Below are 57,671 nucleotides of genomic sequence, written 5' to 3'. Positions count from 1 at the left end.
TGTTTTTCCGAGTGCATCTCGACTATAAATTACATGCCAGCACCTCGTAATTTCATTTCAGAAGCATGGAATGGCAGCAAGATTTTTTATTTACCGGAAAGTAAATCAAAAATCAGCTTACGCCGTCACGTTCCCGACCATTTCCAGCTTGGTCTTAACAAGTTCCGTGATTTTGCACGTTGCCTTCGGAAACACTTTTCGAAGGTCAATATCCTCATTATACGTCAGTTCGGCTTTCAGCGAAGCCATAAAGATATTTTTGATTTCTGTCGCCAGGTTCACCTTGCAGATTCCGTTGGAAATCGCCTGCTGTACCTGATTGTGCGGCACGCCCGAGCTTCCGTGCAGGACAAGGGTTGCCGGGGTTTTCTCGGCAATGCTTCGCAGAAGACTGATATCCAGCTTTGGTTCCTGTTTATAGAATCCGTGTGCCGTACCGATTGCCACAGCGAGCGCGTCCACGCCCGTTTCTTCTACGAACGTGGCAGCTTCGTCCGGCTGCGTAAAGCCTGTGGTGTGATGCGATTGTCCCAGTTTGGCAACGTACCCCAATTCCGCTTCCACATGTGCATCATACCGTTTGGCACGCTCCACAACTTCTCTGGTCAGGAGGACGTTCTGTTCAAAAGGAAGCTCGCTGCCATCGATCATCACCGAATCAAAACCGGCGTCCAGGCAGCGCTGCACAAGGTCCACAGACCCGCCATGATCCAGATGTATCCAGCCTTCCACACCAAATTCTTCCAGTCCGTTGCGTCCGAGGTTCACTGCCGTTTTAAGGCCCATGTACTCAATCGAACTTTGGGTAAGTTGCAGGATGACAGGTTGTTTCAGGTCGGCTGCCGCCTGCAGTACGCCATGAAGGGTTTCCAGATCGTAATAATTTGTAGCCAGCAGGCCTTTTTTCAGCAGTGTTAACTCCCGTAGTTTTTCTTTCAGTTTCATGACAGGCTTGATTCTGTTCCCCAGTATTCCTTTATGTTCTTGTTGATTTTTTCAAGGTTATCAAATGCGCCGGTGCCTCCTGCAGCCGTCGTATTCAGGGCGCCCATCCGATTGCCTTCGCGCAGACAATCTTCCAGCGCAGCACCGGCCATGTATTTCCGGATAAACCCTGCATTAAAGGAGTCGCCTGCTCCGATGGCATCCACAAAATGCGACACTTCAAAGGCCGGTATCGTTACATGCTGCGTACCGCAAATGCCAATACTGCCGTTTTTACCCATTTTCAGCGCAAGGGTATTCAGGTATGGTTTTATTTTTTCTATGGCATCGCTGATCGAACCCGTCCTGGTAAGCGCCAGTAACTCCGATTCATTCGGCATGAACACATCCACGTACGGCAGGCACCGGGCATAGTCGAATGCCCATTGCTCGGCAGGGTCCCATTGCATGTCCAGCGAAGTAGTCATGCCGGCAGCCCGGGCGTTTACAAAAAGCTGCTCAATGTCATTCAGAATGCCTTGCTGGAGAAAAAGGCTCGATACATGCAAATGCTGGTAAACGGCAGGCTTCTCAAAAGGAACATCGTGGATCGTCAGCGCATTCATGGCACCTGGATACGTCACATTGGCGCGATCCTGTCCATAGTTCAAAATCAGGGTGCACCCTGTTTTCTGATGCTGTAATCTTGTGATATGGCGGCAGCTGACGGATTTCCGTTTGAGTTCCCGCAGTATGAAATCACCGAAGTAATCTTCTCCCACAACGCCGCAAAAGGTCGTATCCACGCCCATGGCTGCACTGTTGGCCGCCATGATGGCCGACGAGCTGCCGAGGCACAGATCCATTCCTTCTGCAATGATCTCCTTGCCCAGCTGGGGAAAAGCCTGAATCTGGTTTAAAAGAAGATCCACGTTCAGTTCGCCAACAACGAGTAATCTGGAATTTACCATGCCTGTTCTTAACTATTGTATTCCGTATAGATATTCACCCCCTGCACGACCCTGCTGATCGATCCGGACACTGACGGGCTGTCCGGATTGATCCCCAGATGCACAGCACTGTAATAACCCAGCAACTGCCCCACAAGCGCGGCAGGAATGACCTGATAAGGATTTTCCGGATCAATGCTGAGCGTAATCTTGCTGCTATGCGGGAGTGCCACTTCATGGATGCCCCCGATCTGCAGGGACTGGATTTCTCTTGCATCACGCGATATATCCTCCGCAAGGTCCCGTTCGTAGCGCAGGATGTGCGGCTTTCTTGAAAACAGATAAACCATGAGCGTATGCTCGTTTACAAAGGCTCTGGGCCCATGCCTGAACCCCAGAAAGGAATCCGACATGCACACCTGTTTTCCATCAGTCAGTTCGAGCAGTTTCAGGTGACATTCCCTGGCGATACCAAGAAATTCACCGGAGCCTATGAAAACTACCCGCTCGAAACCTTTAATGACCAGTGCTTCCAGCAAGGATTTTTCTTCCAGAATGGTATTTCCCTGTTCCACAATGCGCAGCACCCTTTCCAGTTCACTTTCAATAGAATCCAAATGAGCAACCAGCAGCACGCTTAGCAACATACAGGTAAAGCTGCTCGTCATGGCCAGGCTTTTGTCATTTGTAGCTTCGGGCAGCACAATCTGATATAAATGGCTGGGAGCAGTTGCATTCATATTGGCCAGCGCTCCCTCGCCGTTGCAGGTAATAATCAGGTGATAAATTTCATCACAGGATGCATTAGCCAGCCTTACCGTTTCGACACTTTCGGGACTGTTTCCCGAACGCGCAAACGAGATCAGCAGCGTGGGAACCGACCGGATAAAAACCGTTTCGGGCTGGGTGACGATTTCCGTTGTCGGCACGGCCTGAACGGGTCTTTGCCATATTTTCTGCAAAGTACCCTGTGCTGCATCGCCGATGAATCCCGAAGTGCCTGCTCCGGTCAGCAACACCCTCAGGTTGCCTTTTTGCAGAACCGGTCTTAAAAAGCCGGCTATACCTTCACTTTCCTGTCTTATCAAGTGAAATACCTCTTGCCAAAGCTCGGGCTGTGACAGAATTTCTCTTTGCGTGTGTGCTTCCCCACCGCTTGTAAACTCACTTACTTGATTTTTTTGCATTATTCCTGCAGTAATTAGAAGACGGTTATTTGTCCGCAACTGAAAACGTTTGTTACGACATTTCAAATTAAACATCATAAAACGAAAGTAAAAAGTATTTTTAAAGCTTTCATTTAATTTATTTATTCTTACTTATATATTGCGAGAAAAATAATGGCGTACATTTAGCTTGCAAGCGGCCCGAATGCCGGAATATGTTGCAAAAACAACTGCTACCTAAACCCTTTTTATGATCCCGACGGAACGGAATGCCTCACCTCGAGGACTTTTGACAGAAGATTTATGCAAAATCAGAAAAGTTGGCACAGCATTGCTGGCTCCGGCAGGCGACGATCTCGTATACCACGTATCGGTAGCCGACATCGTTCAAAATGAATACGATGACCTGATTATACTGGTTTCAGCGAACAGAACTGCAAAAACCGTTTTGGGCCATGGCGCCGCACACACCTGGTCGCCGGATGGCAGCGAACTCCTGTATGAAACCGGTAACGGGGAACTGCATATTTATACGGTAAAAACCGCAGCAAGCCGGTTCCTTGCCCAACGCCATGACTCTTCGTTCTTTTTCAATCATCTGGCGCTGAAAAACGTCATCTGGTCGCCGGACGGACAGTACATTGCCTACCTCAGTGCCGACTTTTCGTCAGAGACAGAAAACAGTGAAATCCGGGTCATTGATGATCTGCTTTACAAATCCAAAGGTGGCCGGGGCAGGCCGGTATATGCCGACCATGCCTGTACGCACCTGTACCTTGTTCCGGCTGCGGGAGGATCGCCGGTACTGCTTACTCCCGGTCCCTATAACGAGCATTCCATTACATGGGCATCCGACAGCCGCCATATCGCATTCATCAGCAACCGAACCAGCCGGCCTGATGACATTCAGCAGAGCGATGTCTGGACGGTCGATACTCAGACATTAAAGATCACCCGCCTTACGCAGCACAAAGGCATGACTTACCAGCCGGCATGGTCTCCGGATGGCAGCCAGATTGCATTTCTGGCAGTTTCGGGGCACTTTGGCACCAATGACAGTACCGCCGAGGATACGCACATAGGCCTCATTTCCGCGGACGGCAGCAACTTCCGGTACCTGACCAAATCATTTGACCGGAGAATCGAGCATATCCGCTGGCACCCTTCAGGAAAGCACCTCTTTTTCATAGCAGGCGACCACGGCGACACATCCATTTATCAGGTAAACATCGACAAAGAAGAAATCACAATGGTTCAGGGCGGCACAGGCTGCATTTACGAGTTCTGTCTTAACAGCTCCGGTGAAGAGATGGTATTTATAAAGTCTGATACCAACCGGCCGGCCGAAGTTTTCCTGACCAGCAATCACGGTACGGTCATGGAACAGATAACGCAGGAAAATACAGCGTGGATGGAAACGAAAACGCTGCAGCAAGCCTCAACTTTCCGGTTTCGGAGCTTTGATAACCTTTCCGTGCAAGGCTGGCTCATGCCGCCTGTCGGTTTTACGGCAACACAAAAATATCCGCTCATCCTTGTTATCCACGGCGGCCCGCACAACATGTTCGGCCACAATTTCGACGAACGCATGCATTTGCTGTCGCAGGCCGGATATGCCGTTTTGTACATCAATCCCAGAGGCAGCCACGGCTACGGACAAACCTTCTCAAACGGCACCATCCTGAACTGGGGCGGCGGCGACTACCAGGACTTAATGGCCGGCGTAGACTTTGTCTTAAAAGAATACTCTTGGCTTGACGCGAAACAGCTCGGAGTGACCGGCCAGAGCTACGGCGGCTACATGACCAACTGGATCATCACCCAGACTTCCCGTTTCAGCGCAGCGGTGACTGATGGCGGGATAAGCAATCTGGTAAGTTTCGCAGGAACATCCTTGTATCATTCCCTGATGGAATCCGAATTCGGCGGCAGAGCCTGCGAACGGTTTGACCTGCTGTGGCAGTGGTCGCCGTTGCGAAACGCAAACCGGGCAAGTACGCCAACCTTATTCCTGCACGGCGAGACGGACAACGAGGTACCTTTTTCCCAGGCCGAAGAGATGTATACAGCCCTCAAAAAACAGGGCGTGCATACCACACTCATACAATATACAGGCGAAGGGCACGGCTGGCGGCCGGACCTGAACCCGCGCAGCAAAGCCGACCTGAACGAACGGATGATCCGCTGGTTTGACACTTATGTAAAAGCAGCAACGCCCTGAATTTCAGGCCGTCATCTTAAATTTTACCCGACAAAAAAATTATCAATCAGAAGGAAATCAGCATTTCATGAGCAGGAGCAAAAACCACTGGCCCATTTACGTAATCATTCATGTCCTGTTCATCGGCGTATGGGGAGCCGTCACCGAAATTCCGGAGAAAAACGGCTTTCCTCCTACCCTTGGCTATGTCGTTTGGGCATTAACCATGATTCCGGCTGCCCTTGCCGCCCTGAAACTAAAGGACTGGAAGCTGGATTTCAACAAAAGCGCTGTGCTCTGGGGCAGTGCTGTCGGCCTTCTGGGCGCTGTAGGGCAACTGGTACTTTTCTTTACCCTGCGCATTGCACCCGCCTACCTCGTTTTCCCGATCCTCTCACTGACGCCGGTCGTAACTATTTTACTGGCGGTTGTATTACTTCATGAAAAAACGGGCAAAAAAGGCTGGATCGGGATCATGCTCGCGCTGATTTCCATTTTCATGCTTTCCTATCAGCCTGCCGGCACTGCAAGCGCAAGTGGCTACACGTGGCTGCTGTTCACGGCTATTCCGTTAGTCGCCTGGGGCGCACAGGGTTGTATCATGCGGTTTGCCAATGAAATCATGTCTGCCGAAAGCCTGTATTTTTACATGATGCTATCGTCTATCCTGTTGATTCCCTTTGCATTATACATGACCAACTTTGATCAGCCGATCAACTGGGGATTCAAAGGACCTTACCTGTCGGCAATTCTACAGTCACTCAATGCTTTTGGTGCCCTGTGTCTGGTTTATGCCTTTCGATATGGCAAGGCAATCATTATAGCTCCCATCACCACGGCGCTTGCGCCGGTGCTCACAGTTACCTTATCGCTGGTTTTGTACCAGACCATTCCTCATCCGGTCATTGTTGCCGGCATTGTACTGACTATTGCAGCAGCTTTGCTCATGGGACTTGAAGAAGCCAGCAATGCATAATGCTATTCAGATCAAAGTTGTTTTTTTTTGCAGGAACAAGGTTAACTAAAGGTGCTCCAGTCTGAAAATTCTCTTCATTAAGCTTACAATGAAAGAAAAAAGAAATAAAATGAAAATAAATACATTTCATACTTATTTCATTTTAGAACAGTTTTATTTACATTAGCATAATGATAATGCAATGTATTCCTAAACCCTTATCCTTCATGGCATGCATCTTACTTAGCCACCCGTTTTTTACAAGCGCCAGATTAAAATGGCTTATGGAGAAAGTTATTTTGTCATCCTTCCGGCTTTCCGGTACCTGGCTTGCACAACGATTGATCAATGGAAATGCCTTGTTTTCGGGCAATGCCGCTTTTCCGGGTGCGTGGATTGTTGTTAAAGTCACAACGCACAAGAAGTTCCCGGTAATGTAAATCTTCCGGATACCCCGAAAGTCCGATTGCCTTGTTGTGACAAGATCAGATCAATACCAGTTACCTAAACCCGCTTATTATGAATTCTTGCTTTCTGAATGGATTGCGCTCGGCATCCTGGATTGCCGGGTTGCTGCTGATGGCAGGCACGGAAATACTCCTCGCCCAGCCGTCTGCCGCTACCGACAAGCACGTCGCTTTCATTGAATACCCTGATTTTCCCGAGGCGCATTCAACCTGGGGTTCGATCGGGTACAATGCCGCTTCCAACACCGTACATATCGGTGTAACCAACCACCGCAACAACGTAGCCTTGTATACGTTTGACCCTGCAAAAAACACGATGAAACAGAACGGATTCATCCGGGAAATGGCCAATTTGCGCGCATTTCAGTGGCAGGGAAAAATACACTCCAAGATCGTAGCGTCACCCGAGGGTTCCATTTATTTTACAACAGATGGCGGCGAGTCGCGTGAAGAATACCTGATGGAACATCCGCAGGGCTACGCCGGAGGTTTTTTCATGAAATGGGACGCCAAAACGGGCGATCTGAAAAACCTGGGACTCGGCATGCAATACGAAAGTTTAAAAGACATTGACATAGACCCAAAAACAGGAACGCTTTATGGCATCACTTACCCGCAGGCACATTTCCTCGTTTACGATCCGGCCAAAAACAACCTGCGCGACATGGGCCGCCTCGCCAGTTCGCACGTCCCCCGCGTACTGTTTACCGACTGGTGGGGAAACTGCTATTATGTAGACTGGCGGCAGCGTCTGGTGAAATACGAAAAAGACAGCGACAGCCTGGTATTTGCCCGCGAAAGCCTGCCTGCTTTTGAAGGCACACCCGGCTCAAAAATCATTACCGGCGTAACGGCCTATGCCAAAGACGAAGCAAAAGGAATCATTTACCTCGTCACTTACGGCGCCAAAGTAATTGCATTTCATCCTCAGAAAGAAGGCATTGGCAAAGTGGAAGACCTGGGCGGCGTCATCGACACCGGCGAGGGAGCGGCATGGGGACCTTATGTGCCGAACCTGAACATCGGCAACAATGGCAAGCTGTACTACGTCATCGGCGGACATGGCAACTATGTATTGAAAGATAAAACGGTTTTGGTAGAACTCGACCCAGCCACGAAAAAGAAGACCATTCTGAGAGAATATCCGATTACTACCATGACCGAAGCAACGGGCTCTGATATCAAAGACAAAGACGGAAACATGTACTTCGCCGGCCGGCGCGTCATTTCTGTCAAGGACGATTCCAGTGCGCCCTTTCTGATCAAGTTCAATCCTGAAAAAGACATCCGGAAATGAAAAGCCTGACTAAAAAAATACTTCTGCCGGTTTTATCTCTGGCCTGTTCGGGCCCGCTGCTTGCCCAGTATACCTTTTTCACGCCAAAAGACGCATTTGCTATTGAAATTTCGCTGCCCAACAGCGCCGAAAAACGCTTGCCGATGTACCGCAATGCCATCACTTCCCTGTATGTGGATGGCGACCGGGTGCTGGGCGGGACTACTGCCAAAGAAGGACTTTCGCCGTATCTGTTCATTGCATCCATCTCAAAGCGGACACTTGCAACCACGAAAGACCTGCAGGAAGCAGTTCCGGGGCAGAAGAGCATTGCCACGGGATTTTGCAAGGGAACCGGCAATCAGCTGTATGCCGGCACACTGGCGCATCTGAAAAACAATCAGCAGACCGGACATCTATTACAGATCCGTATCGGCAACGGGGATGCCATTGAAGTGAAAGACCTGGGCACGCCTGTTCCGGGAGAAGGAATTTTTACGCTGCTCAGTAACAGCCAAGGCACTGAACTGTACGGGATCAGCTATCCGGGCGGACGGTTTTTCACTTACAACATTGCTTCAGGAAAAGTGCAGCTGTTTGACGAGATTTCCCCAAAAGCAGAAGAACTCAAAAATTTGCATGACTTTGCTTCCGAGCCAGGCGGTTACTTGTGCAAAGCCCTTGTTCAGGACAGCCAGGGGCTGGTTTACGGAAGTGCGCCGGGCAACAGGATGTTTGCATTTGATCCGGCCAAAAAGCGTTTTGAGTTTCTGAAAACGCCTTTGCCAAGCGTATGGGGACGGGAAGTACTCGGACAGGTGGAAGCCTGGGCCAAAGCACCCGATGGAAAACTATATGGCGGCAATGCCGGTGACGGTCAGCTATTTGTGCTGGACCCCGCCACCAAAAAAATCAAAAATCTGGGCAAGCCTGTTATGATGAACCGGTTGCGGGCGCTGGCTTTCGGGCGCGACGGCAAGCTGTACGGACTGGCCGGCGGCGCACCGGGTTATTCGCATTTGTTTTATTACGATGAAAAAGGCGCCGGTTTTGTGGATCTGGGCAATCCTGAATTCAAAATGGTGGAGCCCGGTATCGAGCAGGGCATATTGTGGCGCGGCTTTCAGTTGAGCACCCTGACTGCCTCAGCCGACGGAAAATACATGGTTATGGGCGAAGACGAAGCGCTGAGCCAGCTCATGATCTTTCCTGTTGCAGAATAAAAGCGGTAAGTCAAAAATTCCTGAACCAGTATGAATATGATCCGATTTGCAAAATTAATCCTCTGTTTGATTGTCCTCACCGCATTGAACTGCGGGAATAAAACTTACGGCGCTGATCCGTGGCGCCTGCGGGCACTGCCTTCGTCTGTCCGGCTCGATCCTGTCAGCAATGAAATCATCGAACACCGCTTCAAAGGAGTTCCAGCCGGCCAGTCCGGAATAAACAACCTGCTGGATAAAAACTGGATATATGATGGAAATGCGGTTGCCCTGCACGGAGCACGCGGGGAATATGTGTCGTTTCAGCTGGTACTGACGAATGAGTCGGATGCGGAACTGACCGGGATCAAACTTGCAATGACGCCGTTTAAAAACGAAAATACGGAATTAAACATCCAGCCGGAGCTGTTTCTGGAATGGTCGGTGAATGTACAGAGCACCAGCACAGGCTATCCCAAATCCACGCTGGGCAAAGGCTGGTACCCCGACGCTTTGATTCCGTTCAAATACATTCAGACCGACTCTGCAAGTGTCCACGGGCGCTGGGTTTACCCTTTTACCTTGCCCGACTTCAATAACCGCATCAGCAACCAGCGTTCACAAATCATCTGGGTAGATCAGTTTATTCCGCTGGATGCGCAGAAAGCACGGCCCGGCACGTACAAGAGCGTCATCACCGCTACAATCGGCGGCGTGTCCAAACAGATCCCGGTCAGCCTCACCATCTGGGATTTTGAACTGCCGAATGAAAATCTTTTCAAAGCGAGTCTGCAGCACGAGGGTTTTCTGAGCCGGATGGACGAGAAGCAGGAACTGGCCGTTTATCAGCTGTTCAAGAGAAACCGCATTTCGCTCATGGACCCGACTTACGATCCGGAAATCCAGGTGCTGAAAAACGGTAAGGTGGAAATACAATGGGATAAATTTGACAAACGATTGAAAAAGTACCTCACCGGACAGGCATTCACCAAGGCGCACGGATACAGCGACGGCCCGGGCTATGGCGAGCCGCTTGAAACGTTCGCGCTTCCGTTCGACGTGTACGGCAAGCACGACACAAAGGGCTGGCCGGATACCGGCAAACCGGCAGTAGAACGCAACCCTTCCAACCTGGCCATTTACACGAGCAGCATCCGGCAGGTACGCCAGCATTTGTTGCCGATGGTCAATCCTGAAAAAACCGAACTGATGGTTTACCTGAACGGCCTGGATGAATCGTATTTTCCCGAAGCATGGTCCCGGATGGTTTTTTACGGTGATCTGTTCAAAAAGGAATATCCCGAAGCCAAATTCCGGGTGGACGGCGGTTACACCAAAGAAGCCATGGACGTAATTGGGAAATCCATCACCGACTGGGCATCCCATACGATCAACTATAACATTGACGAGGTAAAACAATATCAGCAAATGGGCATTAAAGACTGGCTTTACGGTCCGTTGCTGTACGAACACAAACTCAACAGCTGGGTAGGCAGCTCGACATTCATCGATCTGCCCCTGATTAATGACCGGGCGATCAGCTGGAGTTGCTGGAAGTACAAAACCTATTCATGGATCAGCTGGGGTGTCGGCGCGGGTTGGGAAAGAGGCTGGTACGATCCCGAATCCTGGAAAGACTTTTACAAGGAAGCATCCGAGGCAGATGCCGAATTTACTTACCGGACGTTCAACGGAAACGGTTCGGTCATCTACAAACCCGGCATGGTGCCCAACGTATCGGAACCTTGCCCGTCCATCCGGCTGAAAACGATGCGCGACGGCGTGCAGGATTACGAATACCTGCGCCTGCTTGCGAAGCTGGACGGCAATTCCAAACGTGCCGACGCGCTTGTGGATCAGCTGATCAAAGAACCGTTCGGGGACAGATCCATCGGCCGGCTGGACGTGTGGAGCTACGATCAGGAGCAATGGTACAAAGTCCGTATGGAACTGGCCGGACTTATTTCCAGAAGCAAAAAATAACACAGACAGCATTCCTAAAACCTCCATTTTCTTACGTGAAGGCTCTTTCCCGTTTCTCATTGTCACCATCAATTGCCGGAACAGTACGTTCTGTTCTGGCGCTGCTGCTCTTTTCACCTGCTTTACAAGCGCAAAAGGCCAGCATTACGGAAAAAGTACAGGTCATGAAAACCTATCCCTTTTCGGACCCGAATCCGGTGCCGGTGATGGGTGTCGGCAAAAAAGTCTCGCCTTTTTACCCTTACTACGTTTTTGATGGCTACACGGACAAGGGCACGTCTAGGAACTGGAAAGTAGTGGAGCTGGAAAATCCCTATATCAAAGTTCAGGTACTGCCGGAAGTCGGCGGCAAAGTCATGGGTGCAACGGAGAAATCGACCGGCGAAGAATTTGTTTACACCAATCACGTCATGAAATTCCGCTCCATCGGCATCCGCGGTCCCTGGACGAGCGGCGGCATCGAGCACAACTTCGGACTGGACCTCGGCCATGCGCCGTGGGCAGCCGCGCCGGTCGACTATGTCATGCAGAACAATCCCGACGGAAGTGTAACCTGCGTGGTGGGCGGCCTGGACCTGGCATCGCGTACGCAGTGGCGGGTTAAAATTGTACTGCCAAAAGACAAAGCTTATTTTGAAACGCAAAGTCTGTGGTATAACCCCTCGCCGCTTCATGACGCATACCTTTCGTGGGAAAATGCGGCGTTCCGGGCTTCGGACGATATGCAGTTTTTTTTCCCGGGTACGCACCATGTAGGTCATGACGGAAATGCCGGCACCTGGCCGATTGATGAAAAGGGCGTGGATTTGTCGTATTACAAAAATGTCAATTCCGGCGGTGACAAGTCGTATCACGTCATGGGCACGCATACGAACTGGTTTGGCGGATACTGGCACGATCGTAAATTTGGTTTCGGTCACTGGGCTCCTTATTCCGATGCGCCGGGCAAAAAGTTATGGATCTGGTCGCGGGCCCGGGAAGGCGCCATCTGGGAAGATCTGCTTACGGACAAAGACGGGCAATACATTGAGGCTCAATCGGGCGTAACATTCAATCAGGCCGCAGAAAGAAGCGGGTTCCACAGTCCGTTCAACCAGAAATCACTCGGGCCTTTTTATTCTGAAACAAAAACCGAATACTGGTTTCCGGTAAAAGCCACAGGCGGAATGGCCGATGCTTCGCCTTACGGTACGCTCCATGTCGAAACACGCGGTGACAGTATGAAAATAATCATTAATCCAATCTCCGCTATTCAGGACACCCTGAAAGTGACTGTGTCCGGACGAAGCATTCATCAGTCTCCGCTTCAACTGAAACCCATGGAAGTGTATGTTAAAACAATTGCTTTAACGGGAAATGACCAGAAAAATACAAGAGTGGCTGTCGGTAAAGACAGGCTGGTTTATTCCTCTCAGCCGGAAAACGTAATCGACCGCCCGCTGCTGTCAGCTGACAAGCAGGAATTTCGCTCAGCGGAACGCCTTTTTGAACTCGGCGAAGATGCGCGGTCCATGCGCGATTACGTGCTGGCGCGTCAATATTATCTGGATTGCCTTGAAAAAGAAGCCACGCACAGCGGTGCACTGATCCGGCTGGCCGAATTTCATTACAGAAAAGGAGATTATGCGAAAGGGCTGGAATTTGCCCGGCAGGTACTGGCCGAAAACACCTATCACGGCGGCGCCAATTACCTTTACGGAGCACTTTACCGCAAGCTGGGTGATCTGACAAAAGCCGAAGAAGCCATGGCGGTTGCCTCGTGGACCATGGAATACCGCTCGGGCGCCTATGCACAGCTGGCAGGTATCGCATTGCAGAATCAGGATGTTGAAAAAGCCGAAGTTGATGCCCGGAAAGCACTGGATTACAACCGCAATAATCTTGTTGCATACCAATTGCTGGGTACCGCGCTTCGAAAACTGAATAAAACGGATCAGGCGGCGCAGGTCTGGACGGATCTGCTGCAGGTGGACCCGCTGAATCATTATGCCCATTTCGAACAGTATTTACTTCAACCGGCCAAAGAAAGCCAGACTGCTTTTCAGGCTGCCATCCGCAACGAGCTGCCGCATGAAACGTATCTGGAACTGGCCATGGATTACATCAATCAGGGACAAAATCAGGAAGCGATGAAGGTGCTGGAACTGGCTCCCGCCTACCCTACGGTTTCCTACTGGCTGGCGTACCTCAACCGGGATTCGGCACCGGCGGAAAGCAGAAGATTCCTGAAACAGGCAATTGATATGTCGCCCGAACTGGTTTTTCCTTTTCGCCTGGAAACCATTCCTGTCCTTCAGTGGGCGGAAAAGCAACTTCCTTCCTGGAAAAACCGCTATTATCTGGGACTGATTTACTGGCACATCGGCGATCAGGAAAATGCAGAAACGCAGTTCACGGCTTGCAAAGACGAGCCGGATTATGCGCCTTTCTACATGGCCAGAGGAATTTTATTCCAGAACGATGCAACTGCCAAGGCACAGGCGCAGCTTGATTTTGTAAAAGCCAATCAGCTTGATCCGGAAGAATGGCGCAGCTGGCATTATCTTACGGGTTTTTTCAATACTCAAAAAATGCAGGACAAAGGACTGGAAAACGCCAGAACAGCATACGAAAGATTTACTGAAAATCCGGTCATCGGGATCGATTATGCCAGGTCACTGCTGAATGCGGGCAATTTCAAAACCTGTCTGCAGGTACTGGACAAAATCCGGGTGCTGCCGCAGGAAGGTGCGCGGGAAGGACATAATCTGTACGTCGTGGCCAACCTCGCCAATGCGCTTGCAATGGCAGAAAACAAAAAATACACCGATGCACTGAAGTCGCTGGAAAAGGCACGGCTATGGCCTGAAAACCTCGGCTCCGGCAAACCGCACGCACCGGACAACCGGCTTATCGACTATCTGGCCGCTTACTGCGAAACCCGGCTCGGCCATCCGCAAAAGGCCGGCCGGTATGCACAGGAAATCATGGCTTACACGCTGAATCCGGACAAGGAAAGCAACCGAAACGCGCTGAACAATTACCTGGGCATACACTTGCTTCAAAATTCAGGCAAAAAAGCACCGGCTGCTGAATTTCTGAACACCTGGAAAACGGAACAGGATTCGCTGCGAAACTGGGAAATAACACCGGGAACGAATGCGCCGGAAGTCAAGTGGCTTATAGCCAGGGCACAAGACGACAACGCACTTTCAGACAAGCTTAAACAGGAGTTGACAGAAAACAAGAAACACACCCTGACCACGCTCTTTTTCAGCATACTGGATTTGTCGGGTACCGGCAAAAGGAAGGATTAAAACGTGCATCATGAATTTGACAAACAGCTTTACTAATCTGATAAAAAAGCGTAAATACCACCTGAACCGGAGCTGGTTACTTACGGGTTTGATGTTTGCTTCAGTGCTCGTACATGCGCATGCCCAGCAGCTTCGGCACAAAGGCATCATCGAAGACGGAATGCATTACAGCAAAATATTTCAGGAAAACCGCCATTTCCGCCTGATCCTGCCGGCTGACTACCACCAGCATCCCGAGCGGCGCTATCCAGTGATTTATTATTTTCATGGCAATGCAGGTCGGTACAATGGCCCTGAAGAAGGCGAAGTTTCCCGTTCCGGTGAAGCACGTTATTATGATGATTTTAACGGAAACTATGAACGCTGCGGGCCTGATTCGCTGGATAATTTTGCAAGTTATGTAGCCGACAATGACGTGATTATTGCCAAATGGGACGGGTTTGTGCCCGCGCAGTATCCGCGCCCGTACGACATTGCGCCGGTAAAGGAAGACAGGCAGTTTGCAGATTACTTCCCTGAATTCGTGCAGTATGTGGATTCACATTATCGTACAAAAGCTTACCGGGAAGCCCGTGCCGTTTCCGGGCTGAGCATGGGCGGTTTTATGTCCATGCTGATTGCTTCCAAATACCCGCACCTGCTGTCAAGCGCTTCGTTTTTCTGTCCTTCCGCTTCGTTTACCGTCGGGCCGAAAGCTTTGCAGATTTACACGCCTTTCAAAGAAATGGGTCGCAATTTTGTGGGCTTGCCGATACGCATGCATCTGGGAAGCAAAGATTTTCTGCGGCAGCACGATCAGGAGATTGATCAGGCTTACAAAACCCTTGAACTGAACTACGAAAGCTGGCATTACGGAATAGGTTATTTCAGAGGTTTTCACAATGCGGTCAATATCAAGGGACAATTTGATTTTCACATGAAGTATTTCCGGATGCCGCTCGCAAGGCCGGAGAAATGGCATCATATTGATCTGTACCCGAGTTTCTCTGTCTGGAATTATAATGTAAGTACGAACCGGAACATACCCGGCTTTACAGTGCTAGACGATGTGCGAAAGGAAGGGTTCAGCTTGCAGACCAGAAAGTGGCTGCCCGACGGCCCCGCGGTTCCAAACTTGTCCGTACAAATCACTACCGACAGCATTTATCCGGCCAATACCCTTTTTGAATTGATCCAACTGGATGTACCCGCACGAAAAACCTTCCGTAAAAGTGTGCGCAGCGACAACAAAGGTCGCGTTCAGTGGCAGGGAACCGGTCAGCACAGCAACATCGGTTTGTACCGTGCCGGCGATCCGGGCCACATTACGATGGCTGCCTATACGCTCGACCGGAAGATGCCGGGCATCGGCGATATTGTTTCGCTCAGCCCGTTGCTGTTTAACAAAGGCGGCGCTGCTGTGGATTCCGTCCACATGGAACTGATCGCGCAGGATGAAGACGTGGAAGTGATGGACCCGGCCATCACAATCGGAAAACTGGCTCAGGGCGCCTTGCATGAAAAAACCGCTTTCCGCATTCGCTCCCGGCATGCCGGTCTGGATCGGGCCAAGCTCAAATTGCTGGTGAGTTATAACGGCAGGAAAGATCTGTTTCTGCTGGAAGTACCTTTTTATTCGCCGGAAACAACGTTGGCCCGTTTTAAAATTGCCGATGGCCGTCCTGTCAATCTGGAAGTGGAAGGGAAAACGCAAGCAGGAGAAGGCAATGGAAACGGGATCGCCAATCCCGGCGAATGGATCAGTATTTTCACCAGATCCGAACTGGACTCGCTGCATGATTTCGGACTTCAGCTCCATACGAAAGATCCTTATGTAGCCATGGAAGACCGGCAGATGCGCTACTTCGCCCGGAATGACTGGTCGGGCGCGCAGCGTCTGACTTCACAGGTCAGGATCAGACCGGATTGTCCGGACGGGCATGAAATTGCCTTTTACGGCACGTATGAATACCCAAAAAACGGCAACACGCGGCGCGACAGTCATGGGGCACATTCATTTATCCGCGAGACAAAAAGGGTTTCGTTCATCGTAAAAGTTAAAAAGTAAATCAGCCGGTCACAAATGCCGGTTTCATGCCGGATCTAAATTATTGATTATGAAAAACCAGTTTCCAGATACATGCCGGATATCGGTTTATGCTTACGATGAGAACCTTGTGCTGGCCAGGATCTTGCAGCTGTTCAGTAAAAGCCGGTTTGCAGTCAACTACATTCAGATATTTGATATACAGGACGAGAAGCTGAAACTGATTATAATAGACGCGGCTTTTCCGAAAGAAATGGTGCCGCTGATGCTGGAACGGATCGGGAAAATCATTGAAGTTCAGAAAGTAGTACCGCATTATTTTGAACAGAAAAAACGGTTTCTGGGACTTTACACGGTTCCCGCAGACTTCCGGGAAACAGCTCTTTTTCTTACTTTGAAAAACAGAGGCGTACAAATAAGCACTGCGGCGGAGCATGTACTAGTTTTGCAACGGATTGGCGACGAAAAGGAAATATCGGAAATACATCAGCTGCTGTCTGCTGCCTGCGCCACTGTTTTTCACAAAAGCATGTGGCCGGATGTCACCGGACTTCCGGTCATTTCCGCCGGATTGTACGACGGCACCGGAAGCTAGGTGCACAAACTGCCGGAAGGCAAAATAGTAATATTATTGAATGTTGCTACCTTTACAACCTAGTCCGGGCAGCCGGAAGTTTCAGGCTCAAAAGATCAGTGAATTAATAAAAAGTAACCGAATAAACGGGTTGGTACCATGAAAAAGACTGCGCAACGTCGTTCGCTTATACTGCAGAAACTCGATGAGCTGGGCGAAGTGAATGTGAATGATTTGAGTGAGTTGCTGGAAGTAAGTGAAGTGACTATCCGCAATGATCTGGACAAGCTGGAAAACAGCAATTTACTGGTGAGGGCACATGGCGGCGCCTTTAAAACCAACAACATTGCCCTGACGGTTACTGAAAAAAGGAAGATCAATCATGACATCAAGCGGCTCATCGGCAGAAAGGCCGTGTCGCTGATCAATGAAGATGACAGCATCATACTGGACTCCGGCACCACTACTTTTGAAATATCGAACAATCTTGAAAAATTCAAGAACCTGACGGTAATCAGCAATGCGCTGGACATTGTCAATAATCTGGCTCAATACGAAAACCTGCAGGTGCATATGCCGGGTGGATACCTGAAAGAATTTTCCATGTCGCTTGTCGGGCCGATGGCCGAAAGGAACTTCAAACAGCTGTACTGCAACAAACTGTTTCTGGGGATCGACGGCATGAAGGCGAACACCGGTTTTTTCACCCATTACATGGAGGAAGCTCATTTGAACCAGATCATGATCGACATTGCCGAAGAGGTCATTATCGTCACCGACTCTTCCAAGTTCAAGAAATCCGGTCTGGCATTCATTTGCGGTTTTGATAAAATCAACAAAGTCGTTACCGATGACAAGATTGAAGATGCAGACGTAAAAATGCTCAGGCAGCACAATGTGGAAGTAATCATTGCGCATAGCTGATCTGGAATGCAATTCAAAGTTCGCAGTGCACTGCGGCATAAATGACTTTCCCGTTCATCAGCTGACGTTCATAGCTGAGCGTTTGAACAAAAGGTTTTTTACACTTATCATAAAATTCAGGCATCATGCCGCTGATGTTCATATACTCATAACATTGGGTGCATGATACCTTAATATTGGGGATCTAGCTTTGCATTTTTATTCCATGTAAAATCAGACCCTATGATTAAGTATTCTACCATGTTGAAGGCGGGAATTCTTCAGATGCTGCTGCTCGGTACCATTCAGGCAATGGGACAAATCGGCATAAGCGGAAAAGTCACCGACCAGCAAACCGGCGAAGCCATTCCCGGCGCAAGTATCATTGTAAAAGGAACCAGTTCAGGAACCGGGACCAATGCAGAAGGAACCTATGAATTGTCGGTTCCTGATTCCAGATCTGTGCTTATTTTTTCTTTCGTTGGGTTTTCCACGCAGGAAATTGCGGTGAACGGCCAGTCAAAGATTGATGTCGCACTGCGTACCGATCTGAAACAGCTGAATGAAGTGGTGGTAACGGCGCTAGGAATTAAAAAAGATGTACGCAGAATAGGCGTTGCCATTCAGACGGTAGACGGAACGTCAACGGTCAAGGCCAGGGAACCAAATGCGATCAATGCGCTGGCGGGTAAAGTGGCTGGGCTTACAATCGGAGCGCAGCCGGAACTGCTGAGAAGGCCCAATATTATGCTGCGCGGAAACACGGATGTACTGTTCGTCGTCGATGGCGTTCCTGTAAACTCGGATACGTGGAACGTGAGCCCGGATGATATCGATACCTATTCGGTTCTGAAAGGAGCGAGTGCCTCCGCATTGTATGGCTTCCGTGGAAAAAACGGCGCGATCCTGATTACGACCAAAAGAGGTACAAAAGACAAACGCGGGTTTTCCGTGGACGTCAATTCATCAACCATGATGGACAAGGGATTTTATTCCATTCCCAAAGTTCAGGATGAATACGGGCCGGGCGATCACGGCCGTTATGCCTTCGTTAACGGAGCGGGCGGCGGGCTGAATGACGGTGATTATGACGGCGGATGGGGCCCCCGGTTTGAAGGACAGCCCATTACGCAGTACGACAGCCCTGTGGACCCGATTACCGGAGTAAGATCGCCAACGCCCTGGATCAACCGCGGAAAAGATAATTTGAGACGCTTCTTAAGACCCGGTATCCTTTCAACCAATAACGTATCCGTTTCATCGACAGGCGACAAGTACAACCTTCGTTTTTCTGCATCGAATACTTTCCAGAAAGGGATTGTACCCAACACCAAGCTGAATATTACGAACTTTAACGTTACCGGTGATTTCAGGTTTTCCGACAAACTGAGTTTTACTTCCAATCTCCAGTACAACCGTCAGTATTCCCCCAATATCCCGGACGTGAATTATGGGCCCAATTCCATCATTTACAACATGGTATTCTGGGCTGGCGCCGACTGGAACGTGGACGATATGCGCAACTACTGGCAGCCCGGCAAAGAAGGCGTACAGCAGATTTACGCAGAATACCAGCGTTACAACAACCCGTATTTCATGAGTTACGAATGGCTTCGCGGCCATCAAAAATCCGACATCATCGGGCAGGCCGCCATGACTTACAAGATCAATAGTTTCCTGGAAGCGACTTTGCGGACACAGATAACCACCTGGAATTTGTTCAGAAATGAAAAAATGCCTTATTCTGCCGGGTCTTACGGACGTGAGGAACGCAGGGGCGATTACCGGGAAGACCGCCGGAACCTGTTTGAGAACAATACAGACATTCTTGTAAAATTCGACAAAGACCTTTTTGAAGGTTTCAATACCAAAATCTGGGCCGGCGGGAACATCCGCAGTTTTGAGTACAGCTCGCAGTACGGCTCCACGGATTACCTGAACGTGCCCGGCCTTTACAATTTCAACAACTCGTACCGGCCGGTTAAAACATCCAATTTCAATTCCGCCATGCGCGTGAATTCTGCGTATTATTCAGCCGATTTTACCTTCAGGGATTACTTTACCCTGTCCACAACCGGACGGGTTGACAAGCTTTCTACCCTGCCGGCAGGAAACAACACCTTCTTTTATCCGTCCGTGGCCGGTTCTACCGTACTTTCGGATTACCTTCCTGTTCCGGAAGTTATTTCATTCCTTAAATTACGTGCATCTTATGCCAACGTAAAAGATGGTCTGACCCGATCAACGATCGGTACCACGCCTGCTTTGGGCGACGTCAATCCGCTCGGGTACGGAGATCAGTACTATTCGCCTTACGACGGTCCTACTTACCAGAATGCCGCTGTCTATTCCACCCCGTTTGCTTACAACAACGCCCCGGCGGCCTATTTTACCAATACGCTTAACAATCCGGGCCTGAAACCAAGCACAACATCCCAAACAGAAATCGGGCTGGATGTGCGTGTGCTGAGAAACAGGCTCGGACTGGACATGACTTATTTTGTATCGCACGAAGGCCCGAGAATATTTGCCTTGCCGATCTCTTCCACAACCGGCTACGAATCGTATCTGGTGAACGGGATCCAAACCAAAAAGACCGGCTTTGAACTGGCATTGACCGGCTCCGTGCTGGCAATCCCCAACGGCCTGAACTGGGATGTGGTGGCCAATTATTCCACCTTCAAGGAAGTACTGACGGACATTTACCCGGGCGTCAACGCATTGAATACGTTCTTCAAGGCAGGCGACCGGCTGGATAAATTCTACGGCAGGGCATTTGCCAGAACGCAGGACGGACAAATCATCAATGATGAATCGGGAAGACCTGTTTATCTGCCTGTCAACCAGTATCTGGGAAATATCAATCCGAAATTTGTTTTCGGTATCAATAACAAATTTGCATACAAAAACGTAAATGTGAGCTTTCAGGTTGACGGCCGTATCGGCGGCGTCATTTCCAATTATGTCCAGAAACAGACTTTCCGCGGCGGCAGAAACGCCAAACTGGCTGAGGGCGTGCTGGGCGATGCAAGGTATCAGGACTGGCTCGGGTTCAAAAACGGTGAGACGGACAATAAAAATTACCTGGGAGAAGGCGTTCAGATCAGCAATGGCAAGGCGCTCAATTACGATGTGGACGGCAAAATCACCAACCTTGCCGAACTGCAGTTCGCTCCCAACACAACCAAACAGTACGTTCAGGACTGGGTAAGCCGGTATTACAACTCTGATGAAGGAAACCTGATGAGCCGTTCGTTTGCCATGTTGCGGGAAGTCGTTATCGGATACACCATTCCTTCCAAATGGCTTGTCAAAAGCAAGTTCATCCGAAATGCTTCCGTTTCGCTCGTCGGAAGAAACCTGCTGTACTTTGCCGAAAGCAAGGACATTGACCTGAATCAGTATACATCCGGCGGAGAGTCCAGCCCGCAAACGCCCTCCATGCGCCGTTACGGTGTCAATGTTAATTTATCATTCTAATCAGGAATCAAAGAAAACTGAAATACTATGCTGACCATACGTGGAAATAAAATAAAATACATCCTTTTAACGCTGGCTGCCCTGATAGCAACCAGTTGCGACAGGAGTTTTGAAGATCTCGAAAAAGATCCAAACCGCGCCATTTCGGCACCTGCGTCTCTGATCCTGCAGGGAATTGAATGGGACATGTACAACAATACCGGAAAACCGTTCTCCGCTGAAATGCGCTGGAACCAGTTTTATGCCATCAATTACAACTACTACGGCAATAATGAGTACCAGTGGTCCTCGTTTACAAACCATTATTCCACGCTGAAAAACGTGGTGCAGATGGAGCTGGAACATAAGAAAACCGGCGCAGCAGACGTCAACGGGTATGCTGCACTGGGCAAATTCTTCCGGGCATTTTTTATGGATCAGATGTCGGCTAGAGCGGGCGATCTTCCCATGACCGAGGCACTGACCGGCAGGACGAACCTGAATCCGAAATACGATTCCCAGAAGCAGATCTATACGCAGATCCTGTCCTTGCTGAACGAAGCCAACAGCGACATTACCGCATTGATTGCCAAAGGAGAAACAACGGTGGAAGGTGATTTTTACTTTGCCGGAAAACTCGCCAACTGGCAGAAAGTGATCAATGCCTTCAGACTGCGGATACTCATTCGCCTGAGCAAAAAACAGGCAGATGCCGACCTGAACGTAAAAGGACAGTTTGCCGAAATCATCAACAATCCGGGCAAATACCCGTTATTGTCCGGCATGAACGATAATCTGCAGTTCGTGTCCAACAATTACAACAAATATCCTTCCAATCCCGACAACTTCGGTTTTGATGCCACCCGCCAGAATATGGCTGCGACTTATGTAGGATTATTGTCTGCCCGCAAAGATCCGCGGGTGATGATCACCACGGAGCCGGCAGGAGCCCAGCTGAAAGCAGGAAAATCCCCGTCGGATTATTCAGCTTACGTCGGTGCGAGTTCCGGTGAAGACCTTTCCGACATGTCTGCGAAGGCGGGGATCAACAATGGCCCCGGGTATGCGCCGGGAGCCTATTCGTTTCAGAGCCGTTCGCGTTACTATTCCACTTACACGGGAGAAAATGTATTCATTGTGGGTTACCCTGAAATGTGTTTCAATATTGCAGAAGGGATCAATCGTGGCTGGGCAACGGGCAATTCCGAACAGTGGTATCAGAACGGGATAAAAGCCTCCATGACTTTTTATGGCATCAAGGATGGCACCAACACCATGCAATATTCGCGTACCGGCGGCAAGGAAGCCGGTGATTTCACAAGCTATACGGTTGATTTTAATTTTGATACCTACTATGCGCAACCTTTGGTGAAATACAGCGGAAACAATGTGGCCGGTCTGGAACAGATCCTAACGCAGAAATACCTTGCATTCTTCATGAATTCAGGACTGGAAGCTTACCTGAACTACCGCCGTACCGGTTTTCCCAAATTCATGACAGGCGTCGGAACCGGAAATTCAAGAAGGATCGCCACACGCTGGCAATACCCGATTTCGGAACGTACGACCAATGCTGCCAATTACAAAGCGGCCATAGACAGCCAGTACGCAGGCAAAGACGACATTAATGATGCGGTATGGCTTGAAAAATAGCCGAGCAAATTAAAATAAAGCTGTCCCGGAAGAAACTTGCAAATGTCCGTCCGGGAACATGCAAAATACAGCAGGCGACGTTCGTTTGCTGTATTTTTTTGTAATTAAGGGTAAAAACTGCCAATCCCGAATCCGGCTCGGTAGCATTAAAAAGCCTTTATATGGAAAAGCCGGTTCAGCTTTTCAAGCTGGAAAGCCCGGGCCGGATCAGTTGTCGTTCAGTGATTCAATTCCCTGCTCTTTAAGTTTTGCCAAAGCGTCTTTCATGGCTTTCACCTGTTCTGCGGGATGGGATTGCCAGACGGCAACTTCACCGACGACTTTAAACGGATGTTGCGAACGATAGGATTTGGTCGGATTTCCGGGAAATTTTCTGTCCGTCAGATCCGGATCGTCTTCGATAGGCCCTGTTGCTTCCACCAGATAAATTCTCTCGCGTCCTTCTCCGGAGGCAAGTTCAGCGCCCCAGATAGCCGCATCCAGCGTTGCTGTCAGAAAAATATACGCGGCATTTTTTCTTTGGCCAAAGTTGGAATTAAAACCGGTTTGAATAAAATCTCCGATTTTCAGGTCCGCTTTTGTTCCGTGAAAGTATGTCTGGACAAAAGGGCTTTGAGCGTTTTTTTCTTCACCGTTATTTTGTTCCATAGTCATTCAGCTATTCCTGTTTATTTTGTAAAACTAAACCATTTCATTTTGTTCCCAACCAGAACTGCGGGCATACAAGCCATTATGATCCCGAAATCCGTTTGTATGTTTCAAGTATAAATTCGGTCACATAAATATCCTATCTTGCACTCAGAATCGGATAGTACCTGTTCAGAACATCAAAAAGCCGCTTCAAAGCAAATCAACAGCAGATTCAGGTCATGCGGCCTGTAACTTTGCGGCCGGCTTACCCTAAAATTACAAACCCATTTCAAATGAAAAAGTACATGTTGATTTTACTGGTCAGTACTTACTGTGCGCCTGGCCAGGCTCAGCTTCTGGACCGTGTCCGCAACCGAATGGAGCAGAAAGTGGTGGATAAAATAGACGAGTCCATAGACAAGGCAACCCAGAAAAAGAAACCAAAAAACGAGACGGCCAAAGAAAAGACAGCCGAAAATGAAAAAGTCGTGACAGAAACGCCGGCAAGCACTTCTCCTGAAAGCACTGCTCCGGCGGGCACACAGGCTGCGCCGGCTACAACGGCTGCGCCGGTACGGGATATCAACTCCTACTCCAGGTTTGATTTCATTGCCGGTGAAAAAGTGATCGTTCACGAAGATTTTTCCCGGGATGCGCTGGGCGACTTTCCCTCAAACTGGAATACGCGTTCCGGTGCCGAGCTGGTAACGATTGTGAACCGGGAAGGCAAGTGGCTGCGAATGGGTCAAAGCGGCATTTTTTATCCGGAATATATTCATGACAATCTGCCGGAGAACTTCACGCTTCAGCTGGAATTGCTGGCCAATCAGCACGTGGCGGGAATCGGGCAGTGGACGGTGAGCCTGCTTCAGACCAAAGACACCGATGAGAAATTCAGATGGGGAGAAGTCGGACAGATCGGCGATGCAGCGAATTTCAAGCTTACGCTTCAGCCCGCATCCAGCAAGGGTTCCATGTACTATTCCACCAACCTGATCGGCAGTCAGTCCAAATCCAATGTGGCCGAATTCAACATGCCGGACAAGCCTTCTGTAAAAATTTCCATATGGCGGCAAAAGCAACGGGTGCGCGTGTATTTTGACAGTACCAAAGTTCTGGATCTTCCCCGGGCACTGGATGCCAATGCGGTGATGAATACACTGGTATTTTCATCAAGCAATCCCGAATACGACCACAAGGAAGGCGCTTTTTTCATGGGCGACATCCGGCTTGCGGTCGGCGCTCCCAACCTCCGCAACAAGCTGCTGACGGAAGGCAAATTCAGCACAAACGGAATCCTTTTTGATGTGAACAGCGACCGGATCAAGCCCGAGTCGTTCGGCAGTTTGCAGGATATTGCCCAACTGTTGAAAGAAAATACTTCCCTTCGAATCCAGATTGTAGGCCATACGGATGCAGACGGAGATGACCATGCGAATCAGGACCTTTCGGTGCGCAGGGCTGCTTCCGTAAAGGAAACCCTCACTACGACATTCGGCATTGACGCTTCCCGGATGCAAAGCAGCGGAAAAGGAAAATCCCAGCCGATCGATACCAATGACACGCCGGCAGGCAAAGCCAACAACCGGCGGGTGGAATTTATCAAGCTGTAGGCATGACCGTTAAGGATCACACCCGTTTCTTTTGTATGAAGATCGTATTCTCGACAGCCATTGTAATGCTCATGCTTGCCTGTAACAAACCTGCAGATAAAGCATCCGCCAGTACGGATACGACCGGTTCCGGTTCCGCTTCCGCTGAATCAGCCGTAAAACCGGATCAGCTGATAACGCCGGGAAAAGGCATCGGGCACCTGACGATCGGTTTGCCTGTTGACAGTGCCATTGTCAGGCTCGGAAGTCCGGATTCATCGGATGCAGCCATGGGCAGTGCGTTGTTGGCGTGGTATAGCAAAGATGCCAGCAAACATCGTACAGCAGTTTTTGCAGGCCGTAATATGGGCAACGATGACGTTAGCCGCATAAAAAAGATCATGGTAAGCTCGCCCTGGTTCAAAACCAGCGAGGGCGTTGCAGCCGGTACATCACGGACGGACATTGAAAGAAATTACACGCTGAAACAAGTAGACGACCTCACTGCCCGGCAGAAAGGCTTGCAGGTTTTTGATGATAACGACAAAGGCATCACCTTCGATATTGACAGTGCCAGCGGGAAATGTACGGCCATCACCGTGCATACAACGCACGAAAGCCCGCAAAGCTACATCAACATGCATTGAAACCAATTGCTGTTTTTCAGCAAGATATGATCTAGAAGACTGTTTCCGGAAAGTGCAGGGCCGGTTTCAGCTTCATCAGGTAAGCGTAAGTCTGTTTCCATTTACTAGAAATGCATTAAAAAAGCACCTGAAATATTTCAGGTGCTTTTTTAATGCATTTCCTAAGTTGCCTCATTTCACCACCATCACTTTCAGCACTTCCGACCTGGAAATGGACTGTACTTTCAGAAGATAAATTCCTTCATCCAGCGCAAGATCCGCAATGCTGATTTCGGCTTTGGTTCCTGCGTGCAGCATTTCAGGCGTTTTGATGTTGTAAGCCCTTCCGGCTTCATTGAAAAGCTGCAAAGCAACCGCTTCCTGATGCTGGTTTCCGATCTGAAGCGTGAATTGCGTACGCACCGGATTGGGGTAAATGACAGAACTTTCCGCGCCGGATTCAGCAGTATTGTTGTCCACTTCTTCCGCGGCAAGCCTGGTAACAGAATTCACGGGCTCACTCGTATTGATGATCAGCTCCGGCCTGAATGCGGCGTTTTCCCTGCTGTTGAATATAATCCTTTTACCGCCGAATGTCTGATCGATCCGCAAGGTCAGCGTTTTGTCCCGGGCAAGCTGGGCTCTGGCAAATTCTGTAATGCCGACTTCAAAGTATTCCGGCTTTCGGGTCACGCTCAACGTTCCCAATGCAGTCATTACGCCGGTTGGGGCATTACTGGCAGTGATGCCGGTTTCGGTCCAGTCGTCATTGTCCAGACCGATCAAATTCAGATTAACCCTGGTGTCGGCCTGATGGTTATAGCCGTAGATGCGGAATCTTGCGCTGGTTATATCGCTGAAATCGGCCAGGGAAAATTTAAGAAAGGATACCCGCTGCAGTTCCGGAACGCTCGTTGCTTTAACATTCAATGCAGGCTCATTTCCGTAATTGGTATTGGCATTGACACCATAACTGACGTCCGCATCCGCAACCGGCGATAAAGTAGCAGTTGACATCGATCCAAGAAATTCCACTTCAATGGCCGATACCCGCGGCTTGTCGCGCCTTTCGGATGTGGACCTGAAAGCCAGATTAAGTACACCGTCAATAACCTCTACTTCAAAAGTTTCCTGTACGGCACGCAAAGCTCCGCCTGCACGGCCGATGATGCTGTAATTATTCAGTTTCACTGCTCCTTCCGCACTCACATTGAACAGGCGTCTGTTTATCTCGGCCGGACGGTTGGCATACACGCCCCAGTATACTTCGGCAAAATGAAGTGTAACCTTTACAATGCCATTTGTAACCGGAATGTTGTAATTGAAGTAATCCGAACTGCGGCCTGAACGGTACAGCTCGTCATCTGTCGTGTTCAGAATATCCACGTCAGCAATCGTGCTGGTGCGGTCTACGCCCTCATAATAATTATCCGCTTCAAAAACACGTCCGTCGGAGGTTTTGTAAGCACGACCGCCTGCATTGATGCGGACGGAATTTACACCGCCCGCATTCACGACTTTTACCGTAACGGTTTCCTCATCATACAGTTTCGGTGCAGCAGCAACGCTGATTCTGACTACAAACTTGTAAATACCCGAACTTTGAGGTACCCAGCTGAAAATGCCGCTGAATGATTTGATCGTTGCACCTTGAGGTGCGCCTATCAGCGAATACCGTTTTGTTTGTCCGGTAGCCATTGTAGCCCTTGGCGTAAATGCAAGTGTATCGCCGGCTGCTAATTCCTGGTAAGGAATGGGATCCAGTATTGGCGGCGTAGTTACATCATTAACGTTAAGATTGACGTTCAACACTGCCCGTGCATATCCGGGAGAAGTTGCCGCCACATAGGAGGTATATTTAGCAGGAAAAAGACTTGCCGGATCCACTGTAAACGCTAAAGAACCACGTGAAGGCGCAGGAATCGTCAGCCAGTCCGCTTGTGACTTCCTGAGCTTTACGGCAGGCGTCCCGGTATTGGCGGAAAGATTAACGGATCGCTTCGGCGTAGTGATGTCACCGTCATTGGTAAAATTGAGTGAGCCGGAAGAAAATGCCAATGCCTTGGTATTGGTTTCCGAAACCAGCTTTACTACCCACAATTCCCTTTCATACGAAAAAGCCTCTATTCGGTCATTGCCGGCAAGGATGCCTGCCGAAGTTCCGCACAGCAGGTATCCGCCGTCCCAAGCAGGGAGTGCAGCAATCAGCTGACTGTCGGTTTCTTTTGCTCCGCCCACGGTTTTGTCCCACACGATGGTTCCGGCCGGGTTCAGTTTTACAATCCAGTAGTCATTAAGTCCTTTATTTGCTTCTGTCTTGTTGCCGCTTGCAATTGATGCGGAATAACCACCGACCAAATAGCCGCCGTCAGGAGTTTGTTTAACTGATTTTAAAAATTCTCCTTTGTTTCCTCCAAGCGTTCTATCCCACTCCTTGTCTCCGTTTGCATTTATTTTAACGACCCAAAAATCATAGGAGCCATTATGGGGTTCGGATTTGCTCTTGCCAGCATTCGAATTTGAATTGCCGCCCAGGATGTACCCGCCGTCGGAAGTACGATCCATAGACTGTAATATTTCTACACTGGAGCCGCTGTAAGTCTTGTCCCACAGTTTTGCACCGTTGGGTGCCAGTTGTACGATCCAGAAATCGGAATATCTATTCAAATTCGTTTTATCTCCGTTTTTCCAGGAAGAAGAGGTACCGCCCAGGATGTAATTTCCGCTGGCAGTCTGGTCTACATAAACCAAATTATCTCTGTCACTTCCTCCAATGGTTTTGTCCCATTCTTTGGTGCCGTCTGATGTGATTTTAATAACCCAGTAATCGTAATCGCCTCTACTGGCTTCAGTCTTCACACCATCAATGGATGTAAGTGAAGTTCCACCAAGAATGTATCCGCCATCCTTTGTCTGCCTCAATGAATTCAGCACATCTTCACCTTTTCCTCCATAGGTTTTGTCCCATTGTTTGGTGCCATTGGCCGAAATTTTGATAACCCAGTAATCGAAAGAGGATGAATAAGCATCATCTGTTTTATCCTGGCCGTCATTGGAGTTGGAAATGCCACCCAGTAAATAGCCTCCGTCTGCGGTCTGAATAATTGCGTTCAGGTTATCCTGTTTATTTCCGGAAAATGTTTTGTCCCATTCTTTATTTCCATCTGTATCATATTTGGCAACATTGTAATCTGAATCGTTACGATAAGGCAGTAATCGCCCCACAATGATACCGCCATCATCCGTAGCGCATACGACGCTCGGTGTGAAATCAGGAACAGGCTCGTAAGTTTTATCCCACTCAATGGCAGGCTGTGCTGCGAGTGAAGATGCAGCAAGCAACAGAACACCCAGTTTCATCAAGCAAAAATTCCAAAATGCGGACTGCTTCTGCCAGTGCCCGACAATTTCAGTAATCCGTAAGTCAATGCGCCGCCGGCTGATCGGGCTCAGGTCGGGAAAACAGGAAGCTGGTAAATGTAAATACATAAATATTAATCAGTTATAATTTCAGGTGAGTATGTAACAATTATAAAGGTAAGCGTAAGTTTATCTCTGCTTACTACAAAGCAATGAATAAAAGCACCCGGAAAAATCCGGATGCTTTTGAAACCTTTATTTGCTATACTGATTTATTTCACCACCATCACTTTCAGCACTTCCGACCTGGAAATGGACTGTACTTTCAGAAGATAAATTCCTTCACCCAGTGAAAGATCCGCAATGCTGATTTCGGCTTTGGCTCCTGCATGCAGCATTTCAGGCGTTTTAATATTATAAGCCCTTCCGGCTTCATTGAAAAGCTGCAAAGCAACCGCTTCCTGATGCTGGTTTCCGACCTGAAGCGTGAATTGCGTACGAACCGGATTGGGGTAAATGACAGAACTTGCAGCGTCCGTTTCAGCGTTTTTATTCGGCAATTCTTCCGCGGCAAGCCTGGTAACAGAATTCACGGGCTCACTCGTATTGATGATCAGCTCCGGCCTGAATGCGGCGTTTTCCCTGCTGTTGAATATAATCCTTTTGCCGCCGAAGGTCTGATCGATCCGCAAGGTCAGCGTTTTGTCCCGGGCAAGCTGGGCTCTGGCAAATTCTGTAATGCCGACTTCGAAGTATTCCGGTTTCCTCGTCACGCTCAACGTTCCCAATGCAGTCATTACGCCGGTTGGGGCATTACTGGCAGTGATGCCGGTTTCGGTCCAGTCGTCATTGTCCAGACCGATCAAGTTCAGATTAACCCTGGTGTCGGCCTGATGGTTATAGCCGTAGATGCGGAACTTTGCATTGGTTATATCGCTGAAATCGGCCAGCGAGAATTTGAGATAAGATACCCGTCGAAGCTCCGGAACGCTCGTTGCTTTAACATTCAATGCAGGCTCATTTCCGTAATTGGTACTGGCATTCACGCCATAACTGACATCTGCATCCGCAACCGGCGTTATAATGGTTGGTATATTATTGATAAACTCCACTTCAATGGCCGACACGCGCGGCTTGTCGCGCATTTCAGCTGTTGACCTGAAAGCCAGATTAAGAACGCCGTCAACAACAACCACCTCAAAAGTTTCCTGCACGGCATTTAAAGGCTGGCCTGCATGGCCGATGATGCTGTAATTGTCCAGCTTCACCACGCCTTCCGCACTCACATTGAACCGGCGCCTGTCCTTGTCGCCCGGACGCCCGGGATAGACACCCCAGTAGGTTTCTGCAAAATGGAGTGTCACTTTGACAATGCCGTTTGTAACCGGAATGTTGTAATTAAAGTAATCCGAACTGCGTCCTGAACGGTACAGCTCATCGTCGGTTGTGCTCAGAATATCCACGTCAGCACCAATCGTGCTGGTGCGGTCGATGCCACTGTAATAGTTATCCGCCTCAAAAATGCGCCCGTCAGACGTGGCGTAAGCACCGCCGCCTGCATTGATGCGGACGGAAGTTGCAGCGGCCGGATTCAGTACTCTTACGGAAATCGTTTCCTCATCATACAGTTCCGGTACCTGAGCAACGCTGATCCTGACTACAAACCGGTAAGTGCCCGCAACCAGAGGAGCCCAGCTGAAAACCCCGTCGGATTCGCCAATCGTTGCTCCCTCAGGCGCGCCAATCAGTGAAAACCGTTTGGTTTGGCCGTTTGCTGTTGTAGCCTTCGCTGTAAATGTAAGGGTATCCGGTGCAGTTACTTCCTTGTCTCCGATGGAATTCAATACAGGCGGCGTCGTTACATCATTAACATGCAGATTGACTTTCAGCAATGCCCGTGCATAACCGGGAGCCGTTGCTACAACGAGGGAGGTATATTTTTCAGGAGAAAGGCCTGCGGAATTTACCGTAAAAGGCAAGGAGCCCCGTGCAGGTGCAGGAAGCGTCAGCCAGCTAACCTTCGAATTCTTAAGGGTTACAGCAGGCGTTCCGGTATTTGCCGAAAGCTTAACGGATTGCGCTGGAATTGTGCTGTTTCCGTTGCTAATAAACTTGAGTGAGCCGGAAGAAAATGCCAGTGCCTTGGTATTGGTTTCTGAAACCAGCTTCACGACCCATAATTCGGGTGAATTGGACATAGCCACCGTTCTGTCATTGCCGGTAGCAGCCCCTGCGGAATTTCCGCACAGCAGGTATCCTCCGTCCCGTGCAAGAAAAGCACCAATCAGCTGATTGTTGGTATCCCTTGCTCCGCCAATGGTTTTGTCCCAGGCTATGCTGCCATCTGCGTTTAGTTTTACAATCCAGTAATCCGTAGATCCTTTACGTGCTTCCGTCTTGTTGCCACTTTTATCCGAGCTGGAACTGCCCCCGACAATATAACCGCCGTCAGGCGTTTGCTTCACTGAAGCTAGAAGCTCTCTCCCTGTTCCTCCAAGTGTTTTGTCCCATTGTTTGTCTCCGTTTGCATTGATCTTTATTACCCAGTAATCACGCATACCGAATGCATCTTCCGTTTTGTCCCCGCCGATCGGGGAAAAAGACTCGCCGGCGATGATGTAGCCTCCGTCGGAAGTACGCTCCATGGATTTCATGTTATCATAGTTATAGCCGCTAAACGACTTGTCCCATAACTTCGAGCCGTCTGGTGCCAATTGCACAATCCAGAAGTTATGATTGATTGCGTCACCATCCGTTTTATCTCCACTGATGCCTGAAAGTGAGGTACCGCCCAAAATGTAATTTCCGCTGGCAGTCTCGTCCACATAAACCAGGCTGTCCGCCATATTTCCTCCGATGGTTTTATCCCATTCCTTGGTGCCGTCTGAAGTAGTTTTGATAACCCAGAAATCATGCGCACCTCTGCTGGATTCAGACTTGATGCCATCCCTGGATGAAAGAGAATTACCGCCAACCAGATAACCGCCATCCTTTGTCTGCTTCAGGGATCTTACATTATCAGCACGGCTTCCGCCATAAGTTTTGTCCCACTCTTTGCTGCCATTGGCCGAGATCTTGACAATCCAGTAATCCACAGAAGATGCGTAAGCATTATCGGTTTTATCCTGGCCAGGATCCGAGTTGGAGGAGCCGCCAAGTAAATAGCCTCCATCGGAGGTCTGAATAATCGCGTTCAGATTATCCTGTTTGTTTCCGGAAAATGTTTTGTCCCATTCTTTATTTCCGTTTACATCGTATTTCACAACAATGTAATTTGCATTGTCGGAAGGATACAATGCCCGTCCTACAATGATACCGCCGTCATCGGTAGGACATACAATCTTGGGCGTCAGGCCCGGAACGGGTTCATAGGCTTTGTCCCATTCAATGGCTGGCTGTGCCAGAAGTGAAGATGCAGCAAGCAACAGAACGCCTGATATCATCAAACACAGTTTCCAAAAACCGGATCGTTTTTGCCAGTGCACGGTGCTTTCTATTATTTTTAAATCAACCCGCCGCCGGCTGATCAGGCGCGTACGGGTAAAACAGGAAGTTGGTAAAGGTAAATTCATCATACTAAATTGGTTATAATTTCAGGTGAGTATGTTAATGATTATAAAGGTAAGCGTAAGTTTATATTTGTTTACTACCAGTTAATTAATAAAAGCACCCGTAAAAATCCGGGTGCTTTTGCCGGGGCACGCTCAACGTTCCCCGTGTTGTCGTTACGCCGGTCGGTGCATTGTTGGCAGTGATGCCGGTTTCGGTTCAGTCGTCATTGTCCAGTCCGGCAAGATTCAGATCAACCTTCGTACCTGCCTGATGGTTATAGCCGTAGAGGCGGAACTTCGCATTGGTCATATCGCTGAAAGCAGCCAGCGAGAATTTGAGATAAGATACCCGGCGAAGCTCCGGAACGCTCGTCGCTTTAACATTTAATGTAGGCTGATTTCCGTAATTCTTATTGGCATTGGTGCCGTAACTGACATCCGAATCTGCAACCGGCCGCTGGATGCTCCGATCGTGGCACCTTGCGGCGCGCCCGCCAGTGAAAACACTTTTGTTTGCCCGAATGCGGAAGTAGCCTTGGCCGTAAATGCAAGTGTATCGCCACGGCTCAGTTCTTTGTCACCGATGGGTTCGAGCACAGGCAGTGTGGTTGCATCATTTGCGACAAGATTGGATTTTCAGCAAAGCCCGCGCATAACCGGGAGCCGTTGCCGTAACTACGGTTGAATAATGATCCGGTGAAAAACCTTTCGGTTTAACTGAAAATGGCAAAGTACCCCGTGAAGGTGCAGGAAGCGTCAGCCATTCAGCCCTGGTCTATTGAAGGTTTACAGCAGGCGTTCCTGTATTGGCTGAAAGGATGGCGGATTGTGCTGGCGTAGTAGTACTTCCCGTATTCACATAATCCAGTGTTCCGGAAGAAAAAGCCAGTGCTTTGGTATTGGTTTCCGAAAGCAGCTTCTCTACCCATAAACCGCCTGCTGTCGAGAATGACGTTTATAATAGGTTGAGTTTGGTAAAGAAGATCATTAAACGTAAAAAACATTAAGGTACAAGCATTTACCTATACTTGTACCTTTCCGTTTACTAAATGGTGCAAATAAAAACAAATCCAGCTTTCGAGCTTTGGAGGAGCAAACTGTTTGTAGAAAAAAGCAAGGAACCGGAATTTTCGGGCTCCAGAGGAGCCTTCCGGAACTAACCGGCCAATCAGGCGGCCCCGCCGGGGCTAACAAAATCAATAATGCATATTGCTACAAACAGGAGGCCGCTCTGTGGCCGGGCTGGATTAATTTGTTGAATCATCTTCAAAAGATGCGGGTGCTTTTCAAAGCACCGACAAACGATTTCAACTCCTGGCAATTCTAGACATAACAAATCCAGCTTCCGAGCTTCGGAGGAGCAAACTGCTTGTAGAAAAAAAGCAAGGAACCGCAATATTCGGGCTCCGGAGGAGCCTTCTGAAACTAACCGGCCAATCAGGCGCTCCCGCCGGGGCTAACAAAATCAATAATGCATATTGCTACAAACAGGAGGCCGCTCTGCGGCCGGGCTGGATTAATTTGTTGAATCATATTCAAAAGATGCGGGTGCTTTTCAAAGCATCAACAAATGATTTCAACTCCTGGCAATTCTAGACATAACAAATCCAGCTCCCAAGCTTCGGAGGAGCAACCTGTTTGTGGAAAAAAAGCAAGGAACCCGAATTTTCGGGCTCCGGAGGAGCCTTCCGGAATTGTTATGAACCTTCAAAAATGTAACAGCTATGGCATATATCAAATAAGATTACCTGTAGTTTTTGAAATTACCTCTTCTTTTTCTAAAAAACCGGTTTTCACTTGCCGGGTGGCTTGCGGCATGATCCAGCCAAGGGTATCGGGTAAGATGCTTTTATCCTGCCGGTTATCACTGGCCTTCAGAACTTGTGTCAAGCTGTTAATATAAGATCAGCTTTTCATATATTGCCGTTCTGGAAAATCCATTACGCATCAAACCCGCACATCATGCTACAACTCCGAACTCTGTTCCTATTTCTTTTGTCTGGCTGTATTTTGCTGTACGCATGCCAGAACGACCAGAGAGAGCAACATCTTGCCCAGCGTGAACAGGCCATCATCAAGAAGGAAAATGACTTTGCACTTAAGGAGGCTGATTACAAGTCTTTAGTAAAAATGCGGGACAGCCTGCGGACAAAAAAAGACACGGTCATCATCCAGAGCTGGCCGGAGACGATCGCCGGCGTCTGGAACAGCAAGGCAGTGTGCCGGGAATCCAATTGCAGCGAATATGTGATCGGCGATCAGCGTGCCAATTTCTGGGAGTTCATAAGCGACTCAACAGGCCTGTTTACCCGCGTTCTGGATGCTGACAAAAAGCTCGTCCGTGTTTACAACGCCCGGCTGGACAGTTCCGGCATCCAATTACAATTTCTGAGTGACTCTTCGGCAGCCAAAAGACTGGACATCCATTTTGATCTTAGCCAAGTGAACCCGGAATTGCTGAAAGGCACACAGGCCATCACGATTAACCAGGCATGCAACGCGACATTTACCGTAGAACTTACCCGTACAACCCCCCGCTGAGCCATGCAGTTACTGAATATCCATATTGGCAGCCTGCCCATTGAAGACCCAGTTTTGAAGTTTCTGCTTGAACTGGTGATAATCCTGAGCGCACCGCTTCTGCTTAACAAAATCAAGGTTCCGCATTTACTCGGACTTTTGATAGCCGGCGCGGTAGTCGGCCCGAACGGTCTGAACCTGCTCGCCCGCGACAGCAGCGTTGTGGTCACCGGAACAACCGGGCTGCTTTACATCATGTTTCTGGCCGGACTGGAAATTGATCTGGGAGATTTTAAGAAGAACAAGTGGAAAAGCCTCACTTTCACGCTGTACACCTTTGCCATTCCATTTATCCTGGGTTTTACGGGCGGCTACTATCTTCTGCATTTCTCCGTTATAACTTCCGTGCTTTTTGCCAGCTTGTTCTCTTCCCATACATTGATCGCATATCCGCTGGTCAGCAAACTTGGAATTGCCAAGAACCTTTCCGTCAACATTACAGTCGGCGGCACCATGATCACCGATGTATTATCCCTGCTGGTACTCGCTGTTTGCGTGGGAATGACACAAGGTGAGGTCAACACGGCCTTTTGGACACGTCTGACATTGTCCATGCTGGCATTCAGCCTCACCGTCCTTTTTGTTTTCCCTATCCTAGCAAGATGGTTTTTCAAGAAAGTAGATGACAAGATTTCACAGTACATTTTTGTACTTGTCATGATTTATCTGGCAGCTGTACTGGCGGAACTTGCCGGCATTGAGGCCATAATCGGCGCTTTTTTTGCAGGCCTGGCCTTAAACAGGTTGATTCCCCACGCTTCGGCCATGATGAACCGCGTTGAATTTGTCGGAAATGCTATTTTCATTCCTTTTTTTCTGATCAGCGTAGGCATGCTGATAGACTTTACGGTATTTTTTAAAAGTCTGGAAACCCTTGTAGTTGCATCGGTCATGCTTGTTGCTTCCATCGGCGGAAAATACCTTGCGGCCGTTTTAACGCAAAAAACATTTCATCTAAGCAAAGATGAAGGCATGCTGGTTTTTGGCATGAGCTCCGCCTCGGCCGCTGCCACCCTTGCTGCGGTTCTGGTCGGTTACAACATCATCGTTTCGGAAACGGCCAGCGGTGAATCGGTCCGGCTGCTGAGTGAGCACGTACTGAATGGCAGCATTCTGCTCATCCTGATTTCCTGTACCGTCTCCTCCTTTGTATCCATGTCGAGCGGCCAGCGAATTGCCGAGGCGGACCGGGAAGATACCGCTTCAGGAATCAACCGTGAGAATGAAAACATCCTGATAGCTGTCAACTATGAAAAAACAGTTGAAAAGCTGGTGAACCTGAGCCTGCTTGTAAAAGCAAGACATAACGACGACCGGCTTTGGGCGCTGAACGTGGTCAATGATGAAAAAAGTGAATCTTCGGTTAAAAATGCCAGGAAAAACCTGCACATCGCTGTTGATACCGCTGCCGCCGCCGATGTGACTATACTGCCGCTTACCCGGTACGATAACGATGTGGCTACCGGCATCAGCAATGTTATCAAAGAACAGCAAATCACGGACCTGATTATCGGATTGCAGCCCGATAAAGGCCTGACACCTTCTTTCGTTTACAACCTGCACAATGGTTACCTGCAAAATGAAAATGTAAACACGCTGATCTATCACGCCGGGCAACCTGTTTCAACTATCAAACGTTACGTCGTGCTGATACCTGCAAGAGCCGAAAAAGAAGCCGGTTTTTTCAGTTCATTGCTTCGTGTCTGGAATATTGCCAAGAATTCCGGTGCGAAAATGAGCTTTTTCGCCAATCAGCAAACCGCCGAGATTTTAAAGAAAGTCGTCAGTAAGTCCGCTATTGATTTATCCCTGCATACCATTGACAACTGGAAGCAAGCAGAAAAGGCAGCAACCGGTCTGCAGAATGATGAAGGCCTGATTGTGTTCATGGCCAGACGTGGGATGATTTCTTACTTTCCCCAAATGGGGTCCATACCGGATTTTCTGAACCAGCATGTACAGGAAAACAATTTCCTTCTTATTTATCCTTACCGTGACCAGATCGCAGACCCGGCAGAAAAGCGGTCGGTAAACAACCATGACGACTTTGCCGAAATCGGCCAGATCATCGGAAAGGTTTTTGCCCGTTAAGAAAAGCGGGAACCTGTCGGCAAAATATCATAAAAAGTTATTTCAGCAATGAAAATATATTTAGCGCTAATCCTCTTCCTTTCTTTTTTCACTGCCCGTGCCCAGTGGAAAGGCCTTACCGGCATTCCTGACACATCTTTCACCGTTCGCAGCGCATTTCAGAAGGCAAAAAGAGATTTTCCGCATATTCAGATGCCGGCTGGCACCTTACCCGGAAGTGTAACTTTGAAAAAGGATCTGGAATATAAAAAAATGCCGCAGCGAAGCTTGAAACTGGACGTTTTTTCACCTGTGAAGGCGAGCGGCAAGCGGCCTGCGGTGTTGCTGATTTTTGGAGGCGGATGGCGCTCAGGGGAAAAGGCGCAGTTGCATGCCATTGCGGCACAACTGGCAAATAACGGTTTTATAGCATTTACTGCAGATTACCGATTATCCACAGAAGCCTTGTACCCTGCAGCAGTCGAGGACCTGAAAGAGGCTGTCATCTGGATCAGGGAGAATGCCGGAACTTTCCAAGTCGATACCAGCCGCATTGCTACGCTGGGTTTTTCGGCAGGCGGGCAACTGGCTGCATTGGTGGGATATACCGGCAATTCCGGGATTTTTAATCCGAACCGAAAAAAGGACGGGCCTTCCGACGCCGTTCAGGCGGTTGTAGACATAGATGGGCTTGTGGCTTACATTCACCCGGAGTCGGGCGAGGGCGACGACAGCAAATCGGTTTCGGCAGCGACGAACTGGTTTGGCGGAAACAAGGTGGAGAAAAAGGCGCTCTGGGAACAAGCCTCGCCGATTCATTATGTAACGGCCCAAAGTCCGCCGATCCTTTTCATCAACAGCTCTGTCGATCGCATGCATGCCGGCCGCGAGGACATGCGCAAGAAGCTGGATGTTTTCGGCATTTATTCCGAAGTACACACGTTTTCCGGAGCGCCTCATGTATTCCCGCTGTTCCACCCCTGGTTTGAGCCGACTGTGAAATATACGGTGGAATTTCTGAAGAAAGTCTTTGATGTGTGAAAAACGCTGGCGGAAGTCGGACAGAAACCCGTTTCCTTTATGGAGTATCTTCCGGCATTGGAGCAATCCCGTTCCTTTTGACTACTAAATAGCGCCTTTCGGATACATTCCGCAACCCAGGCAAGCCAAACTTTGCCTTTAACAAAATGTAAAGGACACCAAAACGGAATACTATGCTCATGTTGATCCATTCAGCCAGAATATCTGAGCGCATTCCTGCTCCGGTTCCTTCACGCTGATGCTGGACCGATTTTAATTGATAAGATTATTGCAACAATCAAGTCAATGAATTTGCCCTGCAAGGCAATTAAATCAAAATCAATAAAGATGAAGTCAGTTACCATATTTCATAACCCAAACGCCGGTGATGAAGCATATGACCAGCAGCAGCTGATCACTTTGGCGGAGCAGCACGGGTATCAGTGCGATTATTATTCCGTTAAAGAAGAAGATTATGAAAGCTTTCAGGAAGATACCGACCTGATCGCTGTAGCAGGCGGTGACGGTACCGTAAGGTCTATCCTGAAAGTCCTGATGAAACGCAGGCTTAATACCCTGGCACCGCTGACTATCCTCCCCATGGGCACTGCGAACAACATTTCCAAGTCACTGGGCATCTTCAATGAGCCCTCTGAAGTGGTTAAAGACTGGGAAAACAGAAATATCAGAAAGATTGACCTAGGCGAGATCCTGGATGAAAAGGAAGAAACCTTTTTTCTGGAAGCAGCCGGGTTTGGTGTCTTTCCCGCATTGATGCAGCTTATGAAAGATCATCCTGATGAAGACAGTACGGAAGATAAACTGGAGGCCACCCTGAAAAAACTCCGTGAGCTGATCGTAACTTATCAGGCCAGAGATGCGCGCGTAGAATTGAACGGTGAAGTCCGAAGCGGCAAGTTCCTTGTAATTGAAATCATGAATATCTCTTCCATTGGTCCCAATTTGCTGCTTGCACCCGAGGCAGATCCGGGCGACGGCCAGCTGGATATTGTACTGATTGAGGAAAATGAGAAGGATAATTTGCTGGCTGCCATTGACCATAAAATAAACGGAAGTGATCAGGGTTTCCGTTTTGAAGTGGTGAGAGCAGATCAGGTTCATGTCCGGATTCAGGATTCTGTCATGCACTTGGACGACGAGCTTATCCAGAAGCATGCACCTTTGGATATTACAATCAGAAATGATCCGAAAGTTTTTGAATTTCTGATTTAAGCCTTTATCTGACGGCAGGAAAGCATTTTGGAAATGCAAAGTCTGAAGCGATGCGATCATAGAAATATACTACTGTGCCGGCTGCCAGAATACTATTAATAAAACCATACTCCCAAAGTGCTTTGCTCTGGGAGTATGGTCAAGTTCATGCCTGTATCCTATTTTACGTCTGATTTGCTGTTCTCAAACTGACAAATACTGACTTAGCTCGGTTTCATTGGTCAGATCCAGCCGTAAAGGGGTAATGGAAACGAATCCGTTTTCCACAGCCCAGCGATCGGTGTCTTCCTCAGCCGGTTCCAGTGGCGTTACCGTAATCCAGTAGTTTTTGCGCCCCATCGGATCTTCTCCCGGCACGACGTTCCCATCATACAGCCGGACCGATTGCCGGGTCCATTTTATCCCTTTAGGCTCCGGCGGAAAGTTTACGTTGTATAATCCGAGCTTTGTGTCCCGGAGCAGCAGCGCAAGACTTTCCTCCACATAAGAAGCAAGCCCATCAAAATCAGGCTCAGACTGCCCGACCGGCGTACTTAGGGCAATTCCCTTTATACCCAGCAGAACCGCTTGCTTGGCAGCCGCAAGTGTTCCGGAATGCCACATGGAGTTTCCAAGATTGGGCCCCATATTGATCCCTGAAAGAACAACGTCTGTATCTGGATACATATGCAGCCCTATAGCTACACAATCCGCCGGTGTCCCGTTTACGCGAAATGCTTCTATTCCATCAAAAGTAATGGGTGATTTTTTATAAGTAAGCGGACGGGAATGCGTAATGGCATGGCCCATGGACGACTGCTCTACATCCGGGGCAACAATACGTACTTCCCCGAACCGCAGAGCGACCTGGGCCAGTGCAGCAATACCCGGGCTGTAAATACCATCATCATTTGTAATCAGGATCTTCATAGTATTCAGGATGTTTTTTTAATTATAACTTCCTGTTCTAAAAAAAGAGTACCAAAACCGGACAAACCGGGAAAACCAACCAAAACCTGGACGGCTTGACGCAAGCCATGCTTTGAACGATTTCAGGTCTTTGTTTAAACCTTGTGAGGTGCTGATGCTTCTTCTGCCGCAAAAATCATCCGCAAAGTCGTGGTAAAACTGAAACATATTGGTCAGGTCAGCTGCCCCGGGAAAATACAAACTCCAAAGCTTCTCGGAACTGCTGCACTGGCTGTTCCAGCTATTCCCGCCCATGTAAAGGAATGGGCGTATGCCGGATTTTTCATTAACTTTCTTTCCGCATTTTTTGCACATTATTTTGTCGGTGATCCGGCGGGCAACCTGTTTGCTCTCGTCCTGATGCTGGTGTTACTGATTGTTTCCTATGTTTCCAGGGAAAAGATTTTGAAAAGCGGGTATAATTCCTGAGCTCCCTCCCCTTTTCAACAGCATAAAGATCAGGCAGTGCTGAAAAACGCAAGTTCCCGGGTGGCGACATAGCAGGAAAGAAATTGAAATTACATGGATTTTATTCCATAGATTAGCCATCGTGCAATACTCCGTTCCCTGTTTCTGATGAATAACACCAAACTTGTCACCAAGCCGCATTATCAAGTACTGGATGGACTTCGGGGTGTAGCGGCAATCATTGTCGTATTTTTTCACCTTACCGAACCGCTTGCAGGCAGCCGCCTCGACAATGTTGTAAACCACGGTTATCTGGCTGTTGATTTTTTCTTTCTCCTGTCCGGCTTTGTAATCGGCTATGCCTACGACGACAGATGGGACCAGTTGACTGTCAGCGGCTTTCTTCGGCGCCGGTTTGAGCGGCTGCATCCTCTCGTTGTGTTGGGCATGACACTGGGCGCCATAGGCTTTTACTTTACCGACTCCACGATATGGCCCCTTGTTCATACCGTTCCCGTTTGGAAACTGATGGTTGTCATGCTGATTGGATGGACACTTTTACCTGTTCCGCTTTCCATGGATATCCGCGGCTGGTTTGAAATGCATCCGCTCAATAGTGTTGGCTGGTCCTTGTTTTTCGAGTATATCGCCAACATTCTTTACGCTTTGGGACTAAGAAAATTATCTGACAAAGCACTGGCTTGCTTTGTTGCCCTGGCAGGTGCAGCACTGCTGCACCTGGCTGTCACCAGCCCGAACGGAGACGTAACCGGCGGCTGGACATTGAATGCCGAACATATGCGTATCGGTATAACGCGGACACTGTTCCCTTTTTTTGCCGGATTGCTTTTATCGCGGGTAGCACGGCCGGTTTACATCAAAAATGCTTTCCTATGGTGCAGCATACTGGTTGCAGCCGTTCTGCTTATGCCACGAATAGGCGGTGCAGCACGTCTCTGGATGAACGGGTTGTTCGAAGCCTTTTGCATCATCATCGTTTTTCCACTGATTGTATATATCGGTGCAAGCGGCAGGGTGCGCAGCCAAACGGAGGAGAAAATTTGCAAGTTCCTCGGTGATCTTTCTTATCCTTTATACATGACCCATTACGTGCTTGTCTATTTTTATGTAGCATGGGTAAGCAATCACAAGGGCATTACACTGGCACAAGCCTGGCCGTATGCATTGCTCACATTTTCGGGCGCTATTGTGCTGGCTTATGCAAGTTTACTGTTGTACGACGAACCGGTAAGAGCCTGGCTGCGAAAAAAGCTGAAACAGTAAAAGAAAACGCTGGCTGCATCAAATATGATATTTTTCGCCTGTATCTACATCAGTCGGCTTTGCTTTCCTGACAGGAATTTCTCTTTACCGGTTGAATCCCTGCTGCCGGATTTTGTCCCGTAGAATTTTTCTGGATTTTTGTGCAACAGCCTTCTTTTTTCATGAAAACAGGATCATTTCCCGATCAACCTTTCCAGCCGTGCCATCATATCTTCCTTTTCCTTCAGCATCCGCTCGTACAAAGTAATTTTTTCCTCGTGAAGCTGAAAGAACTTTTCGACGGGATGAAAGTTAATCGTGCCGTTGTTGAATGAATTTTCAAAAGCAGTATCCTGAAATGTATTCGCAATAATGTTCACAGTCTTCTCTTCATCAAAGTTCCGGATCGCTTCAGCCGGAATTTTAAGAATGGCCGCAACTTGCTCCAGAATGTCGGAATCGATCTGTTCTTTTTGTTCGAGTAAAAAAATTTTTTGCTGGTTCCAGTCTTCGCCGAGCTCAAACGCGAGTGCGTCCTGTTTGATCGAGAGCATTTCGCGGAAACGTTTCAGATTGCGGCCTTCGTGGATTTTCAGGCTGGAGGTAGTATGTGTCACCCGGCTGAGGCTTTGGTTAAAAAGACAAGTTATACAATGACTCCGGGAAATGTTCGGATAACTTCCCGCATTGCGATATAAGTTACCGTGCGCAGTTCTCAGGCACGATGCGCGGTCATTCTCCGCTGCAGAATACCTCGTTCTGGCTACAAATTGGTTTGATTTGGCTACAACGGTACCTTTTCCAAACCCGAACTTTGCTGGCTCAAACTTAAAGCAGACGAAAAATGGAAGTACAAAGTAAAGTGGCATTGGTTACAGGTGCCAATCAGGGAGTAGGATTTCAGATTGCCAAAGCCCTCGCCGATCAGGGCTATACCGTTTATGCAGGCTCACGCAACCTGCAGAACGGGATAACGGCTGTCGGGAAAATCGGCGGCAAAGCCCGGGCAATCCAGATCGATGTTACGGATAAGAATTCCGTTGAAAAGGCAGTTTCAACCGTACAGCAAGAGTTTGGCCGGCTTGATCTGCTGGTGAACAATGCAGCTATTTCGCATGCAGGGGCTCCCGGACGTACGCTGGAAGAAATCATGGCCGCCAACCGCCCCAGCATCAGTTCGGTAGATGAAATGCGGACGGTTTGGGAAACCAATGTTTTCGGTGTGGTCGTCGTAACGCAGGCATTCCTGCCCTTGCTGCGCAAAGCCACAGCGCCGCGGATTGTAAACGTCTCCAGCGGATTGGCTTCCCTTACGCTTGCCAGGGACCCGCAAAATCCTTATGCCCCGCACTATGAACTGATTTATGGCGCATCCAAAACGGCCATGAATGCAGTTACGGTTGCATTTGCCAATGAACTGGAAAAGAGCGGGATTAAAGTAAGTGCGGTAAGCCCGGGCTTTACGGCAACAGCGCTGAACAATTTCCAGGGAACCGATTCGGTGGAAGTAGGTTCGCAGGAGCCCGTGCGCGTGGCGCTGGAAGAAGATGGCCCGACGGCGCTGTTTACCGGCCCGAATCAGGAGGTTTACCCGTGGTAAGGAAACTATTTATTTTAAGAACCCGGATCTGCGGTGATGAATTTGCCGCGGATTTTGTTTCCGTTTCTAAATGCATCCCATGAAAAAATCAGATCATATCCGGCTCCGCTCTATTTCTGCCATCCATCAGGCTTTCGGATTGCCCAAACCGCAGCACCCTTTGATAAGCCTCACGCATTTTGACGAAAACAATGCATTCAATCCCGACAAGGCACCGGTGTATGATGTACTGGATTTTTATAAAATAACCTTTAACGTGCAAAACAGCGGCAGGCTGAAATACGGGCAGAGCTATTACGATTTTGAAGAAGGAAGTATGATGTTTATGGCGCCGCAGCAACTGGTCGGCCCTACGGAGTATCACGAGGGAGGAGAATCCTATGTCCTGCTGATCCATCCTGATTTTTTACTGGGCTATTCCCTGGCGCAGAAGATGAAACAGTACAGCTATTTTTCGTACTCCGTCAATGAAGCCCTGCATTTGTCGGATCAGGAGAAAGAAATTGTCCTTTCCATCTATTGTATTATCGAGCGTGAGCTGAACAGCCGTGTGGATGAATTCAGTCAGGAAATTGTGATTGCCCAGATCGAATTGCTGCTAAGTTATGCCAGCCGTTTTTACAAAAGACAATTTGTAACCCGCAGGGCAACTTGCACCACGATTCTGGAAAGAACAGAATGTGTCATCAACGATTATCTCAACAACCAGAAAGCGCTTGACAGGGGCTTGCCCACAGTGCAGTATTTATCGCAACAGCTGAATGTTTCCTCCGGGTACCTGAGCGATACGCTGCGCTCGCTGATCGGCCGGAATGCCCAGCAGTACATCCATGAAAAGCTGGTTGAAAAAGCCAAAGAGCGGCTGTCGACAACGGATTTGACGGTCAGTTCCATTGCTTACGAACTTGGTTTTGAGCACTCGCAGAGCTTTAACAAGTTTTTTAAAAACAAAACCCGGCAATCACCGCTTGAATTCAGGCAGTTGTTTGTTGGTTCCTGATATTCAGGCAGTGTTACGTTGCCATGGGCCTGAATTCCGGTGGCCGTTCTACAAAGTATGTGCAGACTGCACGCAGCCTGAACGGATTTCCGCTATCCGTATACACTTTACCGTTTGGTTCATGTGCTTTCCTGATCTTTTCAATCTGCTGCCGCTCATTTTTCCGGAGCCGGTCCTGCGGCATGCCTGTACATTTGCAACAGGTTACGGATTCAGTTTGGAGATGGAAAACAGGTTTCCTTCGGAGTCAAATAACAGTTCCAAGATGCAGTCGAGCTGTGTTTCACCACTTTTGATCCAGTTCAAGCTTGCTGACTTGAAACGCATGTTCTGAGACTCGCCGTCGTAATGCGTAATGGCAAAACCCTGAAAGTCCATGGGTTTTCCGGTAGTTGGTTTTAATTGATCTCCCACTTTGAACATTCGTCCATTAGCCTGTCCAACCGCTATTTTATCATCGAGCAGATGCCACGCATCCAGTTTACCTTTCAGAAAATACAGCTTACACTTTCCATAGCTGTACAGCTTCAGGGTATCTTCATCCATTTCAGAGTAAACATCGGATATGCTGTCAGGCTTTCCCAGGGTTGTAATGCATTCCGCAAAGCTGCCACCCAGCAGCAACCCTTCCGATTTTATTACCGGACTGATCAGCGCAATCTGACGAACATCGATTACCGGATTTTGTGCCTGCAAGCCGGCCATTTTCAAAATAAACAGGAACAGTAATTTATGTTTCATTGATTTACAATTTAAATTCGGCAGATCCTCGTCAGCCATTTTTTACATTGAAAAATTACGAAGTGCCATGAATTATCATTTTCTGAATAAATGGCATCAAAGCTTGCATACAGCCGGACTACGCTCCTAAATATCGCAAATAGTTTACAAGAATGCGCCTGCAGGCTTACTTTCTGATGATCTGCAAGCTGGAACCAACCGGAACTTCGCACCGGCGTGCGGATTGGGAGAGGTAACCGGAACCATAATAAAACTCCGTTTTACGCCGCTTTCCACCCCATTCCAGAAAGCCTGCCGCATCCAGTGTCTGCAGTTTTCTGAACGTAGTGCGGAGGGGCTTTGTATGCGTGTAAACTTCCAACTTGGCCGAATTGCCTGCACCGGCCAGTAGCGATTTTCCGTCCTGCGATACCAGCTCAACCAGCGACCTGCTGTCACCGCGCAAACCCAGTCCGTCCGAAGCCGGATTCACCAGAACAAAATTTCCTTTTCCATCGCCTCTGAGGCACATTCCATACATGGCATCAAAACGTCCGATCGAAGCATCCGGCGCATACGAATTCCCGGAAAGAATCAGATCCAGGTTGTTGTCGCCATCCAGATCTTTCGCCAAAATACCATTTACCGGCGCAAACTGTGCCTGCACGGGCAGCGGACGAATGGTGAACTTGCCCTTTCCCCGATTTTCAATGTAAGAAGAAGAAAAATACGTACCTTTTAACGCAGCAGCCTTGTGAAGCAGTTCAGGTGAAAGCACGTCCTGCACTGTAGCTCTGGCATAATCATCATATAAAAAAAACTTTTTGCCGAGCCTTGGCATCTGGCGTACCAGCGCATCCCTTGACGGCCAGGGGTAATTTTTGCCTTGAATAAACCAGGAAAGCATGGACTGGTGCACGCCGCTTCCATCCAGATTCCCGCTGTAAACGGTTACAGGTTCTTCGGCCGAAGCTCGGAAAGGCGTGTTCAGGCCCATATTCCCAAGTATGTAATCGGTGTCGCCATCATTGTCCATATCCGCCCCGGCAATGCTGTTCCAGCAGCCGGAAGTTTCGCCCAGTCCCGCAGAGGCAGTTACATTCACCAGTTTTCCACCCTGATTTTTAAAAAAAGCAACCCGCATCCATTCGCCTGCAACCACCAGATCGATGTATCCATCATCGTCAAAATCTGTCCACAAGGCCGAGCTGACCATGCCGATGTGGCGAAGTTCTGCGGATACATCCCGGGTTATATTGGTAAATTTTCCGCCGTCATTCCGGAGCACGTAGCTTTCGGGCGCTACCGGATACTGGCCGGGAACAAGCCTGCCGCCTACAAAAAGATCAAGGTCGCCATCGCGGTCAAAATCAGCCGCCGTCACGCAGGACTTGCTGGCACGCATTGCAGGTAATGCATCAGCAGCTTTTGTAAATTCTCCTTTTCCGTTGTTTTTGTAAAACCGGTCCTGATAAAACGTGGAACCGGTTTCAAACTCACTGCCGCCGCTCGCTATGTACAGATCAAGATCGCCGTCACGGTCTGCATCAAAAAGCAGGATGCCCGCGTCTTCGCCGGCCTGGTCAGCAGTAAATTCGCGACGGACAAACTTTCCGCTGGCTTGCTGCAGGTAGTAAGTTGCCGGCAAACCCGCAGCACCACCGATAAAAAGATCATCCAGACCATTTCCATCTATATCACCTGCCGCCATGGAAGGGCCGATCCTGGAATAGGTTTGCGGCATCAGTACATGCGTGGAAAAATCGGATTGGTTATTTTCGGTATGTGTGTAGTCAAGCCCGATATCGCGGGAAACTTCGGTAAAAACGGGTTGAAGCGGTTTGTCAAAAGCCGGTAATGCTGCGGCAGCATCTTTGTAATCCAAAACCAGCCGCTGACCGGACGCTACGTTCAAAAGCCGCTGCATGCTTCCGTTCGGCCACCGGATTTCCAGGGTGTCAATCCTGCCTGCACTGCCCAGCCCAAAATGAATGGTATGATCTACGGTGGACTGAAAGCCCCGGTACAGGGTTTGTTCGTAAACCTGCATTTGTCCGCCATAATGCAGCGTCACCTTTGCGCCCAGACCGAGCCGGTTCAGGCTGTCGCCTTGGAGTGAAAGCTGAATCCAATGGTACTTTCCACGCTTTTGCAATTCGTTTTTGTATACAAATGCTTTTTCATTGACATTATTGACCACCAGATCCAGGTCGCCGTCATTATCCAGGTCAGCGAAGGATGCACCGTTGGAAAACGACGGCTGATCGATTCCCCAGTCTTCTGCTTCTGCGAAAGTCAGGTCACCTTTGTTGCGAAAAAGATAGTTGTGCACTTTGACGCCTTTCAGGTTTTCCATCAGTTTCAACAATTTAGCATTCGCCTGGTCCTTTTCCTCGAACATGGTCGTCTGCTGACTGTATTTGATAAAATCCTTATCGGTCATATCCTTCAAATGGCCGTTGCTGATAAACAGGTCGCAACGGCCGTCATTGTCAAAATCGGCAAACAAAGGACTCCAGCTCCAATCGGTTTTGTCGACTCCTGCCAGCTGCCCTATTTCACTGAAATGACCGTCGCCATTGTTAAGTTGCAGCGTGTTGCGCATGTACTGCGGCTGGTAGCCCATCTGCAGCATAAAATCAAACTTTTCATTAGACATGCCCGCCGCCATGATCTTCTGGCGGTAATTTCCCTCCGGCAACATATCCAGCACCACCACATCCTGAAAACCGTCATTGTTGTAATCGGCCACATCCACGCCCATCGCATTGTAACTCTGGTGCTTCATGTATTCGCCGATGCGGTTGGTAAAAGTGCCGTCCTGGTTGTTGATGTACAGCAAATCATTGCTGAGAAAGTCATTGGCTACGTAGATATCCGGCCAGCCATCGCCATTCAGATCATTCACAGCCACACCCAGGCCATAACCTTCGATTGAAATACCGGCCTGCGCGGATACATCCTTGAAAACCGGGTGGCCAGCAGCTCCGGCACCTTCATTTCTCAGCAATTTATCCGTATTGGCGGCTTCTCCGTGCGAGCGCACAGGCATGAGGTTGTTGACCGCACGGGGGGAATGATCATGCGTAAGCAGGTAGGCGTCCAGATCGCCGTCGTGATCGTAATCAAGAAATGCGGCCTGCGTGCTGTAACCCGTATCCGCCAGTCCGTAAGCCTCCGCCGACTCAGTGAACTTGTTGTTGCCTTTGTTGATAAAGAGCAGATTGGCGCGTTCGGCGGGAACTGTGCTGCCTGCGCGACTGACATAAATATCCAGCAACCCATCGGCATTCAGATCCGCCATGGCAACACCCGTGCACCATCCTTTTGTAGCAACGCCTGCTTTTTCAGTAATGTCTTCAAACTGCATATTTCCCTTGTTAAGGTACAGTTTTGAAGACACCATGTTTCCTGAGAAGAACAGATCGGCAAGTCCGTCATTATTAATGTCGCCGAGCCCCACACCGCCTCCGTTATAGAAATACATGTATTTCAGAATGTTGAGCGAGTCGGTTTGCCGGATGTCATTGGAAAAATCAATACCGGTTTCCTGTGAGCTCAGCAAACGAAACAGCGGCTCTGCCGACTTTTTCCGGCAGCCGAAAAAGATCAGTAAAATAAAAAAACAATGCAGGTACGTTCTTTTCATCATGAACTAGGAAAACTGATTTTCGAGCTTTTCAAGCGAAACGCCTTTTGTTTCGGGCATAAGCAGCACGACGAACAATAATTGCAGCACCATAAGCAAGTCAAAGCCGGCAAACAGGATCCAGGTTTCAACCCGATGAATCAAAACAGTCCCAAAAAGTGTGGTCAGTCCGGCAAATACATGGAGCAATCCCGACCCCCACGCCTGCCCGAATGCGCGCATCCTGGTCGGAAAGATTTCAGCAACAAAAACCCAGATTACCGCACCCTGCCCGATGGCATGCGAACAGATAAAGACAAGCATAAACGACAGTACAAACCATGCGGACAAACCTGCGTAGAAACCCCATGCGATCATCGACAAACCCAGAATATAGCCAGCTGATCCTGCAAGCATGAGCTGCCTTCTTCCTGCCCGGTCAATAAAATACCTGCCGGCAAGGGTCGCCAGCAGATTTACAACTCCAATAAAAACCCCGCCGAGCAGCGATTGCGACATTTCCAGTCCGGCCTGTTTCAAAATCTGCGGGGCATAGAAAAGCACAAAACTGATACCGGAAAACTGGTTGAAAAAGACCATCAGCAGCGTAATCAAAAGCACTCTGGAGTACTTTCCTGAAAAAAGACCAGCCTTTGCATATTCCTCTTTTTGCATAACCGATTTTTTAGCACGCATGGACCATCGCGGACTTTCCGGAATGCCTGCTGCCAGTAAAATGTAAATGAATGCGATCAATCCCGTTGCACCGGCCATAAACCGCCAGTCGTCCGAACCGCCCAGGTCTGAAAGCAAATAATTGGAAATGTAGGCAAGCAGAATACCGGACACCAGGTTAATCTGAAAGAGTATTCCCATTTTACCCCGGTCCTTTGCATCACTGATCTCGGCAATGTAGGTAGGAGCGGCAATGGCGCCGATGCCTGCCGCCAACCCGCCGATAAAACGAAAAGCGGAAAACATATAGGGTGAAACGGACAATGCAGTCCCGAGCGAAGCAGTTATAAATAATGCGCCTGTGAGCAGCAAAGCCGCTTTTCTGCCCCAGTGCTCAGTGGGGTAACCTCCGATCCATGCCCCCGCCACAGCACCCCAAAGTGCAATGGAAACAATGAAAGTACCATGAAACCAGTCCGAAGTCGTCCATATCTGTCTTACCGATAAGTTGATGCCGGAAATCACAATGGAATCAAAACCGGAAAGCAAGCCTGTCAGCGACACGATCAGCACACGGCGGAATGTCCTGCGATCCATACGGGATGCCGTACCTGTATTGTGCATATTAAAATCAGGTTGAAGCTCTGACAATCAGTGACGTAGGCAATGTAATGACCTCCGCCGTTTTTTTCGTCAGAGCCGGATTGCGCAGCTTCGACATCAATGTATCAATCGCCTTTTGGGCAATTGCCTCAATAGGCTGAGCAACCACGGTAATTCCGGGCCGGTGTATGCGGAAAAGATCGTGGTCGTCAAAGGAAATCATGGCCATGTCGTCCGGAATGCGAAGTCCCATCTGATTGATTACTTCCAGCCCGGCGATACCCAGATAGTTTGTTCCGAACACTACTGCATCCAGCTTGTTCCGGCTGAATATTTCGCTGATATCCTGCAAGTATTCCTCGTACCCGCCTTTGAATGGCAAGGGAAACACGTAAGTAGCCAGCCCGTTGTCCGCAATGGCTTTTTTGAACCCGATAATCCGGTCCTCTTTTTCCGGGTCGTCCAACGCAATGGCTATCAGACCAATGTCTTTTGCACCGCGTGCAGCCAGGTGTTCTACGGCACGGTACATGCCGCCCTGGTTGTCGACCATTACTGCGTCGGTACCGTCGTTTCCGAAATACCGGTCAAACAAAACCACACTTTTCCCTTTTTCATGCATTTCGCGGATTTCCTGCTCCATACCCTGCGTCGGCGCAACGATGCAGCCATCCACGCTGAGCGTGGAGAACATGGTCAGGAAATCCTTTCCGCGGGTCACGTCATTTTCTGTACTGCAATACACGATCCTGTACCCGTTCTGGTAAACCTTTTCCTCGATCAGCCTGGCGATGCTGGCATAAAAAGGATTGGAAATATCCTCCACCATCAGACCGATAATGTTTGTCCGGCCCGTGCGCAGGCTCTGTGCGAACTGATTGGGCCGGTAACCCAGGTTTGCCGCTTCTGCCAGCACTTTCTCGACCAAGGCCTCGCTGATCCGCCGCTCCTTTGCCTTGCCATTCAGAATAAATGATATTGTTGTTTTTGAAACATTGAGCTTCTTGGCAAGGTCGCTCATGGATGGTTTCGAATCTGTCATGATTTGTTAAGCAAGCCTAAATGGGCAAGGTCATTTTTGAAGGATCGGTTCAGGCCAGTCGTCACTCCGGAAGGGCAGCGCAGGCAGCCCGTCCTTGTTTTGCAGATTGGTTACCGGAAAATTAGTAAATGCGTAACGAACCGCCACAGGATTTTTCACCTTGTGGCAGGTTAGTACAATGTGGTTTTCCTCAATCCTGGCTTCAGCAGGATAAAAATTTTTGTCCGCTCCTGCTATGAAGAAGTGTTCCGGTGCATTTCCGTTGTTTGTTTCAAGTCCGTTCCGAACCGTTTCAGAGAGAAAATGTACTGCCACTTCCTTTTTCCCGAACAATGCAAAGTCAAACTTCGGTCCCTGATAAGCGATGCTGAGGGCGCCGTAAGTCCGGTTCAATGCTGTTTTTGCAAGACGTACGCCAATGGGCTTTTTGTTTTTGGGATGCAGATCTCTGGACTCGCCTACATCCATGGTTACAACCATCCCGGTATTTCCCAAACTGCTTATATGTTCCTGTGCTTCCCGAAAGAACGCGTAATCAGCCAGCGCGGCATCATCCTGATCATACCAGAACGGTGCGACCTGTACGTAGTACAACGGCAGATTTCCCTGTTTGAAAGCCGTTCGCCAGCTCTGGATCATCGTCTGGGTAAGCCGCGTATAACTTTCCCGTTCGCTGCGGTTTGACTCGCCCTGATACCAGATAAAACCTTTGACAGACAGGTTAACAAACGGATGGATGATCGCATTGTAAAGCAGAAACGGTCTTGTCACTTTCTCAAACGTAAAGCCGCCATCCATCTTTTCCTTTGATTTCGGGCTGTCAAGATAAGGCTGTAAATAAACGCGGTTGAGCATGGTATCCGCTGCCAGCACTTCCCGCGGCACATAAGCCTGCGCCGACGAGGCACCGATTCCTGTAAAAACAAGGCCGATCGGCACATGGAGTTTTGCAAACAGCTCTTTTCCGAAATGATAGCCTACCGCGCTGAACGTGCGCACAGAACCGGGTGTACATTCCTGCCAGGTTCCGCCGATGCTGTCCAAGGGTTCATTGCTGAAATTTAGCCCGGCGCTGAACAGGCGGATTTGCGGGTAAACAGCCGCGGGTACTTCCTTCGCCGAATCCAGCGTTTCGTGCATTTTAAACTGCATATTCGACTGCCCGCTGCAAATCCAGGTTTCACCGATCAGTACATTGTCCAGAACCTGCGTTTCACCGGCGCCGGAAACGGTAATCCTGTGTCTGGTAAAATCGCCCGGCCGCACTGCCGGAACCGGGATAATGCCCAGAAACTGATTCCCTGCATTCGCGGAAATACTGACCGGCGCATCCATCCAGTCAGCCTGAATTGTGACGGTGGTTCCGGCAGGCGCATGGCCCCATACTTGGAAAGGCTGGTTTTGCTGCACCACCATATTGCTTTGCAAAACCGGACTTAATTTAACCTTTTTGACGTTTTGCGCATGCACCGGTAATGCCATGCAAAACAGGACTATGATAATTTTGACTTTCCGAATATTCATGTTGGCAAGATAGGATAAATCAATGTGCTGTGAAGTTTTTCAAACGAATTGTCCTGATTCCGAAACGAGGCATCGCCACGCTTACAACCGACTTTTCACTCTCATTCCGGAGGACAAGTCCCTCCTTTTCTGATCCGTTCAATTCGATCAGATTCGCTGAACCTGCTTTTCCGCCAAGCACAACTTTCCTGGCGCGGGCATCGCCGTCTGCATTGAAAAGCCTTATCAGAAGATCATTCCCGTCTACCAAAGTGGCCGTGACCTGATAACCCGTGCCTGTTACATCGACGAGTGATTTCCCGGCTTTCTTTGCTGTACTTGACAGCATGGCAAAAGCGGGTTCATTCCAGGTTAATACTTCGCCTGAAATGCCTGCTTTGTCCCACTTGCCGGCATGCGGCACCAGTGCGTAACGCATTTTCGTAGGGCCGGTAATGGTATGATTTCTGCCCCAGAGTCCGGCACCTGAATACTGCACATTCAGTCCGAGCGGAAAATTTTCACCATGCGTGTAGGTCGTGGTGTGGTCTGAAAGCAGCGCCAGACCCATGTTTTTCTTTGCATCATACAAATCTACCCAGCTGACCATCAGGTTATGCTTGATGCTGTCCCACCGGCTGAAAAAGGTGTTTTCCAGTTTGCTTTCCGTTACATCGAACGGGGCGTCCTTGTAGATTTTTTCAGATACGAAATTAACCGGAAACAATGCGAGCAGCTTTTGGCTGTCGTCGTAAAATGGCTTGTGGTAATCTTTCGGATCAATTTTTTCGTGCTGTTTATAGTTGCTGCCAATGCCGATATTGCTTTTCCAGTCGATTACAATGCCGCATTCAATTTTGCGTTCACCTTGCCGGAGGGTAATGGTTTGGATAAAGGGACTGGAAAGCAGCTCGCCTTCAATCTGCGCCGTTACAACCAGCGGCCCGTTTTCGATCATGCGGATCGTCACAGGTACTTCGGCTGTTGAATGGTACCCGCCGTGATCATAGAAATTGCCGCGCAGCTCATTGAACGAACGTTCACTTTCCGGATCTACAAACTCTTTGTTACCCAGCGTTTTTACCACCAGACTTTTGATACTCCCGCCTTTTGATTTATTTAAAACCAGTTTGTAATGATCCGTTTCGAGGACAACATCCCCGGAAGCCATTACCGCAGCTTTGGCACCGGCTGTTTTCTGAGGCTTTTTCCTGACCAGGCTGTATTGACTAAATCCCATCGCAGGAACCTCCGCTTTGAAATAAAGCATTCGCCCGCCGGCAGGCTGCACAGGCATTTCGTTGTTTTTCAAATCCAGCACGCTAACGGCATTGGCATTTGCTCCTTCCGGGAGTTGCAATGCAACATTTTCTGTTCTGACATTGCCGGTTGTATTGTAAACACGGGCATATGCATTGCCTGCAACATTGCCTGCTCCAATAATCCGGTCGCTGATTTGATTGGCAGTATCCGTCCACACCACCACCTTGTCGGCCCAGGTATCGCCGCGTTTACCATGATACGGAACGATCCAGCAGTCGTGGTGCTGAGCCAGCATCAGCCCGCGCCAGGCTTCGTCGATAGCGGCTTGCGGCCAGGGTATGTTACTGTAAATTTTATTTAAAGCTGCCATTTTCTCCGCCCTTACGATCCTGTTTTCCGAAACCCGCACCTGCTGCGCGATCTTTTGCAGAATCTGCGAGCCCCAAACCAGACTTACCTGCATATCCTCCTGTGAAAAATGCCAGTCCTGACTCGTTTTTCCAATAGAAGTACTGGCAAAATAGCTCCGCCAGGTCTTGTACTCGGTGGGCTGATAACCTTTTTCACCATTGCCGATCCACGGGCCATTTCGCCAGCCCGCGTCCTGCAAAGTCATTGCAACCGGATTTTCAATACCTGATTTTAAAGCGTCACGGATGTATTTCGGGGAGTTGGTCCACGCTTCGGTTTGCCACGTAGAGTTGGGTTCCAGTCCTTCGCTGCCATAGCGCGGCACGGTGGTGATACGCGAGCCGTCCGGCCCGATCCAGTTCACCAGCTCGCCGCCAAAAGCCCGCGTATAACCGCCCCAGCACGTGTTCGGATTTTTCAGCGAGGCATATTTATAACCGAACGAATTCAATATTTGCGGCAATGCACTGGTGAAGCAAGGTTCTTCCGACGAATAAGTTGTGAAGACAGCTGACGGAAAATGGCTTTTTACCTTTTTGATACCATAATCAAAATGCCGGATAATGCTCTCACCGGAAATGTTGTACAAATAACTCTGGCCATAAGCCGGACTGACGTATTCCATGCGGCCCGTAAGTGACTGATCTTCGAAAAGCTTCTGAAATTCGGCCAGCGCTTCCGGCTCACGCACCTTTACAGAATCCCAGGTTTCCGGTTCGATTTCAAGATTGATTTTCCAGAACGGGTTCCTTTTCAGTTCATCCACCACGAATTGGGTATAACCCACGGGGTAATGCCCGTACACGCCGCCGTGATAGCCATCTATAAAATAGGCTTTCTGCGCAAATGTTCCGATGGACAGTAAAACCATCGGAACAAACAACTTGAAAGGGTTCAGGAATGTCAAAAAGTAATTTTTCAAGGGTTCAGGATTAAGGTTAAGGGCAGGAATCAGTCGCCAAAATTTTCATCGGGTGAGGGCCCACTGTCACTTCCGGAGTGCCGCCAGAAGTGATATCGGTATAGTCCAGAAAGCATTTGCTGTACGCTTTTCCATTGAGCTTGGCGCTTTGAATGTAAATGTTGACCGGTGAATTGTCGGGCGCGACAATCGTAAACTGCCTGCCTCTGGCATATGCCGGACCCGGCCGGATGGCCACTTTTTCAAAAACCGGACTGGCGATTTCAAAACGGTTCTTGCCAGGACAAACCTGATTTAACCGGACGCTGAAACGGCGTCCGGAGTAACATATGATGCATTTTTCAATAGCCCGGATTTTGCGGAAGCTCAGGATTTACGTCGCGCTCACGCTGCGGCAGCGGGAAAAGATAATAGATCGGTTTTACGGCAATGGATTTTGCTTTCTGAACTTTCGCTTCCAATGTACCCGTCCGCACCAGATCATACCAGCGGTGGCCTTCTGCTACAAATTCCTTTCTGCGCTGATCCAGTATTTCTTCCTTCAAAGCGGTACCCGTAAGGTTCACTTCTGCCAGCTTTGCCCTTTTCCGTACCAGATTGACATATTGATTGGCAACCGCTGTATTTCCCAGCTCCGCCTGCGCTTCGGCATAGGTCAGCAATACATCGGAATAACGGATCACGGGAAAATCCTGCTGCGAATCGCCCGCTACCGGCTCGGCTGTTCTGTCCCAGTATTTCTGAATGTAAATGTCATTGAGCTTGATGGTTGCGCCTTTGTCATTCACAAACTCGGTCAGGAAAGTGACTTTTTTACGCTCATCCTGATCTGAAAAAGAATTATAAAGATCCTTGGTAGCAGCCTGCCAGCCCTGCGTATTGCGAATTCCCGAAATTTCCCTGGAAAGCTCCGGCGGCAAAAGGCGCACATTGAACTGACCGAATTCCCAGAAAGAAATACTTCCGCCACCGTCGCCAAAGCTCACCGAAAACAGCGCTTCTTTGCCATTGCGATTGGTATGTCTGAAAACATCCGCAAAACTGGCCCATAACGCATATTTGTCAGACTGAATCACCTCCAATGCTTTTGAGGAAGCATTCTGGTAATCTTTACGGGTCAGATATACCTTTGCCAGCAAGGCTTTTGCTGCACCCTGCGTGGCGCGCCCTTCCTGGATCTCGCCATCAGGCGGCAATGCTTCTGCCGATTTCAAATCGCTGATAATCTGATCATATACTGCATTGGCATCGGCAACGCCGGGATTCAGCGGCTCTTCCTCTTTAACCAGCAGCGGCACGTTCCCGAACATTCTGACCAGGTTGAAATAAGCCAGCGCCCGCAGGAACCTGGCTTCGTTGACAAGCCGGTTTTTCAAAGTCTCCTCCATATCGATCGGCGGAATGCGCTCGATAGCAATGTTGGCAAGCGTAATGGTTTTGTAGTGGATGCGCCAGATGGTGCCTACATTGCCGTTTTCAGCATTCCATGAAAAAGTGGCGAGCTGATCGTTGGCAATGGCGCCTTCCTGTTTGTTGATCAGCTCGTCGGAAGCCAGTCCGGCCGCAATCCATGTGGTGCTGTGGTAAATACCTTCCGGCCCTGAAGAAGTGGAGCCCAGATTGGAATATACGGAATTGACAGCAGCCGTCGCATCTTCAGCAGTCTGATAGAAACGATCCTGTGCAATGCGGTCCTGCGGATCTTCTTGAAGAAAATCCTCACAGGAACTGAGCCACAGCAAGCCGGTCGCAAGAAGCATTCCGGATATTTTGATGATTTTATAACTTTTCATTTTTGGTAATTAAAATCGGGTTTGAAACTAGAATCCAAAGTTGATACCAACTGTGTAAGTCTTGGCCTGCGGATATCCTCCGAAATCAACGCCTACGATATTGGTGGTGCCGCCGTAGGCATTGCCTTCCGGATCATAACCGCTGTAATCGGTGAGTGTCCACAGGTTGGTTGCACTTACATAAATCCGCGCACTG

General features: G+C 49.1%; 43 protein-coding genes (1 of these 43 cut by a window edge). 22 read left to right on the top strand and 21 right to left on the bottom strand.

What is annotated here, in order from left to right; all coding sequences use genetic code 11:
* Positions 1–117 precede the first annotated feature (117 nt).
* From FEM55_RS15465 to FEM55_RS15455, 3 genes are read right to left on the bottom strand one after another with little or no spacing between them, the layout of a single operon-like run.
* The gene (locus tag FEM55_RS15465) at positions 118–945 is read right to left on the bottom strand and encodes a class II fructose-bisphosphate aldolase (protein WP_138282252.1); all 828 of its coding nucleotides are present in this window, start codon (positions 943–945) and stop codon (positions 118–120) included.
* Positions 942–1,895: a carbohydrate kinase family protein gene (locus FEM55_RS15460; RefSeq protein ID WP_138282251.1), complete on the bottom strand. Its 954-nt coding sequence runs from the start codon at positions 1,893–1,895 to the stop codon at positions 942–944. Before FEM55_RS15460 ends, FEM55_RS15465 begins: the two co-directional genes overlap by 4 nt.
* A gap of 8 nt (positions 1,896–1,903) precedes the next feature.
* Complete coding sequence (locus FEM55_RS15455) at positions 1,904–3,061, bottom strand: SIS domain-containing protein (protein ID WP_138282250.1); 1,158 nt, start codon at positions 3,059–3,061, stop codon at positions 1,904–1,906.
* A 229-nt stretch (positions 3,062–3,290) separates the two neighbouring features.
* On the opposite strand from FEM55_RS15455, the gene FEM55_RS15450 reads away from it, so the two are divergent.
* The 12 genes from FEM55_RS15450 to FEM55_RS15395 all read left to right on the top strand — a co-directional run bounded on the left by FEM55_RS15450 (position 3,291) and on the right by FEM55_RS15395 (position 23,034).
* Positions 3,291–5,261, top strand: coding sequence for a S9 family peptidase (locus tag FEM55_RS15450; RefSeq protein ID WP_138282249.1), 1,971 nt, complete (start codon positions 3,291–3,293; stop codon positions 5,259–5,261).
* Positions 5,262–5,328: 67 nt separating this feature from the next.
* Complete coding sequence (locus tag FEM55_RS15445; protein WP_138282248.1) at positions 5,329–6,216, top strand: DMT family transporter; 888 nt, start codon at positions 5,329–5,331, stop codon at positions 6,214–6,216.
* 206 nt (positions 6,217–6,422) lie between these two features.
* Positions 6,423–6,635, top strand: a complete 213-nt coding sequence (locus tag FEM55_RS15440; RefSeq protein WP_138282247.1) for a hypothetical protein — start codon at positions 6,423–6,425, stop codon at positions 6,633–6,635.
* Between the two features lie 79 nt (positions 6,636–6,714).
* Entirely contained in the window at positions 6,715–7,959 is a 1,245-nt protein-coding gene (locus FEM55_RS15435; protein ID WP_188584503.1) for a hypothetical protein, read from the top strand.
* Complete coding sequence (locus tag FEM55_RS15430; RefSeq protein WP_138282246.1) at positions 7,956–9,161, top strand: NHL repeat-containing protein; 1,206 nt, start codon at positions 7,956–7,958, stop codon at positions 9,159–9,161. Before FEM55_RS15435 ends, FEM55_RS15430 begins: the two co-directional genes overlap by 4 nt.
* Before the next feature lie 36 nt (positions 9,162–9,197).
* Complete coding sequence (locus tag FEM55_RS15425; RefSeq protein ID WP_138282245.1) at positions 9,198–11,123, top strand: glycoside hydrolase domain-containing protein; 1,926 nt, start codon at positions 9,198–9,200, stop codon at positions 11,121–11,123.
* Between the two features lie 59 nt (positions 11,124–11,182).
* Complete coding sequence (locus tag FEM55_RS15420) at positions 11,183–14,419, top strand: DUF5107 domain-containing protein (protein ID WP_171036570.1); 3,237 nt, start codon at positions 11,183–11,185, stop codon at positions 14,417–14,419.
* 10 nt (positions 14,420–14,429) lie between these two features.
* Entirely contained in the window at positions 14,430–16,466 is a 2,037-nt protein-coding gene (locus FEM55_RS15415) for an alpha/beta hydrolase (RefSeq protein WP_138282243.1), read from the top strand.
* A 49-nt stretch (positions 16,467–16,515) separates the two neighbouring features.
* The gene (locus FEM55_RS15410) at positions 16,516–17,040 is read left to right on the top strand and encodes an ACT domain-containing protein (RefSeq protein WP_138282242.1); all 525 of its coding nucleotides are present in this window, start codon (positions 16,516–16,518) and stop codon (positions 17,038–17,040) included.
* A gap of 138 nt (positions 17,041–17,178) precedes the next feature.
* Positions 17,179–17,943, top strand: coding sequence for a transcriptional repressor AgaR (agaR, locus tag FEM55_RS15405; protein WP_138282241.1), 765 nt, complete (start codon positions 17,179–17,181; stop codon positions 17,941–17,943).
* 222 nt (positions 17,944–18,165) lie between these two features.
* Positions 18,166–21,402 carry a SusC/RagA family TonB-linked outer membrane protein gene (locus tag FEM55_RS15400; RefSeq protein ID WP_138282240.1) on the top strand — a complete coding sequence of 1,079 codons (3,237 nt, stop codon included), beginning with the start codon at positions 18,166–18,168 and terminating at the stop codon, positions 21,400–21,402.
* A 27-nt stretch (positions 21,403–21,429) separates the two neighbouring features.
* Positions 21,430–23,034: a SusD/RagB family nutrient-binding outer membrane lipoprotein gene (locus tag FEM55_RS15395; protein WP_138282239.1), complete on the top strand. Its 1,605-nt coding sequence runs from the start codon at positions 21,430–21,432 to the stop codon at positions 23,032–23,034.
* A gap of 207 nt (positions 23,035–23,241) precedes the next feature.
* Here FEM55_RS15395 and arr read toward each other — a convergent pair whose 3' ends face one another.
* Entirely contained in the window at positions 23,242–23,682 is a 441-nt protein-coding gene (gene arr / locus FEM55_RS15390; RefSeq protein WP_138282591.1) for an NAD(+)--rifampin ADP-ribosyltransferase, read from the bottom strand.
* 275 nt (positions 23,683–23,957) lie between these two features.
* On the opposite strand from arr, the gene FEM55_RS15385 reads away from it, so the two are divergent.
* Both FEM55_RS15385 and FEM55_RS15380 read left to right on the top strand, forming a co-directional pair.
* A complete protein-coding gene (locus tag FEM55_RS15385) occupies positions 23,958–25,277 on the top strand; it encodes an OmpA family protein (RefSeq protein WP_171036569.1) in 1,320 nt (439 codons plus the stop codon).
* A 35-nt stretch (positions 25,278–25,312) separates the two neighbouring features.
* A complete protein-coding gene (locus FEM55_RS15380) occupies positions 25,313–25,903 on the top strand; it encodes a hypothetical protein (RefSeq protein WP_138282237.1) in 591 nt (196 codons plus the stop codon).
* Between the two features lie 171 nt (positions 25,904–26,074).
* Here FEM55_RS15380 and FEM55_RS15375 read toward each other — a convergent pair whose 3' ends face one another.
* The 5 genes from FEM55_RS15375 to FEM55_RS25000 all read right to left on the bottom strand — a co-directional run bounded on the left by FEM55_RS15375 (position 26,075) and on the right by FEM55_RS25000 (position 34,683).
* Positions 26,075–29,371 (bottom strand): CBM96 family carbohydrate-binding protein, encoded by a 3,297-nt coding sequence (locus tag FEM55_RS15375; protein WP_138282236.1) that lies wholly within the window; start codon positions 29,369–29,371, stop codon positions 26,075–26,077.
* A gap of 143 nt (positions 29,372–29,514) precedes the next feature.
* Positions 29,515–32,685 (bottom strand): CBM96 family carbohydrate-binding protein, encoded by a 3,171-nt coding sequence (locus FEM55_RS15370; RefSeq protein ID WP_171036568.1) that lies wholly within the window; start codon positions 32,683–32,685, stop codon positions 29,515–29,517.
* Positions 32,686–33,010: 325 nt separating this feature from the next.
* Positions 33,011–33,256: a CBM96 family carbohydrate-binding protein gene (locus FEM55_RS25480; protein WP_445447100.1), complete on the bottom strand. Its 246-nt coding sequence runs from the start codon at positions 33,254–33,256 to the stop codon at positions 33,011–33,013.
* Complete coding sequence (locus FEM55_RS25205) at positions 33,178–33,390, bottom strand: hypothetical protein (RefSeq protein ID WP_229209283.1); 213 nt, start codon at positions 33,388–33,390, stop codon at positions 33,178–33,180. The genes FEM55_RS25480 and FEM55_RS25205 overlap by 79 nt, the downstream gene beginning before the upstream one ends.
* Positions 33,391–34,527: 1,137 nt before the next feature.
* Positions 34,528–34,683, bottom strand: a complete 156-nt coding sequence (locus FEM55_RS25000) for a hypothetical protein (protein ID WP_171036567.1) — start codon at positions 34,681–34,683, stop codon at positions 34,528–34,530.
* A gap of 72 nt (positions 34,684–34,755) precedes the next feature.
* On the opposite strand from FEM55_RS25000, the gene FEM55_RS15360 reads away from it, so the two are divergent.
* The 4 genes from FEM55_RS15360 to FEM55_RS15345 all read left to right on the top strand — a co-directional run bounded on the left by FEM55_RS15360 (position 34,756) and on the right by FEM55_RS15345 (position 39,696).
* On the top strand, positions 34,756–35,334 hold the full coding sequence (locus tag FEM55_RS15360) for a hypothetical protein (protein ID WP_138282233.1): 579 nt from the start codon (positions 34,756–34,758) through the stop codon (positions 35,332–35,334).
* A 3-nt stretch (positions 35,335–35,337) separates the two neighbouring features.
* On the top strand, positions 35,338–37,464 hold the full coding sequence (locus FEM55_RS15355; RefSeq protein WP_138282232.1) for a cation:proton antiporter: 2,127 nt from the start codon (positions 35,338–35,340) through the stop codon (positions 37,462–37,464).
* 48 nt (positions 37,465–37,512) lie between these two features.
* A complete protein-coding gene (locus FEM55_RS15350; protein ID WP_138282231.1) occupies positions 37,513–38,484 on the top strand; it encodes an alpha/beta hydrolase in 972 nt (323 codons plus the stop codon).
* Between the two features lie 327 nt (positions 38,485–38,811).
* Positions 38,812–39,696, top strand: a complete 885-nt coding sequence (locus FEM55_RS15345) for a diacylglycerol/lipid kinase family protein (RefSeq protein ID WP_171036566.1) — start codon at positions 38,812–38,814, stop codon at positions 39,694–39,696.
* Between the two features lie 183 nt (positions 39,697–39,879).
* Here the strand turns inward: FEM55_RS15345 and surE are convergent, their stop codons facing one another.
* On the bottom strand, positions 39,880–40,605 hold the full coding sequence (surE, locus tag FEM55_RS15340; protein ID WP_138282229.1) for a 5'/3'-nucleotidase SurE: 726 nt from the start codon (positions 40,603–40,605) through the stop codon (positions 39,880–39,882).
* 189 nt (positions 40,606–40,794) lie between these two features.
* On the opposite strand from surE, the gene FEM55_RS15335 reads away from it, so the two are divergent.
* Positions 40,795–41,073, top strand: a complete 279-nt coding sequence (locus FEM55_RS15335) for a DoxX family protein (RefSeq protein WP_229209282.1) — start codon at positions 40,795–40,797, stop codon at positions 41,071–41,073.
* A 147-nt stretch (positions 41,074–41,220) separates the two neighbouring features.
* The gene (locus FEM55_RS15330) at positions 41,221–42,336 is read left to right on the top strand and encodes an acyltransferase family protein (protein ID WP_138282227.1); all 1,116 of its coding nucleotides are present in this window, start codon (positions 41,221–41,223) and stop codon (positions 42,334–42,336) included.
* A 173-nt stretch (positions 42,337–42,509) separates the two neighbouring features.
* On the opposite strand, the gene FEM55_RS25130 is transcribed toward FEM55_RS15330, so the two are convergent.
* Positions 42,510–42,932 carry a helix-turn-helix domain-containing protein gene (locus tag FEM55_RS25130; RefSeq protein WP_212748312.1) on the bottom strand — a complete coding sequence of 141 codons (423 nt, stop codon included), beginning with the start codon at positions 42,930–42,932 and terminating at the stop codon, positions 42,510–42,512.
* A 227-nt stretch (positions 42,933–43,159) separates the two neighbouring features.
* On the opposite strand from FEM55_RS25130, the gene FEM55_RS15320 reads away from it, so the two are divergent.
* Positions 43,160–43,915, top strand: coding sequence for an SDR family NAD(P)-dependent oxidoreductase (locus tag FEM55_RS15320; RefSeq protein WP_138282225.1), 756 nt, complete (start codon positions 43,160–43,162; stop codon positions 43,913–43,915).
* 79 nt (positions 43,916–43,994) lie between these two features.
* Entirely contained in the window at positions 43,995–44,915 is a 921-nt protein-coding gene (locus tag FEM55_RS15315; protein WP_138282224.1) for a helix-turn-helix domain-containing protein, read from the top strand.
* Between the two features lie 13 nt (positions 44,916–44,928).
* On the opposite strand, the gene FEM55_RS24995 is transcribed toward FEM55_RS15315, so the two are convergent.
* The 10 genes from FEM55_RS24995 to FEM55_RS15270 all read right to left on the bottom strand — a co-directional run.
* Positions 44,929–45,099, bottom strand: a complete 171-nt coding sequence (locus FEM55_RS24995; RefSeq protein ID WP_171036565.1) for a hypothetical protein — start codon at positions 45,097–45,099, stop codon at positions 44,929–44,931.
* 20 nt (positions 45,100–45,119) lie between these two features.
* Positions 45,120–45,656 carry a hypothetical protein gene (locus tag FEM55_RS15310; RefSeq protein WP_138282223.1) on the bottom strand — a complete coding sequence of 179 codons (537 nt, stop codon included), beginning with the start codon at positions 45,654–45,656 and terminating at the stop codon, positions 45,120–45,122.
* 166 nt (positions 45,657–45,822) lie between these two features.
* Entirely contained in the window at positions 45,823–49,287 is a 3,465-nt protein-coding gene (locus tag FEM55_RS15305; RefSeq protein ID WP_138282222.1) for a VCBS repeat-containing protein, read from the bottom strand.
* A 3-nt stretch (positions 49,288–49,290) separates the two neighbouring features.
* Positions 49,291–50,562: an MFS transporter gene (locus tag FEM55_RS15300; protein WP_229209281.1), complete on the bottom strand. Its 1,272-nt coding sequence runs from the start codon at positions 50,560–50,562 to the stop codon at positions 49,291–49,293.
* Positions 50,563–50,569: 7 nt separating this feature from the next.
* Positions 50,570–51,583: a LacI family DNA-binding transcriptional regulator gene (locus tag FEM55_RS15295; protein ID WP_138282221.1), complete on the bottom strand. Its 1,014-nt coding sequence runs from the start codon at positions 51,581–51,583 to the stop codon at positions 50,570–50,572.
* 30 nt (positions 51,584–51,613) lie between these two features.
* A complete protein-coding gene (locus FEM55_RS15290; protein WP_171036564.1) occupies positions 51,614–53,065 on the bottom strand; it encodes a sialate O-acetylesterase in 1,452 nt (483 codons plus the stop codon).
* Positions 53,066–53,126: 61 nt separating this feature from the next.
* Entirely contained in the window at positions 53,127–55,682 is a 2,556-nt protein-coding gene (locus tag FEM55_RS15285; RefSeq protein WP_212748311.1) for a glycoside hydrolase family 38 C-terminal domain-containing protein, read from the bottom strand.
* 16 nt (positions 55,683–55,698) lie between these two features.
* Positions 55,699–56,013, bottom strand: a complete 315-nt coding sequence (locus tag FEM55_RS25200) for a glycoside hydrolase domain-containing protein (RefSeq protein WP_262710596.1) — start codon at positions 56,011–56,013, stop codon at positions 55,699–55,701.
* 10 nt (positions 56,014–56,023) lie between these two features.
* Entirely contained in the window at positions 56,024–57,475 is a 1,452-nt protein-coding gene (locus FEM55_RS15275; RefSeq protein ID WP_138282218.1) for a RagB/SusD family nutrient uptake outer membrane protein, read from the bottom strand.
* 27 nt (positions 57,476–57,502) lie between these two features.
* Positions 57,503–57,671, bottom strand: partial view of a SusC/RagA family TonB-linked outer membrane protein gene (locus tag FEM55_RS15270; protein ID WP_138282217.1) — the end only. 2,900 nt of this gene lie beyond the right edge of the window; the window shows 169 of its 3,069 coding nt (coding positions 2,901–3,069); the start codon falls outside the window, past its right edge — the gene reads right to left on this strand; its stop codon occupies positions 57,503–57,505.

The sequence above is a fragment of the Dyadobacter sediminis genome (assembly GCF_005860765.1).
Lineage (GTDB): Bacteria > Bacteroidota > Bacteroidia > Cytophagales > Spirosomataceae > Dyadobacter > Dyadobacter sediminis.
This window is presented reverse-complemented; position numbering and strand designations above follow the sequence as displayed.

Bases quoted from the DNA above. Each gene is read 5' to 3' on its own strand.
- FEM55_RS15345 (WP_171036566.1), top strand. From the start codon at position 38,812: ATGAAGTCAGTTACCATATTTCATAACCCAAACGCCGGTGATGAAGCA.
- FEM55_RS15330 (WP_138282227.1), top strand. From the start codon at position 41,221: ATGAATAACACCAAACTTGTCACCAAGCCGCATTATCAAGTACTGGAT.
- surE (WP_138282229.1), bottom strand. From the start codon at position 40,605: ATGAAGATCCTGATTACAAATGATGATGGTATTTACAGCCCGGGTATT.
- agaR (WP_138282241.1), top strand. From the start codon at position 17,179: ATGAAAAAGACTGCGCAACGTCGTTCGCTTATACTGCAGAAACTCGAT.
- FEM55_RS15430 (WP_138282246.1), top strand. From the start codon at position 7,956: ATGAAAAGCCTGACTAAAAAAATACTTCTGCCGGTTTTATCTCTGGCC.
- FEM55_RS15350 (WP_138282231.1), top strand. From the start codon at position 37,513: ATGAAAATATATTTAGCGCTAATCCTCTTCCTTTCTTTTTTCACTGCC.
- FEM55_RS15360 (WP_138282233.1), top strand. From the start codon at position 34,756: ATGCTACAACTCCGAACTCTGTTCCTATTTCTTTTGTCTGGCTGTATT.
- FEM55_RS15275 (WP_138282218.1), bottom strand. From the start codon at position 57,475: ATGAAAAGTTATAAAATCATCAAAATATCCGGAATGCTTCTTGCGACC.
- FEM55_RS15315 (WP_138282224.1), top strand. From the start codon at position 43,995: ATGAAAAAATCAGATCATATCCGGCTCCGCTCTATTTCTGCCATCCAT.
- FEM55_RS15320 (WP_138282225.1), top strand. From the start codon at position 43,160: ATGGAAGTACAAAGTAAAGTGGCATTGGTTACAGGTGCCAATCAGGGA.
- FEM55_RS15295 (WP_138282221.1), bottom strand. From the start codon at position 51,583: ATGACAGATTCGAAACCATCCATGAGCGACCTTGCCAAGAAGCTCAAT.
- FEM55_RS15355 (WP_138282232.1), top strand. From the start codon at position 35,338: ATGCAGTTACTGAATATCCATATTGGCAGCCTGCCCATTGAAGACCCA.
- FEM55_RS15455 (WP_138282250.1), bottom strand. From the start codon at position 3,061: ATGCAAAAAAATCAAGTAAGTGAGTTTACAAGCGGTGGGGAAGCACAC.
- FEM55_RS15435 (WP_188584503.1), top strand. From the start codon at position 6,715: ATGAATTCTTGCTTTCTGAATGGATTGCGCTCGGCATCCTGGATTGCC.
- FEM55_RS15440 (WP_138282247.1), top strand. From the start codon at position 6,423: ATGGCATGCATCTTACTTAGCCACCCGTTTTTTACAAGCGCCAGATTA.
- FEM55_RS15450 (WP_138282249.1), top strand. From the start codon at position 3,291: ATGATCCCGACGGAACGGAATGCCTCACCTCGAGGACTTTTGACAGAA.
- FEM55_RS15370 (WP_171036568.1), bottom strand. From the start codon at position 32,685: ATGATATCAGGCGTTCTGTTGCTTGCTGCATCTTCACTTCTGGCACAG.
- FEM55_RS15290 (WP_171036564.1), bottom strand. From the start codon at position 53,065: ATGGCATTACCGGTGCATGCGCAAAACGTCAAAAAGGTTAAATTAAGT.
- FEM55_RS15300 (WP_229209281.1), bottom strand. From the start codon at position 50,562: ATGCACAATACAGGTACGGCATCCCGTATGGATCGCAGGACATTCCGC.
- FEM55_RS15310 (WP_138282223.1), bottom strand. From the start codon at position 45,656: ATGAAACATAAATTACTGTTCCTGTTTATTTTGAAAATGGCCGGCTTG.
- FEM55_RS15425 (WP_138282245.1), top strand. From the start codon at position 9,198: ATGATCCGATTTGCAAAATTAATCCTCTGTTTGATTGTCCTCACCGCA.
- FEM55_RS15380 (WP_138282237.1), top strand. From the start codon at position 25,313: ATGAAGATCGTATTCTCGACAGCCATTGTAATGCTCATGCTTGCCTGT.
- FEM55_RS15445 (WP_138282248.1), top strand. From the start codon at position 5,329: ATGAGCAGGAGCAAAAACCACTGGCCCATTTACGTAATCATTCATGTC.
- FEM55_RS24995 (WP_171036565.1), bottom strand. From the start codon at position 45,099: ATGCCGCAGGACCGGCTCCGGAAAAATGAGCGGCAGCAGATTGAAAAG.
- FEM55_RS15410 (WP_138282242.1), top strand. From the start codon at position 16,516: ATGAAAAACCAGTTTCCAGATACATGCCGGATATCGGTTTATGCTTAC.
- FEM55_RS15460 (WP_138282251.1), bottom strand. From the start codon at position 1,895: ATGGTAAATTCCAGATTACTCGTTGTTGGCGAACTGAACGTGGATCTT.
- FEM55_RS15415 (WP_138282243.1), top strand. From the start codon at position 14,430: ATGAATTTGACAAACAGCTTTACTAATCTGATAAAAAAGCGTAAATAC.
- FEM55_RS15305 (WP_138282222.1), bottom strand. From the start codon at position 49,287: ATGATGAAAAGAACGTACCTGCATTGTTTTTTTATTTTACTGATCTTT.
- arr (WP_138282591.1), bottom strand. From the start codon at position 23,682: ATGGAACAAAATAACGGTGAAGAAAAAAACGCTCAAAGCCCTTTTGTC.
- FEM55_RS15385 (WP_171036569.1), top strand. From the start codon at position 23,958: ATGAAAAAGTACATGTTGATTTTACTGGTCAGTACTTACTGTGCGCCT.
- FEM55_RS15400 (WP_138282240.1), top strand. From the start codon at position 18,166: ATGATTAAGTATTCTACCATGTTGAAGGCGGGAATTCTTCAGATGCTG.
- FEM55_RS15375 (WP_138282236.1), bottom strand. From the start codon at position 29,371: ATGTATTTACATTTACCAGCTTCCTGTTTTCCCGACCTGAGCCCGATC.
- FEM55_RS15465 (WP_138282252.1), bottom strand. From the start codon at position 945: ATGAAACTGAAAGAAAAACTACGGGAGTTAACACTGCTGAAAAAAGGC.
- FEM55_RS15395 (WP_138282239.1), top strand. From the start codon at position 21,430: ATGCTGACCATACGTGGAAATAAAATAAAATACATCCTTTTAACGCTG.